The following is a 55441-nucleotide window of genomic DNA, read 5'->3' as shown; positions in this document are numbered from 1 at the left end:
ACGACTGTTGGGTAGGGCGGAGTCCGGAAAAAGGCACGGCCGTCCGTCGATCGGTGAGGGGCTCGCATGAGCGATGAATTCCGCGGTGAATTCCGTGTACGGGAACTGGTGCTGGGGATAGAGGGGCTCGCGCTGCTGCGCCATGCCGTGGACGGTGACGAGGCGTTCCTCCGGGAGCGGGTGGCCGAGATGCGCCGCTTCGTCCTCGACGAGGAGAAGCTTCCGGACGGCGGGGCCGTGGTCAGCGAGCTCGACCCGGCGGCGGGTTACGCGTCCTGGTCGGCGGTGTACGACTCGCTGCCCAGTTCGTACATCGAGGTGGAGGAGCCGGTCGTCCACGCGATCCTCGACGGCCTCGAACCGGGGGTGGCGCTCGACGCCGCCTGCGGCACGGGCCGACAGACCCGGGCGCTGGCCGCTCGCGGGCACCGGGTCATCGGCGTCGACCAGTCGCCGCAGATGATGGCGAAGGCCCGCGAGCACACCCCGGAGGCCGAGTTCCGCACGGGACACCTGGACCGGCTGCCGCTCGACGACGACTCCGTCGACCTCGCCGTCTGTTCGCTGGCCATGACGCACCTTCCGGATCTCGTCCCCGGCGTGGCGGAGCTGGCCCGGGTGGTGCGGCCGGGCGGGCGGATCGTCGTCACGGACCTGCACCCGTTCGTGATCGCGCTCCAGGGCCAGTGTCTCTTCGTGCACGGTGCCGAGGAACTCGCCTTCGTCCGCAACCACGTCCATCTGCCGGGCCGTTATCTGGAGGCGTTCGGCCGGGCGGGGCTGCGGGTGCGCGGCTGCCACGAGCCGTTGTTCAACGGGCGTCTGGCGCCCGGTGGTTACGAGGAGTTCATCGCGGACGCAGCCCGCGCCGCCTGGGACGGCCTCCCGATCGTCATCGTCTGGGACATCGAGGTCCCGTCCCGCGGGGAGGCGCCGTGAGCCTGGTCCTGGTACGTCACTCGGAGCGGCCCGAGCTGTGGGACCGCATCCCCGAGCGGTTCGCCGGTGTGGTGCCCGAGTACAACCTGCACGGGGACATCAACGGGGACTACTGGAACCGGCTGTTCGAGGACTTCCCGGAGTTCCAGTTCCTCCTGTACGACGACGAGCACGACGTGATCGCCGGTGCGGGCCGTTCGCTGCCCCGTACCTGGGACGGCACCGCGGCGGACCTCGGCCCGGGGCTGGACGACTCGATCGCGCGGGCCTTCGCGGACCGCGACGCCGGGCGCGCCCCGGACACGCTGTGCGCGCTGGGCATCGAGGTGGCCGAGGACCATCGGGGCCGGGGGCTGTCCAAGGTGCTGCTCGACGCGATGGCGGACACGGCGCGGCGCGCCGGGCTCGCGACGGTCCTGGTGCCGGTGCGTCCCACCTGGAAGGAGCGGTATCCGCTGGTGCCGATCGAGCGGTACGCGGCGTGGACCCGGGACGACGGGTCCCCGTTCGATCCGTGGATCCGGACCCAGGTGGGCGCGGGCGGCACCCTGGCGGCGGCGTCCGCGCGTTCCTCGCGGATCACGGGGACGGTCGCCGAGTGGGAGAGCTGGACCGGGCTCGCCTTCCCGGAGGACGGGGAGTACGTCTTCCCCGGCGGTCTCGCGACGCTCCGGGTCGACCGGGCGCGGGACCTGGCCGCGTACTGGGAGCCGGGGGTGTGGATCACGCACCGGGCCGGGGACGGCCGGGCCCGTTAGACCGGGCCCGGCACCGCGCCCCCGGACCACCGGGGGCGTCCCTCAGGCGAGCCCCTCCCCCGCGTGGACGGCGGTCCACGCGAACGCGGTCATCGCACGGACCTCGTCCGCACCCGCCTCGGGGCGGCGTTCGGGCGGGAGTCCGGCGGGGCCCGCGGTGGCGACGGCGGAGTTCCGCAGCCGGTCGAGCGCGTCCGCGGGCACGCCGTCCGGCAGCGGTCCCAGCCCGCGGGCCGCCCGGGCCGCCTGCCGGCCGAGCAGCAGGCAGTGGGTCCACAGCTCCTGCGCGAACTCGTCGCCGAAGGTGCGGGCCACCTCCGCCGCGAGGTCCTTCGGCAGGTGCGCGGCCCGCGCGGCGGCGATCGCGTCCTCCGTGAGGCCGGTCGCGGGCAGGGCGTCGCGCCAGCGGTGGTGCCCGCGACCGCCGTCGGCGCCGTGCTCCTGTCCGACGAGCCGGATGTAGCCCTCGCCGTACCGCATGTACGGGATCCAGCCCGGCTCCTCCAGGACGCGGCCCCGGGCCAGCAGGGGGGCGGCGTCCGTGGCGGAGGTGGGGCAGGCGGCGAGGCGGATGCCCTGGGCCGCGTGGCCGTTGATGCTGCTCGTGCCGATGTGCTCGACGATGTTCGGCACGGCGAGCAGGCTCATCCGGCCGCGGCCGCGGAAGAAGACGGAGAGCAGTTCGTCGTCGTGGCGTTCGGCGCTGTCGCGGGCGTACGCGCGGAAGGCGGCGGCGGTGTCGACCGGCAGGCAGACGCCCAGGGACGGCGTGAACTCGTCGGGCACGGCCCGTACCCAGCCGGCGCCGGCGAGGGCGGCGAGCCGGGCGGCGGCGCCGTTGCGGGCGTGCCAGTTGGTGTAGAAGACCAGTGCCTCGTCGGGGAACCGGGTGGCGGCGCGGGCGACGATCTCCAGGAGTTCGGCGGGGGCGTCGACGTCGTCCTGGACGACGAGGTGGTGGCTGGCCCCGGGTGCCGCGGCCGACCAGGCGACCAGGGCGGTGCGCAGCGCGGAGGGCGGCCCCTGCGGGTCGGGGTCGAGTGCGAGGCCGTCGAGCCGTAACCGGGCGGCGAGGTCCTGGGCCTGGGCGAGGCGCACGGGATGCGTCATGACGGCCGAACTGATGTGAAACGTGGTCACCTTGGTCACACGGAGCTCCTCGGCAGGGGTCGTCGCCGGTCATGGTCGCAGAGCGCCGGAGGCCGGGGCCGGGTGTGCCGGGAGTTTGGCCGGATCAGTGGCGGTGCCGGGTGCCCCGGTGGGAGCGGGCGAGGGGTTCGCCGTCGGTGGAGCAGCGCACGGCCCGGTGGTGGCGGGGCCCGGAGGCGTCGCCACCGGGCACGTCCGTGGTGTCGCGGCGGCGCAGGAGCAGGACCGCGAGGACCAGCCAGCCCAGGCCGACGACGACATCGGCGTACACGACGGCGGCGAACGGCAGGGCGGCGCCGTGCACGACCGCCATGCCGAGGACCGCCAGTCCGGCCCCCGCCACGAGCAGCAGGTATCGCAGGAGTCGCCGCACTGTGGGCACCTCTCGTCCGTCGCACCGCTTCCGAGCAGTGAACGACAGTGCGTCGCACCTTGTGACGACCCATTCCGGTCACGCTGTTTCCGCCACACGGACCACCGGCCGCGTGCCGGGGGTGCCGTCCCGCTGTCGCGTCCGGTTCCGGGGTGCGCAGCCCGCCGACCTCCGCCCCGCCGAGGGGGCGGGGTCAGCGCGTTCTGCCCCGGGCCTTCAGGTGGGTCGCCGGCACCTCGGGGGCGGGCAGGCGGTCGCCGTCGTAGCCCTTCACCTCGCCGAAGCGGTCGGACGTCATCCAGTCGTCCCTCGCCCTGCGGATCTCCTCGTCCGTGCGGCCCACGAAGTTCCACCACATGACGATCTCCTCCTCGAAGGGCTCGCCGCCCAGGAGCATGAGCCCCGCCTCGGTGTCCGCGCGCAGGGGGAGTCCGGTGCGGCCGCAGCCGAGGTAGAGCATGGAGCCGGGCAGTACCGGCACGCCGTCGACCTCCGCCCGGCCGGACATCGAGAGCACCGCGTACTCGAAGTCCGGGTCGACCGGCAGCCGCGCCTCGGCGCCGGCGGTCAGGGCCAGGTCGGCGCCGACGATCGGGGTGTAGACGGTGCCGGGCGAGGCAGCCCCGTCGAGTTCGCCCAGGATCAGGGTGGCGGTGAGGCCGGGGGCGGTGACGGTCGGCAGGTCGGTGTGGTGCTGGAAGTGGGGTTCGACGTGGCGGTGGGCCTCGGGGAGCGCCACCCAGAGCTGGGCGCCGTGCAGAAACCTGGCGTGCGGCCTCGGGCTCTCCTCGGAGTGGCTGATGGCCCGGCCCGAGGTCATCAGACCGAGTTCGCGCGGGCGGATCGTCCGGAGGCTGCCGAGGCTGTCCCGGTGCAGGACCTCGCCGTTGTGCAGCCAGCTGACCGTCTGCAGGCCCATGTGGGGGTGGGGCGGCACCTGCATCCCGGGTTCGTCGGCGATGTCGTCGGGGCCGTAGTGGTCGACGAAGGCCCAGGCCCCGACCATCCGGCGGCCCAGGTTGGGGAGCAGCCTGCGGACCTCGGTGGACTCCCCCAGCCGGACGTGGCGGGGGCTGAGGAGTTCACGTACGGGCTCGGCGACGACGAAGCCCCGTCCTCCGCAGACGGAGAGGGTGGCCTGGCGATCGAGATTGCTCATGGCGCTCAACCTATTCCCGTGCGGGCCCGGGGCCCCGGCTCCCCACGCCGACCACTTAGTGGAATATTCAACGACTAGGGGGTGTTCCGACGACTGCGGGATGGCCGAGCGGGCATCCGGACCGGGAACCGGGCAGTCCGGGGCGGGGTACGGAGCGTCCCGGGCGATCCGGCGACCGTGCGCGAGCACGGGCACCAGGGCTGCGGACGGGCCGTCGAGCCCCTGAGGGAGGAGATCCGATGAGCGACACCTACTACGAGTTCGGTACGGCCGCCGAGCGCTGGGACCGCGCCCAGATGTTCTTCGGGGCGAAGGAGTACATGACCGCCGCCCGGATCCTGGAGGGGCTCGTCGCGGAGGTGCCGGAGCAGGTCGCGCCGCGGCTGCTGCTGGCCCGGACGTACTACCACTCGGCGCGGCTCGGCAAGGCCGAGACGGAGCTGCGGGAGGTCCTGGAGCGGGACCCGGTGGAGCCCTACGCGCGGCTGATGCTCGGCCGCACGCTCGAACGCCAGGGCCGGAGCGCCGAGGCGACCGGCCACCTGCGGATGGCCGCCGCGTTCACCGGGGACTTCGACTTCGACGCGGGGAACTGACCCCGGTCGGGAGACGGTCACGGGGGGGACGGCTCGGGAAGGGCGCCCCGACAGGCATCCTGTCGGGGCGCCTTCGGGTGCATGCCGGGGCCGCCGCCTTGGCCACCGGCCGGAGCGGCGGCGACGTTCGCCTACGGCTTCCCCGCCTTCACGCCTTCGCGGTGGACCGGGCGCCGGGTCCGGTGGCCTGGTCGGCGCCGGAGTGCTCCCCGGTCCCGATCCGTCCACCCCTGTGCGTCCTGCCGGTGAGTCCTGGTCACAGCATCCGCAACGACTGGTTGCGCTCACCCCCGTCCGCCGAGGATGGCGGACGACTCGGGAGGTGGCGGGAATTGTCGGCGAAACGTGTCGTGGCCGGGGACGATCCCGTACTGCGCTTTCGCGGTGCGGTGTCGTTGCAGCACGGACCGGGCTGGGTCGCGCCCTGGCGGGTGCCGTACGAGGAGGCGCGGCTCCACCTGCCGGAGGGCGGGATCGGGCGGGCCGCCATGCCCGCCGGGGTGCGCGTCACCCTGCGCACCGACAGCCGGGAGATCGGCTGCCGCTATCCGGCCGACCCCGCGCCCCGGCTCAACGGCCCCGCGGAACTGCCCCGGCTGGACGTGGTGCGGGACGGCCGGATCGTCACCACCGTCGAGCTCCGGTGCGACGGCGAGGACGCCGCGTTCCTGGTGTCCGGGCTGCCGGAACGGATGGGCACCGTCGAGCTCTGGCTCCCCCCGTACCACCAGTTCCGGTTGCGCGCCCTGGTCGTCGACCGGACGGCGGCCGTCGAGCGCGACGAGCGCGGGGCCCTCGCTGGGTGCACTACGGCAGCTCCATATCGCAGGGCAGGGGCGCCCGTTCGCCCGCCAGGGCCTGGGCCGGGTGCTGGTGACCGCGGTGACGTCGAAGGACGTGCCCGTGGTGACCGCGCCGGTGTCGCTGGATCCGTTGCGCCGGATCGGGGCCGAGGTGGCGGAGCCGATGCGGCTGCACCGCACGGTGGACCGGTCGCAAATCGGCGCGCGCGTCGTCGAGTTGCTGCGCCGGGTGGGTGTCCCCGACCCTCAGGCGCGGGCGGCGCAGTATCCGCACGAGCTCTCCGGCGGTCTGCGCCAGCGGGCGCTGATCGCCTCGGCGCTGGCCACCGGTCCGGGGCTGCTGATCGCGGACGAGCCGACCACCGCCCTGGACGTGACCGTGCAGGCGCAGATCCTCGATCTGCTGGCCGGGGCGAAGGAGGAGGGGACGGGGCTGCTGCTGATCAGTCACGACCTCGGGGTGGTGGCCCGGATCGCGGACCGCACGGCGGTGCTGCGGGAGGGTTCGGTCGTGGAGACGGGGCCGACGCCCGAACTGCTCGCCGCGCCCCGGCACCCGTACACCCGGGCCCTGCTGGAGGCGTCGGTGCTGCGTGCCCCGGTGCGGGCGCCGCTGCGGACCGGGACCGTGCTGGAGGTGGACTCGGTGTCGCTGGCGTCCGGGGCCCGTACGGCGGTCCGCGACGTGTCCTTCGTGCTGCGCGCGGGCGAGACGGTGGGGCTGGTCGGCGAGTCGGGCTCCGGCAAGAGCACCGTGGCCCGGCTGGCGACCGGTCTGCTGCGGCCCCGCTCCGGCCGGGTGCGGCTGGACGGGGAGCCCTGGTCGGAGCCGCCCGAACGGCTCCGCCGGCCGCGCCGCAGCCGTATCCAGCTGGTCCAGCAGGACCCGTACAGCGCGTTCGACCCGCGGTTCACGGTGTCCCGGATCATCGCGGAGGGCATCCCCCGGCACGAGGACCGGGCCACCCGCACGCTCGAACTCCTGGGCCTGGTGGGGCTCGGCCCCGAGCTTCTGCGCCGCCGCCCCGACCAGCTCTCCGGCGGCCGGCGCCAGCGGGTCGCCATCGCCCGCGCCCTCGCCCCGTCCCCCGCCGTCCTGGTGTGCGACGAACCGGTCTCGGCGCTCGACGCGTCGGTGCAGGCGCAGATCCTCGATCTGCTGGACGATCTCCGGCAACGCCTGGGGACGGCCCTGCTGTTCGTCTCGCACGATCTGGCGGTGGTCCGGCGGATGAGTCACCGGGTGCTGGTGATGAAGGACGCGGAGGTGGTGGAGGAGGGCACGGCGGAGGAGGTGTTCGACGCGCCGCGGCATCCGTACACGAAGTCGCTGCTCGCGGCCGTCCTCGCGCCCGGCCCGGATGCCGCGCCGTCCGCCCGGTGACTCAGTCGTGCGCCGCCGGGCGGACGGTGAGGATCTGTTCGGCGTGGCCGACGGGCCCGTCGACGTCGTGGAGGACGCTGCTGGTGCGTCCCTGGCCCGTCGGGCCGAAGGTGACGGTGGTGTCCAGTCCGGTCCAGGGGCCCCGCGGCCTGCGGTGCAGATGGATCGTCAGGTCGAGGTTCGGGAACATCCACTTCTCGGGGTCCTGCTGCACGGCGATGCCGTTCGCGGTGTCCACGAGCGCGACGTACGAGGCCAGGGCGCTGCTCGGTTCGCCCGCGACCAGGGCGAGCGGCGAGGAGATCCAGGCCGCCGTGCGGCCCCGGCGGGACGGGGGCAGCCGGCGGACGTCGATGGAGGAGACGTAGCCGCCGTTCCACTCCTCGCCCATCGCCCAGGGGGTGAGCTCCTCCGGCGCGGGGAGCCGCTCGTGGGGGCTGTCGGCCACGGACGAGGTGTCCTGGGAGGCCAGCAGCCAGGCGCGGGCGCGGACGACCGGGCGGTCGCCGATGACCACGGTGGCCTCGAGGAGTTCGATGGTCCGGCCGGGGCGGACGGTCTCCACGGTGATCTCGCACTCGTCGAGGGCGATGCGGCCGAGGATGTCGTAACTGATCCTCGAGAGCGCCAGGTTCCCGGGGCGCTCGGCGAGGTGCTGCTCGATCTCGTGCGCGACGAGCCCCGCGAGCGGGCTGAAGTGCTGTTCGTCGGTGTTCCACGCGCCGCCCGCGTGGGCCGTGGGCCGGTAGCGGCCCGGGCCCGTCCGCTCGTAGTAGCTCTCGGGTCCGGCGTCACGGGGGCTCACGGAATCCGTCTCCTCGGGCAGGGCGGGGGTTCGCGGGGATAGGTGCATCAGTCACGCATCGTAGGAAGCGACGCAGCCATCAGTCATCGTGATCTGCCGCACACCAGGTCGGACGGGGTGCCGCCCGGCCCGGTGCGCGACCCCGGTGACCGGCCCGCACCGGACGGCACCGCTGCCGTCCCGTCCCGCCCCGTCCCGCCGTTTCGCGCTCAGCCCCGGTACGCCTCCAGCAGGCGCAGCCACACCTCGCTGATCGTCGGGTAGGCCGGGACCGCGTGCCACAGCCGGGCGACGGGGACCTCGCCCGCGACCGCGACCGTCGCCGAGTGCAGCAGTTCGCCGATGCCCGGCCCGACGAAGGTGACGCCGAGCAGGATCTCCCGGTCGAGGTCCACCACCATGCGGGCGCGGCCCCGGTAGCCCTCCGCGTACAGGCCCGCCCCCGCCACCGCGGCGAGGTCCTGGTCGACGGCGCGGACCCGGTGGCCGGCCCGTTCGGCCTCGGCGAGGGTGAGGCCGACCGAGGCGGCCTCCGGGTCGGTGAAGACGACCTGGGGGACGGCCGCGTGGTCGGCGGTGGCGGCGTGGGCGCCCCAGGGGCCGGTCTCCGGGGGTGGGGCTCCGGTGGCGCGGGCGGCGATCGCGGCGCCCGCGACGCGTGCCTGGTACTTGCCCTGGTGGGTGAGGAGCGCCCGGTGGTTGACGTCGCCGACGGCGTAGAGCCAGGTGGTGCCGTCGACGCGGCAGCTGTCGTCGACGGTGAGCCAGGAGCCGGGCTCCAGGCCCACCGTCTCCAGGCCGAGGTCGTCGGTGCGCGGGGCGCGGCCGGTGGCGAAGAGGATCTCGTCGGCCTCGACGCTCGTGCCGTCGTCGAGTTCCACGAGGACCGGGCCGTCCGGCACCGGACGCCGCACGGAGGTCGCCGAGACCCCGGTGCGGATGTCGGCGCCCGCCTCCGTCAGGGCTCGGGCGACCAGTTCGCCCGCGAAGGGCTCCATCCTCGGCAGGATTCCGGAGCCGCGGACCAGCATCGTCACCCGGGCGCCGAGGGCCTGCCAGACGGTGGCCATCTCCACCCCGACCACGCCGCCGCCGACGATCACGAGGCGGCCGGGCACCTTCTTGGCGCTCGTGGCCTCCCGGCTGGTCCAGGGGCGGGCACCGTCGAGGCCGGGCAGGTCGGGGACGACGGCCCGGCTGCCGGTGCAGACGGCGACGGCGTGCCGGGCGGTGAGCCGGTGCTCCGTGCCGTCGGGGGCGGTGACGGAGACCGTTCGCTCGCCGGTGAGCCGGCCCCGTCCCCGGTGGAGGTCCGCGCCGATGCCGTCCAGCCAGGCGACCTGTCCGTCGTCCTTCCAGTGCGAGGCGTACGCGTCGCGGTGGGCGAGCACCGCCGCCGTGCCGAGCGGCCCGCGCACGGAGTCGGCGAGGCCCGGGACGCGGCGGGCGTCGGCGCGGGCGACGACCGGGCGCAGCAGGGCCTTGCTGGGCATGCAGGCCCAGTAGGAGCATTCGCCGCCGACGAGTTCCGACTCGACGACCGCCGTGCTCAGTCCGGCGGCACGGGTCCGATCGGCGACGTTCTCGCCGACCGGACCGGCTCCGATCACCACGACGTCGTACGCGGCGTTCAGTGAGGGATCAGTCATGGGGCCAGTCTGCTGGTGGGTGTGGGAGGGGGCCACACGGGCAGGTGGAATAGCACACGCCCGGGCACCGTTGTGCCGGGCAGGTCCGAACGGGCACAGGAAGAGGTAGCGGAGTATGAGCACCATCGAGCTCACCAAGGAAAACTTCGACCAGGTCGTCAGTGGGAACGACTTCGTCCTGATCGATTTCTGGGCTTCCTGGTGCGGCCCGTGCCGGCAGTTCGCGCCGGTCTACGACGCGGCCTCGGAGCGCCATGACGACCTGGTCTTCGCCAAGGTCGACACGGAGGCGCAGCAGGAGCTGGCGGCGGCCTTCGAGATCACGTCCATTCCCACGCTGATGATCGTCCGGGAGAACGTGGCGGTGTTCGCCCAGCCCGGGGCGCTGCCCCCGGCGACGCTGGAGGACGTGATCGGGCAGGCCCGGAAGCTGGACATGGACGAGGTCCGCAAGTCCATCGAGGAGCAGCAGAAGGGGAAGTAGCGGGTTCCGCGCACCCCTGGCGGGGTCCGGCCGGTCGGCGGTTCGCGACGGGCCGGGCCCCGGCGTGTCCGCGGCCGGGCTCGTTGCCGCCTCCGGGCGCCCGGCCCGTCGGCTCCGGGCACGGGACGCGTCGGGCCGACGGGCCGGGCACCGGTCTCGGGAGCCGGAGTCCGGGCACCGGCCGGTTCAGGCGTCGGCGCCCGTCTCGGCGTTCTTCTCCCCGACCCGCGCCGAGAGCCCGTAGGCCAGTTCGGCGCCGTCGACGAGCAGAGCCTCGACCGCGTGGGTGGCGGGGTCGATGTCCGCCACGATGCCTTCGCCCGCGTACCGCGGGTAGCCCGAGGCTCCCGTCTCGCCGGTGGCCGAGACGGTCGCCGAGCGGACCGGACCGCCCGGCTCGGCGTCGTCGTCGCTCTGCCCGGCGACTGCGGGGACGAGCAAGATCTCGTAGCTCTGCGGATGACTCATGGTCATGACGCTAGGCACAGGGTGCGCGGCCCGCATGTCGCGGCGGTGCCGCGGGCCGCGGACCGGCCGTCGCGGGGGTTCAGCTGGACTCGCGGTGGACCGCCCCGGCGCGCAGCAGGTCGTGGTGTTCGGGGGGTCCGCCGGGCTGTCGCACCAGCCGGTCGACGAGGTCCGCCAGCGGCTGGGCGGTGGCCAGTTCCAGGCGTACGGTGCTGAGGCGGGGCCGCAGCAGTCTGCCCAGCATCAGGTCGTCGGCGCCGACCACGGCGACCTCGCCCGGCACGTCGATGCCCGTGTCCTGCAGGGCACGCATCAGGAGCATCGCGTACTCGTCGTTGTAGGCGAACACGGCGTCCAGGCCCAGGGGGCGGCAGCGGGCCGCGAGCCGGGCGGCCGATTCCTCGTCGTACCGCAGCGGCAGCGGTTCGATCCGGGCGTCGCCGCCCCGTGCGGCCTGCCGGGCCCCGGCCAGCCGGGGTTCGGAGAACGGGGCGAGGCCCGCTTCCTCCGGCATGACCACGCCGATGTGCCGCCGGCCGCGCTCCAGCAGGTGTCCGGCCGCGCAGTTGCCGACCTTTCGCTGGTCCATGACCAGCGCGTGGGCGCCCGGTACCGGCTGCGGGCCGAGGGTGATCACGGCTCGGGCCCCGGAGCGGCCGAGCACGGATATGCCCTGCGGGGTGAGGGCGATGGTGCTGGGGGCGATGACGGCGACGGGGCGGAGTTCGGCCCAGGCGCGGGGCACGTCCTCGGGGGCGAGGCCGGTGCTGCCGTACTGGACCACGGTGTAGTCGAGGCGGCGCAGGCCGGATTCCAGTTCGTGGAAGAACCGGTGCTGGAGTCGGCCGGCCGGGAAGTTCGTGGTGGGCAGCAGCACCATGCGGGTGTGTCCGGCGCGCAGGCTGCGGGCGGCGGCGTGCGGCACGTAGCCCAGATCGGTGGCCGCTTCCCTGACCCGGCGGCGGGTGGATTCGCTGATCCGTACGGTCGCGTTGTTGTTCAGCACGTACGAGACGGTGGCCCGGGAGACACCGGCGAGCCGTGCGACGTCGGCGCTGGTGGGAACGGGGCGTGGGGCGGGTTGGTTCGATAACTGGCTCATGGCGTCGGGCAGTCTTCCAGACCCGCGCGGCGGGCGTACGGTCGGCCCGTCGGCACCGGGCGGGGGCACCGTGGCGCCGGGTGGCCGCCGTCCGGCGCGCGACCCGGCCCACCGGCCCCTTTCCCCGTGAGGGACCGCCCAGGTCCTACGGTGTGGGGATGGCCATCCAGCACCGTGACGACCGCGTCACCCACCCGGACGACTTCCCCGGCCGCACCGGCCCGGCCGCCACCCGTGAGGCGGAACCGCGCGAGGTGGGCCCGGTCCGCACCTCGTACGCCCCCGACCGGGACGGCGACCCCGACCCCGGCGAGATCGTCTGGACCTGGGTTCCGTTCGAGGAGGGCGACGGGCGCGGCAAGGACCGTCCGGTCCTGGTGGTGGCCCGTGAGGAGGCGGGCACCCTGCTCGCCGTGCAGCTGTCCAGCAAGCAGCACGACCGGGACCACGAGTGGGTGGCGCTGGGGGCCGGGCCGTGGGACGGCTCGGGCCGCCCGTCGTGGGTCGATCTGGACCGGGTCCTGCGGGTGCACGAGGACGGGATGCGGCGGGAGGCGTGCGCGCTGGACCGGAACAGGTTCGATCTGGTCGCCGGGCGGCTGCGGGAGCGCTACGGCTGGAGCTGATCCGCCGGGGCCGGGCTGCCCTCGGGGCCGGTTCCACCGCCGGGGCCGATCCGCCGCCGCACTGGTCTGCCACCGGACCGGCTCTGCCGCCGGACCGAATCTACCGCCGGGGCCGGTCGCCGAACGTCCGGTCGAAGGCGGCCCGGGTGGCGGATTCGGGGTTCCGGTCGAGGATGCCGAAGACGATCTGCTCGAAGTGCCCGGCGAACCTGCCGCCGTCCAGGAGCAGTGCCCGGAACGCACCGGCCACCTCCGCCGGGTCGTTGCGGAACACACCGCAGCCCCAGGCGCCCAGCACCAGCCTGCGGTACCCCCGCACCGCCGCCACCTCCAGCACCCGCTCGGCCCGGGAGGCGAGCGCGGCGGGGATGCGGTGGGCCTCCTCGGGGGTGCTTTTGCGGATGACTCCGGCGTTGGGCGCCGGTGAGGTGAGGAAACCGACGGTGTACGGGGTGTCGAGCAGTGCGCCCCGGTCGTCGCGGAGCACCGGCACGCCGGGTGAGTGGATCACCCGGTCGGTGTAGAAGGCGCTGCGTTCGGCGCGGTGGTGGGCGTAGTAGTCGGGGGCGCGCAGCAGGGTGGCGTACAGGGCGGAGCCGCGGCACAGGGCCTCCTCCTGGGCCTGTGCGCCGTTGAGGTAGCCGCCGCCGGGGTTGCGGGCGGAGGCGTAGTTCAGGACGGCGACCTTGCCGGGGCCCTCGGTGGTCATCCGGTGGGCCGCCCGCAGGCTGCTCTCGTCGGTGACCTCGACGACGGGTGTGCGGTCGGAGTCGAGTGCCGCGACCGGCACCGGCTCCGGTCCGTACAGCTTCGTGCCCGAGAGTGCGGCGGTCAGGGCGCGTTCGATGCTCACCTCCCGCCCGTCCCCGGTGCGGTAGCGGCCGGCCCGGACGATGGCCTCGGTCTCACGCGCGATGCCGCGCAGGCGGGCGCTCACAGGTACTCCCCCATGTGGTGCATACGGTGCATGCTCATCGCCTCGGCCGCACGGACGCAACCGGTTTTCCGCTGCGCGGGGGTGCCCTTGTGCGATCCATCCGCAGGGGTTTGGGTGGTACGGAGGCACTCGGAAAGGAGGCCCCGGCATGTCGTCCGACACGCCCGGAGAGCACAGTCCGCCCGGCCAGTCCCCGCCCCTCGGCGAGGGCGAGGCGGAGGATTTACTGCGTGGCATCTGCTTCAAGACGGGACCGCCCCGCAGGGTCGGCGTCGAACTCGAATGGCTCATCCACGACCGTGATCGACCCCGCGTCCCCGTCTCCCCCGACCGTCTCGACGCGGCGGCCGCCGCACTGCGGGCCCTGCCCCTGAACGCGGCGCTCACCTTCGAACCCGGCGGCCAGCTGGAACTCAGTTCGCTCCCCGCCGATTCCCTGATGGCGTGCATCGACGCCACCACCGCCGATCTCACCGCCGTGCGTGACGCCCTGGACCGGGCGGGTCTCGCCCCGGTGGGTCTGGGCGTCGACCCGTGGCACTCCCCGCGCCGGCTGCTGCACGAGCCCCGTTACGACGCCATGGAGACCGCTTTCGACCGGTCGGGGCCGGCCGGCCGCGCCATGATGTGCACCAGCGCGTCCGTCCAGATCTGCCTGGACGCCGGGACGGAGGAGCCGGGGCCGCTGGGTCACGAACGGCGCTGGCTCCTCTCCCACCTGCTGGGCGCGGTCCTGGTGGCGGTGTTCGCGAACTCGCCCTACCGGCTCGGCCGCCCGACGCCGTGGCGGTCCGCCCGGCAGTCGCTCTGGGCGGCTCTCGATCCCTGGCGCCCCCTGGCTCCGCCCGGCCTGCTGCCGCCGCGCGACGCCTGGGCCGCGCACGTCCTGGACACGCCGGTGATGTGCATCCGGGACGACACCGGCCCCTGGGCGGTGCCGGACGGGCTGACGTTCCGCGACTGGATCCGCACCGGCGCGCCGAGACCACCGGTGCGCGCCGATCTCGACTACCACATCAGCACGCTCTTCCCTCCGGTGCGCCCGCGCGGGCACCTGGAGCTCCGCATGATCGACGCGCAGCACGGTGCGGACGGGTGGCTGGTGCCGCTCGCCGTCACCACCGCCCTGTTCGACGATCCGGAGGCCGCCGAGGCGGTGTACCGCGTCGTGGAGCCGCTGACCGGGGCGGCCGGTGCGCGGCCCGCGCCGTGCAATCCGCTCTGGACGGCCGCCGCCCGCAGCGGTCTGGCCGATCCCGCGCTGCGGGCGGCGGCCACCGCCTGCTTCGGGATCGCGCTGGAGGCGCTGCCCCGGCTGGGGGTCACGAAGGGCGTGCTGAAGACGGTGACCGGGTTCCACGACCGGTTCACCGCACGGGGCCGATGTCCGGCCGACGATCTTCCCGAACTGCTCGCGCCGGGCTCGCCCGACCGGCCGGGCCACCGTTCCGAGGGACTGCGCTCATGACCGATTCCACCGCACCCACCGGGTCCGCACCTCACGGGACGGACCCCGAACCGCTCCGGGAACGCGCTCTCGCCGCGCTGCTCACCGCGCGCAAACGCACCGCACTGCTCACCGACAGCGTGGACGACCGCGAACTGACCGCCCAGCACTCGCCGTTGATGTCCCCGTTGGTCTGGGACCTCGCGCACATCGGCAACCAGGAGGAGTTGTGGCTGCTGCGCGAGGTGGCCGGGCGGAGCGCGATGCGCCCGGAGATCGACGGGCTGTACGACGCCTTCGAGCATCCCCGGGCGACGCGTCCGTCGCTGCCGTTGCTGGCGCCCGCCGAGGCCCGTTCGTACGCCGCCGAGGTGCGCGGCCGGGCGCTGGACGTGCTCGACGGGGCCGAGCTGGACGGCGCCCGTCCGCTGCTGCGGTCCGGCTTCGCCTTCGGCATGATCGCCCAGCACGAACAGCAGCACGACGAAACGATGCTGATCACCCATCAGCTGCGATCCGGGCCCGCGGTGCTGACCGCTCCGGTCCCGCCCGCGCCCACCGACGCCGCGGGTCTCGCGGCGGAGGTCCTGGTCCCGGGCGGTCCGTTCACCATGGGCACGTCCACCGAGCCGTGGGCGCTGGACAACGAACGGCCGGCGCACGTGCGGGAGGTGCCGGACTTCTTCATCGACACGGCGCCGGTCACCTGCGGTGCGTACCAGGAGTTCATCGAGGACGGCGGCTACACCGAGCGGCGCTGGTGGGCGCCGGAGGGGTGGGCGATGGTCCGTGAGCACGAACTGGCGGCCCCGCTGTTCTGGCACCGGGACGCCGGGCAGTGGCTGCGCCGCCGTTTCGGCGTCACCGAGGTGGTGCCCGAGGACGAGCCGGTGCTCCATGTCAGCTGGTACGAGGCGGACGCGTTCGCCCGCTGGGCGGGACGCCGGCTGCCCGCGGAGGCGGAGTGGGAGAAGGCGGCGCGCCACGACCCGGTGTCGGGGCGTTCGCGGCGCTATCCCTGGGGGGACGAGGACCCGACCCCCGAGCGGGCGAACCTGGGGCAGCGCCATCTGCGACCCGCTCCCGCGGGTGCGTACGCGGCGGGCCGGTCGCCGCTCGGCGTGGGGCAGTTGATCGGTGACGTGTGGGAGTGGACGTCGAGCGACTTCCTGCCCCACCCCGGTTTCGTGGCGTTCCCGTACCGCGAGTACTCCGAGGTGTTCTTCGGCCCGGCCCACAAGGTGCTGCGCGGCGGTTCGTTCGCCGTGGACCCGGTGGCGTGCCGGGGGACGTTCCGCAACTGGGACCTGCCGGTGCGGCGCCAGATCTTCTCCGGTTTCCGTACCGCCAGGGATGTCTGATGTGCCGTCATATTGCTTACCTGGGGCCGTCGGTGGCTCTGGGGGAACTGCTGACCGAGCCGCCCCACTCGCTCGTACGCCAGTCCTGGGCGCCGCGCCGGCAGCGGTACGGGACCGTCAACGCGGACGGTTTCGGTGTCGGCTGGTACGCGGAGGGCGATCCGGTGCCGGGCCGTTACCGGCGGCCGGGTCCGGTCTGGGGCGACCGCACGTTCGCCGACCTGGCCAGGGTGGTGCGCAGCACGGCGCTGCTCGCCGCCGTCCGGGACGCCACCGAGGCGGGTGAGGACGGCGAGGCCGCGGCCGCGCCGTTCGCCGCCGGGCGGCTGTTGTTCAGTCACAACGGCGCGGTGGAGGGCTGGCCCCTCTCGATGGCCCCGCTCGCCGCCGCGCTGCCGCCGGCCGAACTGCTCGGCCTCGCCGCCCGTTGCGACTCGGCCCTGATCTGGGCCCTGGTGCGGCACCGCCTGGCCGACGGCGACGCCCTGCCGCAGGCCGTCGCCGACACGGTGCTCGACGTGGCCGCCGCGGCACCGGAGTCCCGGCTGAACCTGCTGGTCACCGACGGCACCACGATCGTGGCCACGGCCTGGGGCGACACCCTCTCGTACCTCTCCGGGCCCGGTCCGCGCACGGTCGTGGCCTCGGAGCCGTACGACGACGACCCGCGCTGGCGCACCGTGGCCGACCGCACGCTGCTGACGGCGACCCGTACCGACGTCCTGCTGACCCCGCTCAAGGAGCCCCTTGCGTGAGTCCCTTCCTGCTGACCCGTACCCTGCCGGTGGACGCGACGGACGCGGCGCTGCGCGCCGACGTCCTGCACGGTCTGACCCGGTGTCCGAAGACCCTGCCGCCCAAGTGGTTCTACGACGCGCGCGGCAGTGAACTGTTCGAGGAGATCACCCGGCTCCCGGAGTACTACCCGACCCGTGCCGAGCGCGAGATCCTGGTCGACCGCTCCGGGGAGATCGCCGGGGCGTCCGGGGCGCGGACCCTGATCGAGTTGGGGTCGGGGTCCTCGGAGAAGACCCGGCACCTGCTGGACGCGCTGCCCGCCCTGCACAGTTACGTACCGGTCGACGTGAGCGAGAGCGCGCTGCGCGGCGCCGCCGGGGCGCTGCTCACGGAGCGGCCCGAGCTGTCCGTGCACGCCCTGGTCGCCGATTTCACGGGAGGTCTCGCGCTGCCGGGCACTCCGGGGCCGCGGCTGGTCGCGTTCCTGGGCGGCACGATCGGCAATCTGCTTCCCGCGGAGCGCGCGGTGTTCCTGCGGTCGGTGCGGTCGCTGCTCTCCCCCGGTGACGCGCTGCTGCTCGGCACGGACCTGGTGAAGGACGAGGAGGTGCTGGTCGCCGCGTACGACGACGCGGCGGGGGTGACCGCGGAGTTCAACCGGAACGTGCTGCGGGTCCTGAACCGCGAGCTGGGCGCGGACTTCGATCCGGCCGCTTTCGACCACGTGGCGCGCTGGGATCCGGAGCGGGAGTGGATCGAGATGCGGCTGCGGGCCCGGAGGGCGCACAGCGTGAAGATCCCGGAGCTGGACCTGGTGGTGTCCTTCGAGGCGGGTGAGGAGTTGCGCACGGAGGTGTCGGCCAAGTTCCGCCGGGAGGGCGTCCGGGCGGAACTCGCCGCGGCCGGTCTGCGCCTGGACCGGTGGTGGACGGATGCGGGGGGCCGGTTCGCGCTCTCGTCGTCGACGGTGGTCGGGGAGCCGGCCGGGTGACCTCGCCCCCGCCCGGTCAGTGACCGCCCGACAGGCTTTGGGCGAGTCGGGCCAGGGCTCGACGGTCGGCCGGGCCGTCCGCCGGGATCGGCGGCAGGACGCCGATCTCGGCGGTCAGGCCGGCCGCCGTCACCACCCGCCACAGCGAGGCGACGAGCGGATCGTCGCCGACGAACGCGGCTGCGCCGGTGTGGTCCGGCGGGGCCGCGCCCCGGTGGCCGGCCGGGTGGCCGCCCGCCGGGGCCGGCCGGCGCTCCCGGCCGGTGCGGCGCGGTAGGCGATACGGACCGGGCGGACGGTGGCCCCGGCGTCGATCGCCGCCTGGAAGGCGGCGGGCGAGAACCGGCCGCCCGGTCCGTGCCCGCACCATGTGGTGCCCTCCGGGAAGACGACCACGCACGACCCGCCGCGCAGGGCCGCCGCGATGTCGCGCACGGTCGTGGGCAGGGCGCGCAGCCGGTCGCGTTCCACGAAGAGCGTGCCGCCGAGGGCGGCGAGCGGGCCGAGCAGCGGCCAGTCGCGTATCTCGCGCTTGGCCAGCATCCGCCCGGGGAACACCGCCGCGACGAGCGGGACGTCCAGCCAGGAGATGTGGTTGGCGACGACGAGCGTGCCCGGTGGGTCGGGGGCAGTGCCGGGCGGCCCCGGTGAGTCGGGGGCAGTGCTGAGTGGCCCCGGTGGGTCGGGTCGCCCGGCTGCCGGTCGTGGCGGGTCCGGGGCCGCGCCGGTGGGGTGTCCGGTGGGGTGGGTCGGGGCGTCGGTGGGTGCCGGCGGGCCGGTGACCCGTACGCGTACCCCGAAGGCGCGCACGACGCCGTACGCCCAGTGCCGGATCAGCCACTGCCGCCGGGCCGGGCCGAGCATCAGCACGAAGGGGGCGGCGAGTGCCCCGGCCAGGATGACGGCGGCCCCGGCGAGCAGCAGGCCCGCGGCGGCCGGGCGGCCGCGGCTGCGGCCGTGGTGGGTGGCGCAGTCGCCCGGGGTGCAGGGCGCGGCGGGCAGCCAGGGGTTCATCGCAGCGGGGCGAGGGCGAGGAAGTGGCGCAGGTAGCGCGGGTCGGTGCGGCGCAGCGACAGCAGCACGTACAGGTCGGCGACGCCGAAGTCGGGGTCGTAGGCGGGTGCCCCGCATACCTGGGCGCCCAGGCGCAGGTAGCCGCGGAGCAGCGGGGGGAGCGTGGCGAGCCCGGTGCGCACGGGTCCCTCCGTCCCGGTGGGCCGCCAGAGGCGGTGGGGGGTGACCCAGTGGTCCTCGGGGGCCAGGTACCTGGTCCGTACGGTCTCCCAGGCCCCGGCCGCCGTCGCGCCCCCGTCGGAGAGGGGTATGGAGCAGCAGCCCGCAAGCCAGTTGTGGCCGGTGCGTTCCATGTAGCGGGCGAGTCCGGCCCAGACCAGCGCGATGACGGCGCCGTCGCGGTGGGCGGGGTGGACGCAGGAGCGGCCGACCTCGACCAGGTCGTCGCGGATCGGGGCGAGCCGGCCGAGGTCGAACTCGCCCTCCGCGTAGAGGCGTCCGGCGGCCCGGGCCCGGTCGGGCGGCAGCAGGCGGTAGGTGGCGACGACTTCGCCGGTGGCTTCCTCCCGTACCAGCAGGTGGTCGCAGTGGGCGTCGAACTCGTCGCTGTCCAGGCCGGGTTCGGGCCCTTCCAGCCTGGCGCCGAGCTCACCGGCGAAGACCAGGTGGCGCAGCCGTTGGGCGGCCCGGACCTCCTCCTGGCCGGTCGCGAGGGACACCCGGTAACGGGGCGGAGCGGGGGCGGTGGTGGGGGCGACGGGCTGCGCGGGAACGGTGGGGGCGGTGGGGAGCGGGGTGACGGGCAGCGCGTTCATGACGGTCTCCGGGGACGGATCGGCAAGGGCGGCCACCGGCCCCGCGCACTGCGGCGAGGGCCCGGCACCCCTTACTTCTTCCGTGGCCGGCTGGATTCGACATGACCGCCATGGAGCGCCGGGATGTGCGAAGTCTGAATCCCGGGGGTCTCCGGCAGCGGTCCGGGCCGCCCTGCGGCCGGCTGCCGCGAGGCGGCCCGTGCGGTCAGCTGCCCGCGAGCCTGGAGGTGATCTTCTCCGAGGCGCGCCTGGCCTCCTGCTCCGGGTCGCGGCCCTCCAGCACGGCCGTCATGTACGGCTTGATCGGGTTGTCGGCCTCGACGTCCGCCCACTGCGGGGAGTTGGGGGTGGCGCGTCCCCGCCTGGCGCCCTTGGCCATGGCCGCGGTGCCCTCCTGGCCCTCGATGACACTGGCGAGGTCGGGCTTGTTGGGGACGTAGCTCATGGTTTTGGCGAGCTCTTCCTGCCACTTGCGGCCCGCCAGCGTCTTGACCACCTCGATGCCCGCGGAGCGCTGGTCGGCGTTCTCCGGCACGATCAGGTCGGACCCGCCGATGAAGACGGAACCGGGCTCCTTCGCGGTCTTGCCCGGGATCGGGAAGTAGCCCAGTTTTCCCTTGAGTTCGGGGTTCTTCTTCTCGATCTGGGCGACGGTCCCGGGCACCGAAATGATCTGTGCGACATTGCCCTTGGCGAACACGTCGGCCTGCGGGGGCTTTTCCTCGTCCGCGTTCTTGGGTCCGTCGCCGAGCGTCTGGAGTTCCTTGTAGAAGTCCATCCCTCGCAGCGCCTCCGGGCTGTCCAGGGCACCGGCCCAGTTCCCGCCCCGTTCTTCGGCGAGTTCGCCTCCCTCGTCCCAGATGAACCCGGCGAGAACGTACCAGTTCTGGCCCGCGAGGTAGATTCCCTGGTTTCCGCCGCGGTTGAGCCGTTCGCTGTCCTCGATCCACTCGTCCCGGGTCTTCGGCGGGTTCTTTATTCCGGCCTGCTCGAAGAGTTCCTTGTTGTAGATGACCACTCGATTGGCCGCGTACCAGGGGATTCCGTACTGGATTCCGTCGATGCTGCCCGGCTCGGCGAGGCCGGGGAGCCAGTCCTCGCTGCCGAGGTCCCGTACGGACTCCAGGGTGAGGTCGCGCAGCCCGCCGCTCTTCGCGTACTGGGCGACCTGGGTGTTTCCGACCTCGATGACGTCCGGGGCGTCCTTGCTCCTGAGGGCCTCGGTGACCTTCGGCCCGATTCCGCTCCAGCTCTGGAACTTGAACTCCAGTTCCACGGAGGGATGTTCCTTCCGGTACTCCTCCGTGAAGCGCTTCAGGAAATCACCGGAAACGCTGTCCTTCATCAGCCAGATCGTGACCTTCTTGCTGCCGGATGCCTCTGCCCCCGAGAGGATTCCGCATCCGCCCAGCGCAAAGGTGGAAACGAGCGCGACGGCTCCGACGAGTATGCGGTTCTTCACCAGGTTCACCTTCTGCGAAACGGCGCGACAAAATTCAGTACCCGGTGTGGGGGATTGCGGGCTGCGCTCGCACGGGTTTGGCTGGATTTTGGTATGTACCAATACTTTGGTCAAGCTCCGTTCACGGAACATTACGCCCCCCGACCCCTCGCGCCCCCGGCCCGGGTGGGGCACCGTAGTAGGAACGAAAGGGGACATAAGGTGTCTAACAATGTCTATCGGGTCACCGAAATCGTGGGAACCTCACATGAGGGCGTCGACGACGCCATCCGCAGGGGCGTCGCAAGAGCCTCTGAAACGTTGCACAATCTCGATTGGTTCGAGATCACCCAGGTACGCGGCGAGATCAAGGACGGTCGGGTCGAGCACTACCAGGTGGGGCTGAAGGTCGGTTTCCGGCTCGACGAGACGGGCTGACCGCGCCCGCACCGCCCCGCCGTCCACCGCCGTCCACCGCCGTCCACCGCCGCCCGCCCGCCGGTGGCGCCGGTCCGGCCGACGCGTCGTCACGCCGCCCCGCGCCCGCCCGGGCAACGGGGCCGGCCGGTTCCGCCGCCGGGCTCAGGTGCGGCCCTCGCGCTCCTGCGCGTCCTGCATCGCGGACGAAACCGTCGCCCAGCGGGCCCGCACCACGGTGAAACCGGCCCGCTCCGCCGCGTCGCAGACCAGCTCGTCGTCGTCGACCAGCATCCGCACCTCACGCTCCCGGCCCAGTCGCCGGAGCGTTTCCAGTTTGGTGCGCCGGGCCGGCCTGCGGTCGCCGTCGCGGCGCATGTACAGCCGCCCCTGGGGCAGACCGTGCTCGGCCAGCCACGCCACCGTGTCCCGGCGGCACCGCTCGGGCCTGCCGGTGAGGTACCTGATCTCGCACTCCTCGGCACTGCTCAGGACCAGCCGTAAGCCCTCGGCCAGCGGCGGGTCGTCGACGGCCGCGGCGAAGAAGCGGCCCCAGTCGCACCGGCGGCCCTCCAGATGGTGCTGCCGGTGAGCGCTGTCCGCGAGCGTGCCGTCCAAGTCGAATACGGCCAGGGGCCGGTGGTCGTTTCTCACGTCCCCAGCACATCAGACGAGCGCGACCACCAGGAGCACCAGGACGACCACTCCGGCCACCACCGCGGCGACCCGCAGCGACCGGCGCCGGGACCAGACCGGGAGCACCTGCGGACCGTCGTGGCCGGGGAAGACGTAGAAGACGTGGTCCGGGTCGTCCGGGAGCTCGACGGCCGCCAGCGACAGCCGGCCGATGTCGACGCGCCGGGCGACCTCCCGCCGCGCGGGGGCGAGGACCTCTTCGACGGCCCGGCGGTGGGCGGGGTCCAGTCCGTCGGGGAGCGGGACGTCGACCGAGGTCAGGGTGGCCTTCTCCCACGCGCCGGTACGTCCGGCCTGCTGCCGCACACGCAGCGGCGGCGCCGGGTCCGGGAGCTTCAGCGAGCTCCACTCGGGGGCCTGCCGGACCGATCCCGCCGTCCACAGCGTGACCAGGCCCGTTCCCTCGCACGGGGTGTGCTCCGTGGACCGCTCGCCCTCGCAGACCGGGCAGTCCCTGAAACCGGTGTCGTCGCACCGCGGGCAGACGCGGGTGCCCCGGCCCCGGCATTCCGGACAGGCGGTGCGCGGCTTGCCGCACTTCAGGCAGGTGGTGCGCCCCCGGGAGTTCCGCTCCTGTGCCGGGCCGGACCTCGCGCGGTCCTCGCGGCGCTCCCCCGTCCCGTCGCACCAGGTGCAGGGCTCCACTCCCCCGCAGGCCGGGCACATCGGGCCGGTGTCGCAGGGCAGTTTCCCCTTGGCCCGGCAGCGCGCGCACGGCTTGCGTCCCCCGTCGCAGCCGCAGTCCACCGTTTTCACCGAGCCGCGGAGCACGAGCTCCACCGTCCGCGTCCGGGCAGGGTCCTTCGGCGGCTCGACCGGATGGTCGTGCAGATCGCCCTCGTACGTGGGCAGCTCCGACAGGTCGTATCTGCCGGGCCTGCTCTCCGACCGGGTGGTGCGGCTCTCCAGGGAGCGGACGATGCGCAGGTCGAGCATGGGGAGCCGGGCGATGTCGGCACCGCTCCGGCGCAGTTGCGGCCCCCGGCCGGGTCCGCCCAGGTGCCGGGCGACCGCTTCGAGGACCTCGTCCTCGGACAGTGAGTCGGCCATGACGGCGCTTCCACCTCCCCGGTAGGCGCGCCCGTACGCAGAACGCAGCGTAGGGGCGGTGTCGCCGGGGGCTCAAGAGGGCCGTACGGTGGGGCCCGCACCGCTCCGGGAGTCCGTACACATCGCGTGCGCGCCCGCGGAGGGGTGATCCCGCCCCCGCGTTCCGTCCAGGTGGTAAAAAGTTGCACAGGATGCGCGTGGAACGAGAAGCGTTTGTAAAGCTATATTCAGGTTTGTGGCATCCAACGTTAACGGTGTGAAGCGAATACTCCTGCGCTCGGGGAAGAGTCCCTACGACGTCGTCCCTGTCGAGCGCGCCCTCCATGAGGACGTTTTCGCCACCAACTCGGGCAACCTGATCTTCAGCGACGCCGCTCACAAGATCCTTCGGACGCCACGGTCGGAGGTGGTGTCGAACGGCATCGCCACCAGGGTCGCCGACGCCGGCCGGATCAACGAGGAGTACGACGTCTTCGTCGTCCCGCTCGCCAACGCCTTCCGGCCCTCCTTCGAGCGCCAGCTGGAGCGGCTGACCCAGCTCATATCGAAGCTGAAGATACCCGTCGTGGTCCCCGGGGTCGGCGCCCAGACCGGCGTCAACTACTCCGCGGACCGGCTGAAGCCCATGCAGCCCACGGTCTACGCGTTCGTCTCCGCCGTGCTGGACCACAGCGCCTCCATCGGGGTGCGCGGAGAGTTCACCGAGCGGTACCTGCGGGACATGGGCTTCCGGGACGTGGACGTCATCGGCTGCCCCTCGATGTTCCTGCACGGCGACCGCCTCACCGTCCGGGAGGGCGGCGGACCGCTCGGGCCCGGGTCGCGCATAGCCGTCAACGGATCGCACGACGCGGTGCGCAAGCACAAGCTCGGGCAGATCATCGACCGCACCCACGCGTACTACCCCCACCTCCGGTTCATCGGCCAGAACATCTCCGAGGCGCGGCAGCTGCACTGGCGCGACATGTCCCACCCGAACGCCTCGCTCACCACCATCCCCACCCACCCCGACCACCCGATGTACGGGGAGGACAAGGTCCGGGTCTACATCGACCCGGCCACCTGGATGGAGGATCTGCGGGGCTTCGACTTCTCCTTCGGCTCCCGGATCCACGGCAACATCGCGGCGCTGCTGGCCGGCACGCCGGCCACCGTGCTCTGCGGCGACTCCCGGACGCTGGAGCTGTGCCGCTACTTCGAGATCCCGCACCGGATGCTCTCCAAGGTCCCGGCCGACCTCGACCCCGCCGACCTGTACGCCGAGGCGGACTTCGGACCGCTGACGCGCGGTCACCGGGAGCGGTTCGACCGGTTCATGAACTTCCTCGACAAGAACGGCCTGGAGAACACCTTCACCCACGGCGACGGCGGCGCCGCCTTCGAGGCGGAGATGAGCAAGCTGGCCTTCCCGCCGGGCGTCCGGCCCTGGACCGGTACGGACGTCGCCGCGACGGCGACACGGATGAACTGGCTCCAGTCCCAGCTGACCGAGCTCGCCACCGAGAACGCCCAGCTCCAGCGGAAGCTCTCGAAGACCTCCCTGCTGCCCTCCCAGCGCTCCACGTACCAGCGCGCCCGCAGCGCCGTGGGACGGCCCCTCAAGCGCGCGCTGCGCCCCTCCCGCTGAGCACCGGATGAGACGGGGGCCGGTCCGGACGGGACCGGCCCGTGACGAGGGTTTTCCCTGCCGAGGGGGCCCGGCGCACGAGGCCCCGCGAACACCCGGCGCACGACGCCCCGCGGACGGACGGCGACCGGCACCCCTGTCGGCTGCGCCCTAGAATCGGAGTGTTTGCCCCGGGCCGCCGGGCCCGCACCCGATCCCCACGGAAAGCCGCGCGCATGTCCACTCCCCACGATCCGTACGTCCGGGTGCGCGGCGCCCGCGAGCACAACCTCCAGGACGTCTCGGTCGACATCCCGCGCGACACCCTGACCGTGTTCACCGGAGTCTCGGGGTCCGGGAAGTCCTCCCTCGCCTTCGGCACGATCTACGCCGAGGCCCAGCGCCGCTACTTCGAGTCCGTCGCCCCGTACGCCCGCCGGCTGATCCACCAGGTCGGCGCGCCCGCCGTCGGGGAGGTCACCGGGCTGCCGCCCGCCGTCTCGCTGGAGCAGCGGCGTTCGGCACCCGGCGCCCGTTCGTCCGTGGGGACGGTCACGACGCTCTCCAACTCCCTGCGCATGCTGTTCTCCCGGGCCGGGGACTACCCGGCCGGCGCCGAACGGCTCGACTCCGACGCCTTCTCGCCGAACACGGCGGCCGGGGCGTGCCCGGCGTGCCACGGCCTCGGCCGGGTCCACCGCACCACCGAGGAACTGCTCGTCCCCGATCCCTCGCTGTCGATCCGGGAGGGGGCGATCGCCGCCTGGCCCGGGGCGTGGCAGGGCAAGAACCTGCGCGACGTGCTGGACGCGCTGGGCCACGACATCGACCGTCCGTGGCGCGAGCTCGACGCCGGGGACCGGGAGTGGATCCTGTTCACCGACGAGCAGCCGGTGGTGACGGTGCATCCGGTACGGGAGGCCGGGCGCATCCAACGCCCTTACCAGGGCACGTACATGAGCGCCCGTCGCTATGTGATGCACACATTCGCGGACTCCCGGAGCCGCACCCTGCGGGCCAGGGCCGAGCGCTTCCTGACCAGTGCCCGCTGCCCGGTGTGCGAGGGGGGCCGGCTGCGTCCGGAGGCGCTGGCCGTCACCTTCGCCGGCCGTTCGATCGCGGAACTGGCCGGGCTGCCGCTCACCTCGCTGGCCGAACTGCTGCGCACGGCGGGCGGCGACGACGCGGCGCGGGTGCTGACGGCGGATCTGCTGGCCCGGATCGAGACGGTCACCGAACTCGGCCTCGGCTATCTCAGCCTCGACCGCACGGCCCCGACCCTGTCGTCCGGCGAGCTGCAACGGCTGCGTCTCGCCACGCAGTTGCGTTCCGGGCTGTTCGGCGTCGTCTACGTGCTGGACGAGCCCTCGGCCGGTCTGCACCCGGCGGACACCCGGTCGCTGCTCGGGGTGCTCGGCCGGCTGAAGGAGGCCGGGAACTCGGTCTTCGTGGTGGAGCACCAGATGGACGTGGTGCGCCGGGCGGACTGGCTGGTCGACGTGGGGCCGCTGGCCGGTGAGCACGGGGGCCGGGTGCTGCACAGCGGTCCCCCGGCCGGGCTGGCGAACGTGCCCGAGTCGGCCACCCGGCGCTTCCTGTTCGGCGAAGGGCCCGCCCCGGCGCGGGAGGTGCGCGAACCCATGGGCTGGCTGCGGCTGAACGGGGTCGAGCGGCACAACGTGCGGGGCGTGGACGCCGCGTTCCCGCTGGGGGTGTTCACCGCCGTCACGGGCATCTCGGGGTCGGGGAAGTCGACCCTGGTCGGTCAGGTCCTGGCCGGGGCCCTCGCCGACCGGCAGGCCGCCGGGGCCGCGGACGCGCCCGTGGCGGGCCCCGTACCCGGGTGCGCGTCGGCACTGGGACTGGAGGCGGTGGACCGCCTCGTCCAGGTCGACCAGAAGCCGATCGGCCGCACGCCCCGGTCCAACCTGGCCACGTACACCGGGCTCTTCGACGTCGTGCGGAAACTGTTCGCCGGGACGGACACGGCCCGCGAGCGCGGGTACCGGGCCGGGCGGTTCTCCTTCAACGTGGCGGGCGGCCGGTGCGAGACCTGTCAGGGCGAGGGCTTCGTCTCCGTGGAGCTGCTCTTCCTGCCCAGCACGTACGCGCCGTGCCCGGACTGCCGCGGCGCGCGGTACAACCCGCAGACCCTGGAGGTCACCCTGCGCGGCCTCGACATCGCGCAGGTGCTGGACCTGACGGTGGAGTCCGCGGCCGACTTCTTCGCGGACACGCCCGCCGCCGGGCGCAGCCTGCGGACGCTGCTCGACGTCGGGCTCGGTTATCTGCGGCTCGGCCAGCCCGCGACGGAGCTGTCCGGCGGCGAGGCCCAGCGGATCAAGCTCGCCACCGAGCTCCAGCGCACCCGTCGGGGCCACACCCTGTATCTGCTGGACGAGCCGACGACCGGGCTGCACCCCGCCGATGTCGAGGTGCTGACACGGCAGTTGCACGGTCTCGTCGACGCGGGCGACACGGTCGTGGTCGTGGAGCACGACATGGCGGTGGTGGCGGGCGCCGACTGGGTGATCGACCTCGGCCCCGGCGGCGGCGACCGGGGCGGCCGGATCGTGGCCGCGGGAACGCCCGCCGAGGTGGCGCGGGCGGTGGACAGCCGTACGGCCCCGTACCTCGGCGCCCACCTCGGCCCGGCCTGACGGCCCGCACCGCACTCAACTCGCTTTCCCGCGCGCCGAGTTGCCGCATCGGGCAAGCAATGGGGAATGAAACGGCAAAGAACATTGACCACGAGCTGGTCCAGACCAATCATGGGCATGCCTCACGGCCGTTGCTCGCCGTGCGGCATGTGACCCCGGCCGGGATTCACAGGAACGGGCCGCGCCCCCGCACCGGGCGCGGCAGAGCCGTGCGATCCGCCCGTTGCCTCACCCCGCTGGGAGCACCCCATGAGACGTCCAAGAGCACTCGGCGCAGTCCTGAGTGTTTTGGCGACGACCGTCGCGTCCGCCGGCCTGGTCCTCGGATCGGGAACCGGCGCGCAGGCCGCCGCGACCGCCGCCACTCCCCTGCCGGCCCATGTCTTCGCCCCGTACTTCGAGTCGTGGAACGGCGACAGCCCGGCCGCGCTCTCGCAGGCGTCCGGTGCCAAGTACCTGACCATGGCCTTCATCCAGACGGAGGCCCGTGGTTCCTGCACCCCCTACTGGAACGGCGATGCGAGCACCCCCATCGCCCAGTCCGTCTTCGGCGCCGACTTCACCACCATGCGGTCGCGCGGCGGTGATGTGATCCCGTCGTTCGGCGGCTACACCGCCGACAACGGCGGCACCGAGATCGCCGACAGCTGTACGAGCGTCGACTCGATCGCCGCGGCGTACCAGAAGGTCATCACGACCTACGACGTGTCCCGTCTCGACATGGACATCGAGGACAACTCGCTGGAGAACAGCGCCGGGATCGACCGCCGCAACAAGGCGATCAAGAAGGTGCAGGACTGGGCCGCGGCCAACGGCCGCCCGTTGCAGATCTCCTACACCCTGCCCACCACCACGAGCGGCCTCGCCGACAGCGGTCTGGCGGTGCTGGAGAACGCCGTGGCCAACGGCACGAAGGTCGACGTCGTGAACCTGATGACGTTCGACTACTACGACGGCGCCCCGCACAACATGGCGCAGGACACCAAGACGGCGATCAGCGGTCTCAAGGACCAGCTCGCCGATCTGTACCCGTCGAGGACCGACGCGCAGCTGTGGGGCATGACCGGGATCATCGAGATGCCGGGGATCGACGACTACGGCCCCGCCGAGACGTTCACCACGGCCGACGCCCCGGTGGTCTACGACTGGGCCGTCGCCAAGGGCGTCAGCACCCTGTCGTTCTGGGCGCTCCAGCGCGACAACGGGGGCTGCCCCGGCACCGGCGGCAACGACACCTGTTCCGGCATCCCCCAGGACACCTGGTACTTCAGCCACACCTTCGCGCCCTTCACCAGAGGCTCCGGTCCGGTGACGGACGACTACTCGGTGGCCGTCGCGCCCGCCTCGGCCTCGGTCGCGCCGGGCGGCTCCACCACGGCGGAGGTGAGAACCGCGGTGACCTCCGGCAGTGCCAGGACCGTGGAGCTGACGGTGGACGGGGCGCCCGCCGGTGTGACGGCGACGCTCGCCCCGGCCTCGGTCACGGCCGGGGGCACGTCGGAACTGACGGTGTCCGCCGCGGAGTCGGCCGCGCCGGGAACGTACCGGCTCACGGTGACGGGCGCCTCGGGGACGCTCAGCCACTCGGCGGTGCTCACCCTGACGGTGTCGGGGCCGGGCGGCGGCACCGGTTCCCTGGTGAACGGGGACTTCGAGTCGGGTGCGCCGGGCCCCTGGAACTGCCAGCCGGGCGGCGCGGTCGTCTCCACGCCGGTGCACGGCGGTGCGCACGCGCTGGCCGTCGCGGCCACCGCCACGCAGACGGGCGAGTGCACGCAGGAGCTGTCCCTGGCCCCGAACACCGCGTACACGCTGAGCGGTTGGATGCAGGGCGGCTACGGCTACCTCGGGGTGCGGGGCGATGCCTCGGCCGACGTCTGGGGTTCGTCGAGCGGTTACGCGAAGCAGTCGGTGACCTTCACCACCGGTTCGACCGGGGCGGTGACCGTCTATCTGCACGGCTGGTACGGGCAGGGAACGGTATACGCGGACGACCTCTCCGTGACCTCCTGATCCGATCAGTGACGTCCTGATGCGCTCCGAGACGCCCTGATCCGATCAGTGAGGTCCTGATCATCCGTTCCCGGGCGTCCTGGTCCGTTCCGGACGCGACGTCCCGGTCCCGGGGGCGGGCGGCCCCCGGGACCGGGAATCCGTGGTCCGCGCCGGTCAGCGGCGCACCTTGCGGGTCGCCCGCAGCCACTCCTTGTTCATGGCCGAGATCGAGGGCAGCGGGATGCCCTTCGGGCAGGCCGTGGCGCACTCCCCGGTGAGGGTGCAGCCGCCGAAGCCCTCGCTGTCCATCTGGCCGACCATGTCGAGGACCCGGGTCTCACGCTCCGGCGCGCCCTGCGGCAGCACGTTGAGGTGGTTGATCTTCGCCGAGGTGAAGAGCATCGCCGAGCCGTTGGGGCAGGCGGCGACGCAGGCTCCGCAGCCGATGCACTCGGCGTGCTCGAAGGCGAAGTCGGCGTCCGGCTTGGGCACCGGTGTGGCGTGGGCCTCGGGGGCGGTGCCGGTCGGGGCGGAGATGTAGCCGCCCGCCTGGATGATCCGGTCGAAGGCCGAGCGGTCCACGACCAGGTCCTTGACGACCGGGAAGGCGGAGGCGCGCCACGGTTCGATGTCGATCGTGTCGCCGTCCTCGAAGGAACGCATGTGGAGCTGGCAGGTGGTGGTGCGCTCGGGTCCGTGGGCGTCGCCGTTGATGACGAGGCTGCAGGCTCCGCAGATGCCCTCGCGGCAGTCGTGGTCGAAGGCGACCGGGTCGTCGCCGGCGAGGATGAGTTCCTCGTTGAGGGTGTCGAGCATTTCCAGGAACGACATGTCCTGCGAGATGCCGTCCACCTCGTAAGTGGACATGGCGCCGGGGGCGTCGGCGTTCTTCTGGCGCCAGACGCGCAGGGTGAGCTTCATGCGTAGCTCCGCTGGGTGGGGTGGACGTACTCGAAGACGAGGTCTTCCTTGTGCAGGACGGGGGCCTCGCCGGTGCCGGAGAACTCCCAGGCGGCGGCGTAGGAGAACTCCTCGTCCCGGCGGGCGGCCTCGCCGTCCGGGGTCTGCGACTCCTCGCGGAAGTGGCCGCCGCAGGACTCGGCGCGGTGCAGTGCGTCGAGGCACATGAGCTCGGCCAGTTCCAGGTAGTCGACGATGCGGTTGGCCTTCTCCAGGGACTGGTTGAACTCCTCGCCGGTGCCGGGGACCTTGATGCGGCGCCAGAACTCCTCGCGGATCTTCGGGATGCGCTCCAGCGCGGTGCGCAGTCCCTCCTCGGTGCGGGCCATTCCGCAGTACTCCCACATGAGTTCGCCGATCTCGCGGTGAAAGGAGTCGGGGGTGCGGTCGCCGTCGATGGAGAGCAGCAGGTTGAGCCGGTCCTCGGTGTCGGCTACGGCCTCCTGCACGGCCGGGTGGGAGGCGTCGACCTCGTCGCGGTGCGGATTGCGGGCCAGGTAGTCGTTGATGGTCGACGGCAGGACGAAGTAGCCGTCGGCGAGGCCCTGCATCAGCGCGGAGGCGCCGAGGCGGTTGGCGCCGTGGTCGGAGAAGTTGGCCTCGCCGATCGCGAAGAGGCCGGGGATGGTGGTCTGGAGGTCGTAGTCGACCCAGAGCCCGCCCATCGTGTAGTGCACGGCGGGGTAGATCCGCATCGGGGTCTCGTACGGGTTCTCCGCGGTGATCCGCTCGTACATGTCGAAGAGGTTGCCGTACTTCTCCTCGACCTTGTCCCGGCCCATGCGTGCGATGGCCTCGGCGAAGTCCAGGTAGACGCCCTGGCCGCCGGGGCCGACGCCGCGGCCCTCGTCGCAGACGTTCTTCGCGGCGCGGGAAGCGATGTCCCGGGGCACGAGGTTGCCGAAGGAGGGGTAGATGCGCTCCAGGTAGTAGTCGCGCTCGTCCTCGGGGATCTCGTTGGCGGGGCGGGTGTCGCCCTTGGCCTTGGGAACCCAGATCCGGCCGTCGTTGCGCAGCGACTCGCTCATCAGCGTCAGCTTGGACTGGTGGTCGCCGGTGCGCGGGATGCAGGTGGGGTGGATCTGGGTGAAACAGGGGTTGGCGAACCAGGCGCCCCTGCGGTGGGCCCGCCAGACGGCGGTGGCGTTGGAGTTCATGGCGTTCGTCGACAGGTAGAAGACGTTGCCGTAGCCGCCGCTGGCCAGGACGACCGCGTCGGCGAAGTAGGTGTCGATCTTCCCGGTGACCAGGTCGCGGGCGACGATGCCGCGGGCCTTTCCGTCGACGACGACCAGGTCGAGCATCTCGGTGCGGGCGTGCAGTTCGACGTTGCCGGCGGCGATCTGCCTCGACAGCGCCTGGTAGGCGCCGAGGAGCAGCTGCTGTCCGGTCTGGCCGCGGGCGTAGAAGGTGCGGGAGACCTGGACGCCGCCGAAGGACCGGTTGTCGAGGAGGCCGCCGTACTCACGGGCGAAGGGGACGCCCTGGGCGACGCACTGGTCGATGATCTCGACGGAGATCTGGGCGAGCCGGTGGACGTTGGACTCGCGGGCGCGGAAGTCGCCGCCCTTGACCGTGTCGTAGAAGAGGCGGTGGATGGAGTCGCCGTCGTTGCGGTAGTTCTTCGCGGCGTTGATGCCGCCCTGGGCGGCGACGGAGTGGGCGCGTCGGGGCGAGTCCTGGAAGCAGAACTGGACGACGTGGTAGCCCTGTTCGGCCAGGGTCGCGCCGGCCGATCCACCGGCCAGGCCGGTGCCGACGACGATGACGGTGTGCTTGCGGCGGTTGGCCGGGTTGACCAGCTTGGCCTGGAAGCGGCGGGTGTCCCAGCGTTCGGCGACGGGGCCGGCGGGGGCCTTGGTGTCGACGAGGGGCGCGCCCGTCTCGTAGTGCGTGTAGTCGGTCATGTCAGCTCACGACTCCGGTCATGACGGCGACGGGTACGGAGATGAAGCCCAGCGTGAGTACCAGCGCGAGGGCGTCGGCCAGGGCCTTGAGGGCCCGGTCCCGGGTCGCGTTGCCCGCGCCGAGGGTCTGGGCGGCGCTCCAGAAGCCGTGCCGGACGTGGAACCCGAGGGCGAGGACGGCGGCGATGTAGACCACGTTGCCGTACCAGGTGGAGAAGGTGTCGACGACGTTCTGGTAGGGGTGTCCGGGCTGGAAGCCGCCGGGGTGCACGGTGCCCGTCGTCAGGTCGAGGATGTGCCAGACGATGAACAGGCCGAGGATGATCCCGCCCCAGCGCATGGTGCGGGTGGCATAGCCTGCGCGCGGCCTGCGGTGCACGTACTTGGCGGGGCGCGCCCGGATGTCGCGGCGGCTCAGCTGGTACGCGGAGACGGCGTGCAGCACCACGGCGGCGACCAGCACGACGCGGAGGAGCCACAGGGCCCACTCGTAGTGCAGGAAGGGCTCGCCCAGGGTCCGCAGCCAGTGCGCGTAGTGGTTGAACTCGCCGGCCCCGAAGAAGATCTTCAGGTTGCCGAGCATGTGGGCGACCAGGTAGAGGAGCATGACCAGGCCGCTCACGGCCATGACCGTCTTCTTGCCGACGGACGAGTCCCAGATCGTGCGCGTCATGGACGGCCGTCGGTCCGTCCGCGTTGCCAATGCCATGAACACGACGCTAGGGCCGAACGACCCCATCAGTCCAAGACATGGAATAGCTCATCTTCATAGACTAGGGCTATCGTGGGTGACGGAGGTGAGCGCATGCAGTTCCAGCAGCTGACGTACTTCGTCGCCGTGGCCGAGACCCGGCACTTCACCCGTGCCGCCGAGGCGGTGCACGTCTCGCAGCCCTCGCTCTCCCAGCAGATCAGGGCGTTGGAGAACGAGCTGGGGGCGGAGCTGTTCAGCCGGGCCCGGGGCAACATCACGCTCACCGACGCGGGCGAGGCGCTGCTGCCGCTGGCCCGCCGGATCCTCGCGGACGCCGACACCGCCCGCCACGAGGTGCAGGAGCTGGCGCAGCTGCGCCGGGGCCGGGTGCGGCTGGGGGCCACGCCCAGCCTCTGCACGGGCCTGCTCCCCGACGTGCTGCGCGCCTTCCACGACCGCCATCCGGGGATCCGGTTGCTGCTGGAGGAGGGCGGTTCGCTCGACCTCGTGCGGGGGCTGGCGCGCGGCGCGCTGGATCTCGCCCTGGTGGTCCTGCCGCTGCCCGCGGCCTCCCCCGTGCTCACCACGGTCGAGCTGCTACAGGAGGACCTGGTCGTGGTGTCGTCGGCCCGGGGGCCGCGGCCCGGCCGGGGCGGGAGCGTGCGGATCGCCGACCTCCAGGGGGAGCCCCTGGTGATGTTCCGGCACGGCTACGACCTGCGGGAGCTGACGGTCGCCGCCTGCCGGGCGGAGGGTTTCGAGCCGTCGTTCACGGTGGAGGGCGGCGAGATGGACGCGGTGCTCGGTTTCGTCCGGGCCGGGCTCGGCATCGCGGTGGTGCCCAGCATGGTCGCCGGGCGGTTCGGGCACGAGCTGCGGACCACCCCGCTGGCCCGCCCCGGCCTGCGGCGCACCATCGCGCTCGCGCACCGCAGCGACGTGGCCCCGCCGCGTGCGGCGCGCGAACTCCAGCGGGTGCTGCTCGCCACCCGGAAGGACTGACCCGGACCCGCCGCGGCCGACGGGCTCCCCGCGGCCGGGGCGGCCGGCCGCGGAGAGCCCCCGGGTCTCACACCGCGTCGGCCAGCAGCAGGGAGTGGATCCGGTCGGGGGCGCCCGGCCGGGCGTAGTACCAGCCCTGGGCCGTGTCGCATCCCAGCTTGCGCAGCTGTTCGGCCTGGGCCCCGGTCTCCACCCCCTCCACCGTGACGGCGAGGTCCAGGCTGTGCGCCAGCGAGACGATCCCCTCGACGATCTTCAGGTCGACCGGGTCCGCCGGGTGCTGCTGCATGCCCATCGTGAAGGAACGGTCCAGCTTGAGCACGCTCACCGGGAGCCGGCGCAGGTTCGCCAGGTTCGAGTAGCCGGTGCCGAAGTCGTCGAGCGCTATGTCGACGCCCATCTCGGCCAGTTGCCGCAGTGGCTTGAGCAGGTCGTCGTCCGCGCCGATGAGCGCGGACTCGGTGACCTCCAGGCACAGCGCGCCGGGTTCGAGCCCCGACCGCTCCAGCACGTCGACGGTCTCGGCGACCAGTCGCGGGTGGTGCAGCTGGGTCGGTGAGAGGTTGACGTTGATGCGCAGCGGTCCGCCGTCGGTGTGCCGCTCCTGCCAGAAGTTGGCCTGCCGGACGGACTCCTCCAGCACCCAGCGGCCCAGCGGCACGATCAGGCCGGTGTGCTCGGCGAGCGGGATGAACCGGTCCGGGCCGAGCACCCCGTGCTGCGGATGGCACCAGCGCACCAGTGCTTCCGCGCCGTGCACCGTGCCGTCGCCGAGGTGCACGAGCGGCTGGTACTCGATGAAGAACTCGCCGCGCTCCAGTGCGGCGGGCAGCGCGGTGGTCAGCCCGTGCCGCGTGATGGCGCGGGCGTCCGCCTCCGCGTCGGCGAACTCGAACCGGTTGCCGCCCGCCCCCTTGGCCCGGTACATCGTGATGTCGGCGCTGCGCAGCACCTCGGCGGCGCCGCGTTCGCCCGCCGGGCCCTCGACGACGCCGATGGAGCCGCGCACGGTCAGCTCGCGGCCTTCGAGCCGGATGGGGGCGCCGAGCGCGTTGAGGATGCGGCAGGCCAGTTCGGTGACCTCCTTCTCGGTGTCGGGGCCGGTGGTCAGGGCCACGAACTCGTCGCCGCCGAGCCGGGCGACCATCTCGCCGGGCGCGGTCGCGCAGCTCTGCAGCCGGTCGGCCACCTCGACCAGCAGCCGGTCGCCGGACGCGTGCCCGAGGCTGTCGTTGATCGCCTTGAAGCCGTCCAGGTCGAGGTAGCACAGACCGAAACGGCTGCCGTCGTCGGCACAGAGAGCCTTCTCCAGCCGTTCGAAGAACAGCGTCCGGTTGGGCAGTCCGGTGAGCGCGTCATGGGTGGCCTCGTACCGCAGCCGCAGGTTCAGCAGCCTGCGTTCCGTGGTGTCCTCCATCAGCGCCAGCTGGTACTGCGGCTTCCCCTCGGCGTCGCGCAGCAGCGAGACCGTCAGGTTGGTCCACAGCACCGTGCCGTCGTTGCGGTAGTACGGCTTCTCGACCCGGTAGTGCTCGCGTTCGCCGCGCACCAGCTCGTCGTAGTACTTCCAGACGTGCGGCGAGTCCTCTGGGTGGACCCACTCGTTGAGCTTGTGGCTGCGCACGTGGTGGTCGAGGCCGCCGAACATCCGGGTGAGGGTGTCGTTGATCTCCAGCACGTTGCCGTCCAGGTCGGCGATGCCGATGCCGACGGCCGCGTCCTTGAAGACGGCCCGGAACCGCGCCTCCGTGGCGTGCAGCGCCTGTTCGGCGTCGGAGCGGGCGGCGAGCGCCGAGCGCGCGATGGCCTCCTGTTCGGCGAGGGTGCGCTGGCGCAGCGCCTCGGTGAAGCCGCCGGCCAGGATGTGCTGCATCCGCGCGCAGCGGGCCCTGGCGTCCTCGGTGGACAGCGCCGTGGGGCCGTTGCCGCCGCAGTACAGCACCAGGTACGAGTCGATGACGCCGAGCGTGCTGCTGAGCGCGTCGGGGTCCGTGCAGTGCACGGCGACGAGGGCGGCGCCCACCTCGCCCGCGGGGGCCGCGTCGAAGGGCCGCTCGTGCAGGATGTCGCTGAGCCTGCGGGCCAGCGGCAGCAGATGCTGCTCGAACTCCGTGCGCGTCAGGGAGGTGGCCGTCGAGGGGAAGATGGCCCGGCTCCAGATGGTGGCGAATCTTCGGAGCCGGCTCTCGGGCCCGTCGGGCTCCGCGTCCGGCACTCCGGACGACTGGGCGGGAATGCTCACGCCTTGCGTCCCACGCCGGCGAAGCCCGAGAAGGCATACGGATCCTCTTGCTCCGCCACCACCGGGGTCTCCGGCCGCCAGTGCGGCATCGACACGAGTCCGGGCTCCACCATCTCGTACCCCTCGAAGAAGCGCATGACCTCGTCGCGGGACCGCATGACGAGGGGGTTGCGAATGTTCTCGTAGACCCCGACCATGCCGCCCGCTTCCTCCCGGGTGAGCGGGATGCCCTCGTACGAGGCGTGGGTGATGACGACGAGGCTGCCGGGGGCGAGTGCCTCGCGCAGCTCGGCGACCGCGGCCTGCGGTTCGTCGGCGTCCTCGAGGAAGTGGAGCACGGCGACGAGCAGCAGGGCCACCGGGCGGTCCAGGTCGAGCAGTCCGGAGATCTCCGGGTTCTTCACGATCTCCTGGGGGCGGCGCAGGTCCGCGGCGGCGATCACCGCCCGGTCGTTCCCCTCCAGCACGGCCTTGCTGTGTGCGACCGCGACCGGGTCGTGGTCGACGTACGCCACCCGGGCCGCGGGGTCGGCGGCCTGGGCGATTTCGTGGACATTGCCGAAGGTCGGTATTCCGGAACCGATGTCCAGAAACTGACTGATGCCCTCGCCGACCGCGTAATGCACTGCTCTGCGCATGAAGGCGCGATTCGCCTGCATGATCTTGGGGAGTCCCGGCATGAACTCCATGGCCTTGCGCGCCGCTTCCCGGTCCACCTCGAAATTGTGCGATCCGCCCAGATAGAAGTCGTACATGCGGGACACGCTCGGCACCGTGATGTCTATGCCTCGCGGTGCCCAGGCGGGACGCTCCATCGATGTCTCCAACAAGTCGCTACGGCGATCCGGCCATGTTCATGGTCAGTGTTGACCAGAGGCTACTGATCGTCCGCCAAGAGAGCGAGTGAAAACGGAAATTAGCCGTCCGTTATTGGTCACACACCAGTGGCATGTGCAACCGATCAGTCGCTACGTGTGACATTCGGCGACGAACGGCCCTTCCGGGAAGGCTTTGCCCCTCACGGGAGGAACCCGCCGCGCCGGCACCGGGGAGCACCCCGTAACATGTACCCGCGGAACCAACGCCATTGCCGTCCCGGTTTCCCGTCACCGCCCTCCGGTTTCGCCCCGCCGGAAAAGGTACGGACCACTTGGCGGGCATCGGTCCGCACCGTGGTTCACCGGACCCGTCACGGGTGACGAATCCTTTGTCGGTGGTGATGTGACGGCTATTCCTCGCCGTGGGGGCAACATCCTTTCCGCGAGCGCGATTTGACCGGTGGGCCGGGAGCCTGCGCGAAATCGTCGATCATCCGGCGCCTGGCACCAAAACGGATCCGCACGCGGGAGCCGTCCCCCGGGGCCTCGTATCCGCCCCTCTCCGGCCGGACGGCCCGGCCAGGCGCCTTCGCTCGATCGCCTTAGCAATCCACCCGGTCCGGGCCCGGCCTTCCACACCACCGGAAGGCCCGCTTCCACCTCCCGCCCCGCCGCCGGAAGACCTGGTTCCGCAGCCTGTCCGCAGCGCCGCGAGGCCGGTTCCACCGCCCGTCCTCACACCGACCGCAGGGTGGGCGGGGGCGGCGTGAACGGAACGCTCCTCGGCTGTTCACGTCAACTTCCGTACGTGTGAGCCCAGTTGTCCCGCGCGTCTCCGCCGGTCCGGCACGGCACCCGGACACCGCCTCTCACGTCGTACGACGCGCCCAAAAGGCTTCTCCCGGGCTCGAACACGGGCCGTCCGATGTCCCACCATCAGGCGAACCCGATGCTTTCCCCGCGTGTCCCGCGATCGGCCGGATCATGCTCGCCGTCGTGTACGGATCACTCATAGGACGGCTCGCCGCGGCCGTCGCACTGCTGTGGCTGCTGAGCACCCCGTTACCGGCCGCGGCGGACAGCTGCGCGTACGCCTACATCGGTGAGAACGACGGGAGTTCACCGGTTGTCGTGTCGGGTACCGGCCCCTGCCGGCCGGGTCCGGCGACCGAGCCGCCCCCACCACCGACACCGCGCCCCCCACCGCCCTCTCCCGAGCCCCCGCCCCCACCTTCTCCCCCACCCACTCCGCGGCCCGCCCCACCCGCGCCGTCCGCATCACCACGACCGGAACCGGAGCCAGTGACACCGTCCCCCGTCCTCCCGCCCGCCCCCTCCTCCCCCGCGGCCTCGCCCTCCGCACGTCCCGCACCCCTCTCGTCCCGTCCCGTGGCGCTCCCCACCTACCGCAAGCCACCGCGCAAGGTCCCCCGGCGCGGCGCCTCCCTGGTCACCCTCACCCTGCTGATCACGGCGCCCGCGGTGTTCGCCGTCGCCGTCCTGCGTCCCCGCTCCCGCTGACCTCCGGAGAAGTCTCATGTCGGAATGGCTTGTTCTCACCCTCGCCATGGTCGCGGCGAGTGCCGTCGTCCTGACCATCGCCGTGCTCAACAACCGCCGGGTCGGGGAGGACGACGACCCGTCCGAGACCCCCGACGTCATCGAGTACATGACGATGATGATCGGCGTGGTCTACGCGATCGTGCTGGGCCTCGCCATCGCGGGCGTCTGGGAGGGCCGCGGCGCCGCCCAGGAGTACGTGCGCCAGGAGGCCCAGGCGCTGCACGAGGTGAAGGCCCGCTCCGCCGTCTACCCGGCCGAGGTGCGCGCCCGCATCCGCGCCGATGTCGACGCCTACGTACGCCATGTCGTGCACGACGAGTGGCAGTCGATGAGCGAGCACGGCACGCTCACCACCGAAGGCACCCGGCTCCTCGACCGGGTGCGCACCGATGTCACCCAGTACCGGCCGGCGAACGACCACGAGGGGCAGGCGTACCAGCCGCTGGTCGACGAGGTCGCCGCGGCCGACGACGCGCGCAGCGCACGCGGGCAGAGCGCGGGGGCGACCATGCCGGGCGTGGTCTGGTTCGGCCTGGTCATCGGGGCTTTGGTGACGGTTGGAATGATCTTCACGTTGCAGATCCGCAGAAGTTTCCGTGAACTTCTTCTGGCCGGTTTCTTCAGTGTTCTGATCGCCTTTCTGCTCTTCCTGATCTGGGATTTCGACACCCCCTTCGGGCGGGGTCTCTCGGCCACCACCGCGCCGTTCCTCGATCTGTTCCCGGAAGCCGCGGGCGGGCGGTGACACGGGGGTGCGCCGCTCGGGCGAAACCGGTGCCCCGGGCGGCGTACCCCGATCGCGAGCGGAATGCACGACTCCTAGCGTTTGGCGGGTCGAGGCGCATTTCTGACGCTTTGTGGAAATCCGTTCCGCACGTGCTCCTCGGGGATCCGGAGGATTCATCCATGCGTTCCATACGTGTCGCACCCGTCGCACTGTTCGGCGCCGCCGCCCTCGCCCTGACCGCTCCGGCCGCGTTCGCGTCCGTGGCGTCGTCGGGAGGCGCGTCCTCCGCGACCGGATACACCGTCACCCCGTCGGTGATCGCGCCGGGAGGCCAGGTCACCCTGGCGGCCCGGGGGTGCTCTGCAACCGCAACGGCCGGATCGGGTGTTTTCGACACCGTCACCATTCCCGCAGGTGGTTCCGCGGCGGCCACGGTCGACCGGGACGCGGAGCCCGGCGCCTCCCACGAGGTGACGTTCGTCTGCGGCGCGCCGCCCGGCACCACGGCGAAGGTCCGTCTCACGGTCGCCGCGGCCTCCCGCGCGCCGACGACCGGATCCGCGGTCGCCCCGGCCGGTGTCCGGGGCGGCCTCGGCGGCGGCGGTCCGAGCACCGCGGAGCTCGTCGCCGGAACGGTGCTGGCGGTGGCCGCGACCACCGGCGCCGTCCACATGGCGCGCCGGCGCGGGGAAGGCCGCCCGCGCTGACGGCAGGGGAGGTACGCCCGTCGCCCCGGATCCCGTGCACCGGGAGCCGGGGCGACGGGCGTACCCGGGCCAGGACCGGAACCCGGGACCGGAACGTGTTCAGCGACGCTGCGGCACCGTGATCCGATAGCCGGCGTCGAGCAGTTCGGGGAGGTACCGGCGCAGCGCCGCCACGCTCTGCGAACGATCGCCTCCCGCGTCGTGGGAGAGCACGACGACGCCGGGCGCCGCCCCCTCCCGGACCCGGCGGACGATGGTGCCGGTGCCGGGTTCGGTCCAGTCCAGGGTGTCCACGGTCCACGCCAGGGGCTCCATTCCCAGGGCGGCGCCGATCTCGAAGGAGTTGCGGTTCCACGCCCCGTACGGCGCCCGGTACCAGAGCGGCGCGGTGCCGGTGAGCCGCTCGATCACCTCGCTGGTGGGGCCGAGTTCGTCGAGGACGCCCGCCCGGGAGAGTCCGGTGACCAGGGGGTGGGTCCAGGAGTGGTTGCCGATGGTGTGGCCGTCCTCGGCGATGGCCCGCACCAGGTCCTGGTTGTCATGGGCCATCTCGCCGCAGACGAAGAACATCGCGCGGACGTCGTACTCGCGCAGGGTGGAGAGGATGGGCGGGGTGTATTGCGGGTCCGGGCCGTCGTCGAAGCTGAGGACCATGGCGTGCCCGATCCCGGGCAGTTCCTCGAAGGGCCGGGTGCGGACCGGGGGCGCCGCGGGCCGGAAGCGGGGCGGAGCACCCGCGGTCATGGGCCGGAGCCGGTACGAGGCGGGCCGGGTCCGGACGGCCGACGGGGGTCCGGCCGCTCCGGCCCGGGCCGGTGCGGGGTCCCGGAGCGGCGCCCCGGCCGGGTCCGCGGCGATCATGCGCACGGCGGCGGCCGTGCCGAGTCCGGCGGCCAGGCGCAGCAACGCCCTGCGTCCCGGAAAGCTCTGATCATTCTTCATGACCAACTGCTCGCACGGCGGGCGGGCGTGTCCCGGTCGGCGTCTCCGGTGGTGGAGGTTTTTGCACCCGATGGAGGGATCGGCGGTGGGGCAGGCGGCAGCTTCGGACCGGGCCGGTCCGGAGGACGGTCCACGGCAGCGGATAACCTCACTGCCGTGACAGAACCGCAGCCTCATGAGTTCGAACGTGGCACGGACGGCCCGAAAGTGATCGTCGCCGGCATCGACGGGTCCGATTCCTCCATGCGTGCCGCGGCCTACGCGGCAGGTCTGGCCCGCCGCCAGGGAGCCATGCTCGTCCTGGTCCACGTACAGCCCGTGCTGCCCGCCGGGGCGGCACTCGGGGCGCCGATCGCCGACACGACCGGCGAGGTCGCGGAGGAGCTGGTGAACGAGATCCGGGAGGCGGCCCGGCGGCTGAAGGACGTGTGGAACGTGCGCTGGGAGTTCCACACCTTCCGCGGCGACCCCTACAACGGACTCGTGACCGCGGCGGACGAGTTGAAGGCGGACGCCGTCGTGGTGGGCGCGTCGGAATCGGCCGGGCACCGGTTCGTCGGATCGGTGGCGATCCGGCTGGTGAAAGCGGGTCGTTGGCCCGTCACGGTGGTCCCCTGACCTCTGCGGAATCCTTCCTTCCGCCAAACGGCACGCCTTCTTCCGCAGCGGCTCCGGCTGAGTCATCATGAGCGCCCGTCAGCGACGGCCGTCAGCGAAGAGGTGACTCATGGCAAGGCTCCGGGTGGGCGAGGGCGTACTGCGTCGCAAGCCGATCGAGCAGATCGACGAACGGAGCCCCGCAGGGGAGGCCACCGCTCAGCTCACCAGAACGCTCGGGCTGTGGCAGCTCACCGCGATCGGTGTGGGCGGCATCATCGGGGCGGGCATCTTCACCCTCGCCGGCACCGTGGCCAACGGCACCGCCGGTCCCGCCGTCCTGATCTCGTTCCTCATCGCGGGCGTGGCGAGCGCGGCCGCCGCGTTCAGCTACGCGGAGTTCGCGGGGCTGATCCCGAAGGCCGGGTCCGCGTACACCTACGGGTACGCGGTGCTCGGCGAGCTGGTGGGCTGGTTCATCGGCTGGGACCTGCTGCTGGAGTACACCGCGATCGTGGCGGTGGTCGCGATCGGCATCTCCGGCTACTTCAGCTTCCTGCTCGGGGAGCTGGGGCTGGACGTGCCGAAGTGGATGCTGGGCGCGCCCGGCACCGGCGACGGCCACAAGGTGGACCTGTTCGCCGCGCTGCTCTGTCTGCTGGTCGCGTACCTGCTGACCCTCGGCATCAGGAACGCGGCCCGCTTCGAGACGGTCGTGGTGGTCCTGAAGGTCCTGGTGGTCCTGCTGGTCATCGGCGTGGGCGTCTTCCACATCAACACCGCCAACTACCACCCCTTCTTCCCGTTCGGGGTGAGCGGTGCCTTCACGGGCGCGGCCACGGTGTTCTTCGCGGTCTTCGGCTACGACGCCATGTCGACGGCCGCCGAGGAGTCCAAGGACGCCCAGCGCCACATGCCGAAGGCGATCCTGTACTCCCTGGCCATCTCCATGGCCCTCTACGTGGCGGCGTGCCTGGTGCTGACGGGGATGCAGAGCTACGAGGACATCGACCCGGAGTCCGGTTTCTCCACGGCCTTCAAGGCGGTGGGCCTCAGCGGGCTCGCCGACGTGATCGCGGTGGGCGCCATCATCGGGATCCTGACCGTCATGTTCACCTTCATGCTCGGGGTGACCCGGGTCTGGTTCTCGATGAGCCGGGACGGGCTGCTGCCGAAGTGGTTCGCCAAGACCCACCCCACCCGGCACGTCCCGACCCGGGTGACCTGGATCGTCGGGGTGGCCTCGGCGGCGATCGCCGGGTTCCTGCCGATCGGCGAGGCCGCCGAGCTGACCAACATCGGCATCCTGCTGGCGTTCGTGGTGGTGTGCATCGCCGTGATCGTGCTGCGTTACAAGCAGCCCGACCTGCCGCGTACGTTCCGCACCCCCGGGATGCCGTTCGTCCCGGCCCTCGGTGTGGTGTTCTCGATCTGGCTGATCACCTTCCTCCAGTGGCAGACCTGGGCGCGGTTCGCGGTGTGGTTCCTGGTCGGGCTGGTCATCTACTTCGGCTACTCCTACCGGAAGTCGGAGATGGCGAGGACGACCGGGACGGGCCCGGGGACGAAGAAGTCCTGAGCGCGGCCCCGGCTCCCCGTGGCGGCGTCCGCCGACGGGCCCGGGCCACGGGCGGCCGGGGCGCGCCGCCGGTGCTCCGGGCCCGTCGCCCGTACACACATCGCACCGCCCGACCGTTCACCGCACCATTCGCCGCACTGTGCGACCGCTCGTCGCACGGCGGGGCCCACCGCCTGTTCCTCGGCGCCCCGATGCGTTCGTATACGCCCGTCGGCAGCGAAGCGGCAGTGCCTCGGCGGGAAGGGCGTTCACGATGACCACCACGACGGACGAGCGGACCCTCGCGGACCTCCAGCGGGAGCACGGTGCCGCGCTCTTCCGCTTCCTGCTGGGGCTGACCTTCGGCGACCGGCAGCGGGCCGAGGACCTGCTCCAGGAGACGCTGGTGCGCGCCTGGCAGCATCCGGAGGCGTTCGACGCCCCGTACGCGTCGATGCGGCCCTGGCTCTTCACCGTGGCGCGGCGGCTCGCGATCGACGCGCGCCGGTCCCGGCAGGCCCGCCCGGCCGAGGTCGGCGACGTGGTGCTGGAGACGGCCGCGGACGGGGAGGACACCGCCGAGGCCACGGTCTCGGCCCTCGACGTGCGCGAGGCGGTGCGCGCCCTGAGCCCGGACCACCGCGAGGTCCTCGTCCAGATGTACTTCCGCGGGCTCACCGTGAACGAGACGGCCCAGGCGCTCGGCATTCCGCCGGGCACGGTCAAGTCCCGGTCCTACTACGCGCTGCGCCGGCTCGCCCGCAGTCTTCCGGGCTACTCCAGCAGCTCCTCCTCGGCGAGCAGGGCGAGCAGCGGGACGGCCTCCGCGACCTGCACGTAGTCGGCGGCGCAGCCGTCGCAGGTCTGCAGGTGGCGGCAGACCTCACGGGCCTCGCCGGCCGTGAGCGCGTCGAGAACATAGGCACCGAGCAACTGCCGCACGTGCGGGTCCTTCCCGGGATCGGCGCTCATCGCATCCTCGTGTCGTGTGCGGACCCGGTCGGGACGGATCCTGCCCTTCTGGCCACGCGGGGCGCGCTCCCCCGGTTCAATGCTGCGTGGAGCCCGGTGGCGAGAACGGAAAGAGGCGAGACGGGATGTGCCCGGAACGTCAGGACGGAACCCAGGGGGGCGGGCTGCTGATCCCGATGGCCTGGATGTACGCCGAGTACCTCGCCGACGGGATACTGCGGACCGGTGATCTGATGGAGCCGTCCACACTGGAGTACCGCGCGGGGCGGGACGCGCTCGCGCTCACCGTCTTCCTCCGCGACGACATGGTGGTGGCCGGTGAACTGCCCGCGGCCCGGCTGGACGAGCTGCGGCTGCTGACGGCGTACGGGGTCGCCTGGCGCGGCTGGGTCCGCGAACGGCTCGACGCGCTCGGCGGGGACCCCGGTCCCGGGGCGGAGGGCGGAAGCCCCGATCTGGCACTGGCCCGTGCGGCCTGGCGGTGGCTGGAGGAGACCGAGCTGCTGGCGGCCGATCTGGACGCGATCGGTCCGCGGGCCCGGGGGCCGCTGGGCGACGGGGCGGACGCGGAGGAGGCCGTCCAGGTGTGGACACCGGCCTGGCAGTTGGGTCTGCCGCTGGGACATCTGGCGATCCAGTTGCACTGAGCGCTCCGTCCGCCGGTCAGGAACCGTGCACGCCGGCACGGTACTTCGGCAGCCGCACCGTGATCTTCATCCCGGCGCCGACGCCCGTCTCGATGACGAGCCCGTAGTCGTCCCCGTAGACCTGGCGCAGCCGCTCGTCGACGTTGAGCAGTCCGATGCCGGTGGAGGGGCCGCCCTCGCCGCGCAGGATCTGGCGCAGCCGCCGCGGGTCCATGCCGGCGCCGTCGTCCTCGATGACGACCTCGGCCTCGGAACCGGCGTCGAAGGCGCTGATGGTGATGTGGGTCGGGGTCTCCTCCGTGCGGCCGGTGCCGAGCGGGCGGGGCGGGGCGGCCGATCCTTCGAGGCCGTGCTTGACGGCGTTCTCGACCAGCGGCTGGAGGCAGAGGAAGGGCAGGGCGACGGGCAGCACTTCGGGGGCGATCTGGAGGGTGACCGCGAGCCGTTCGCCGAAGCGGGCCCGTACCAGCGCCAGGTACTGGTCGATGGAGTGGAGCTCGTCGGCGAGGGTGGTGAAGTCGCCGTGGCTGCGGAACGAGTAACGGGTGAAGTCGGCGAATTCCAGCAGGAGTTCGCGGGCCCGTTCCGGGTCGGTGCGGACGAACGAGGCGATGGCGGCCAGTGAGTTGAAGATGAAGTGCGGGGAGATCTGGGCCCGCAGCGCCCTGATCTCGGCCTCGATGAGCTGGGTGCGGGAGCGGTCCAGTTCGGCGAGTTCCAGCTGTACGCAGACCCAGCGGGCCACCTCCCCGGCGGCCCTGGCCAGTACCGCGGACTCGCGCGGGGCGTAGGCGACGAGGGTGCCGAGCACCCGGTGGTCGACGGTGAGCGGTACGGCCACGGCCCAGCGCAGCGGGCAGTCCAGGTCGTCGCAGTCGCTGGCGAAGGCGGTGTCCCGGCCGCTGTCGAGGAGGTCGCGCACCTGGTCCATGACGTGCCGGCCGTGGTGCTCGCCCGCGCCGTCCCAGACCAGCACCCGGTCGCGGTCGGTGAGGCAGAGCGCGTCGGTGCCCAGCAGCGAGCGCAGCCCGCGGGCGGCCTTGCGGGCGCTCTCCCCGGTGAGTCCGGCGCGCAGCGGCGGCGCGGCGAGCGAGGCGGTGTGCAGGGTCTCGAAGGTGGCGTGCTCGACGGGGGTGCCGACGTCGCTGGTGCGGACGGGCCGGGCGGTGCGGCGGCCGAGCAGGAAGGCCGCTGTGAGCAGCAGGAGCACGAGCAGGACGAGTACCGCGTGGGCGGCGCCGGTCATCGGGGTCCCCCGGGGGTCATCGGTGCCTGCCGGAGGCCAGTGTCTCCGGGAGGTGGAAGCGGGTCATGGCGGCGTTGGTGCCGGGAGGGATGCGGCCGGGCGTGGCCAGGGAGACCAGGACCATCGCGAGGAAGCCGACCGGCACCGACCAGACGGCGGGCCAGGCGAGCAGGGCGTGGGCCCAGCCCGGCGGGCGCACCGCGCCGCTGACGGTGATGGTGACGGCCAGGAACGCGGAGCCGCCGCCGAGCAGCAGTCCGGCGATCGCGCCGGGCGGGGTGAGCCGCCGCCACCAGATGCCGAGGATCAGCAGCGGGCAGAAGGAGGACGCCGAGACGGCGAACGCCATCGCCACCGAGTCGGCCACCGGCACCCGGCTGACCAGCAGCGAACCGGCCAGCGGAACGCACATGGCGAGCACGGTGGCGAGCCGGAAGTGCCGGACCCCGCGCGAGGGGAGCACGTCCTGCGTGATGACCCCGGCGACGGCCATCGTGAGGCCGGACGCGGTCGACAGGAACGCGGCGAAGGCGCCGCCCGCGACCAGTGCGCCGAGCAGGTCCCCGCCGAGGCCGCCGATGACCCGGCCGGGCAGCAGCAGCACGGCCGCGTCCGCGTCCCCGCCCCGGATCAGCTCGGGGGCGTACAGCCTGCCCAGGGCGCCGTAGACCGGGGGCAGCAGGTAGAACACGCCGATGAGGGCGAGGACGACAACCGTCGTGCGGCGGGCGTCGCGGCCGTTGGGGCTGGTGTAGAAGCGGACGACGACGTGCGGCAGGCCCATGGTGCCCAGGAACGTCGCGATGATCAGCCCGTACGTGGCGTACATCGGGTGTTCGGCGCGGAAGACGGAGAGCTGTTCGTCGAAGGCGGCGCGGGGCCGCCCGTCGCCCTGCCAGGCGAGGACCAGGAAGATCGCGGGGACGAGGAGGGCGGTCAGTTTCAGCCAGTACTGGAAGACCTGTACGAAGGTGATGGACCGCATGCCGCCCGCGGCGACGGCGAGGACGACGACCGCCGCCACGAGCACGTCGCCGAGCCAGCCGGGCGCCCCGGTGAGGATCTTCAGCGTCAGCCCGGCGCCCTGGAGCTGCGGTACGAGGTAGAGCCAGCCCGCCGCGACCACGAAGACGCTCACCAGTCTGCGCACCTGGCGCGATTCCAGTCTCCCCTCGGCGAAGTCGGGCAGGGTGTACGCCCCCGAGCGGCGCAGCGGCGCGGCGACGAAGACCAGCAGCACCAGGTAGCCGGCGGTGTAGCCGACCGGGTACCAGAGCATGTCCGGGCCGTGCACGAGGACCAGTCCCGCGATGCCGAGGAAGGAGGCGGCGGAGAGGTACTCGCCGCTGATGGCGGCGGCGTTGAGGCGGGGCCGTACGGTGCGTGAGGCGACGTAGAAGTCGGAGGTGGTCCGGGAGATCCGGAGTCCGAAGCCGCCGACGAGGACGGTGGCGAGGACGACGACGGCGACGGCCGCCACCGCGTACGTACGGCTCACTGCGCGGAGCGGCCTTCCACGAGCCGGGCGAAGTCGTGTTCGTTGCGCTCGGCCCGGCGCACGTACCACCGGGCGATCAGGACGAGCGGCGGATAGGCGGCGAATCCGAGGACGGCCCAGACGAGTGCGGAACTGTGCAGGGCCTCGAAGACCAGCGGCAGCGTCCCGACGACCACGGCGAGGACGCCGAACGCGGTGAGTCCGGCGCGCAGTTGGCTGCGCACCAGGGAACGGACGTACGCGCCGCCGAGCGCGGTCTGCTCGTCGATCTCCGACTGGGTGCGGTAGCGCGGCAGCGGGCGCACCCGTCGGGGCTCCCCCGTCACCACTTCGCGCCGGGGTGTGGGCTCTGCGGACATGGGCCCGGAGTGTACGCAGCCCCGGTCCTTCGTGGGAAGGGGAACGATTCCCGGTAGGGCCTGGTCAGCGGCCGGTGCGGCGCATCAGCAGATCGCGCAGCGCGCGGGTGTGGCGGCGGCTGACGGCGAGCTCCGCGGCGCCGATGCGCACGCTCATGCTGCCCGCGTCCAGCCGGAGCTCGTCGATCCGGCTCAGCGCGACGAGGTGGCGGCGGTGGATGCGGACGAAGCCGCGCGAGCGCCAGCGCTCCTCCAGGGTGGTGAGGGGGACGCGGACCAGGTGGCTGCCGGTCGCGGTGTGCAGCCGGGCGTAGTCGCCCTGGGCCTCGGCGTAGGCGATGTCGTCGATCGGGACGAACCGGATCACTCCCCCGAGTTCCACCGGTATCTGGTCGCCCGCGGTGTCGAGGACGGGCGCGGAACGGTCGCCGACCTGTTCGGCCACCCGGCGCACCGCCTCGGCCAGGCGTTCGCGGCGCACGGGCTTGAGGACGTAGTCGACGGCCTTCAGGTCGAACGCCTGGACGGCGAATCCCTCGTGCGCGGTGACGAAGACGATGAGGGGCGGTGCCGCGAAGCCGGCCAGCAGCTGGGCGACGTCGAGGCCGGTGAGGCCCGCCATGTGGATGTCCAGGAACACCACGTCGATGGCCGCCGGGTGGTCCGGGCCCGCCTCGACGGCGCTGCCGATGCGGCGCAGCGCCTCGGTGGCCCCGGTGGCCCCCTCCGCGCTGCGGACGCGGGGATCGGCGCGCAGCAGGTAAAGGAGTTCTTCCAGGGCTGGTTCTTCGTCGTCGACGGCCAGTACGCGCAGCATGGGCCGGAGTGTAGACCGACCACCGGAGGAGCCGTTGAACACTCGTTCAGAGGCCGTAGACGCGTTCGGCCGTGGTGGCGAGGACGCGGACGCGTTCGTCCTCGCCGAGGTCGCCGATCAGGGTGCGGGCCGTGTCGACGACCTCCTGGTACGTCGCCGCGAGCCGGCACACGGGCCAGTCCGAGCCGAACATCAGCCGGTCGGGGCCGAAGGCGTCGAGGACGGTGTCTGTGTAGGGGCGCAGGTCGCTCACGGTCCAGGAGCGCACGTCGGCCTCGGTGACCAGGCCGGAGAGTTTGCACACGGTGTTGGGACGGGCGGCGAGGGCCCGCAGGTCGTCGGCCCAGGGGCGCAGCGCACCGGTGGCGACGGGCGGTTTGCCCGCGTGGTCGAGCACGAAGGTCAGCTCGGGCAGCAGGGTCGCGGCCCGGACGGTCGCGGGCAACTGGGGGGCCCGGACGACGAGGTCGTAGACGAGTCCGGCGTCGGCGACGGCGCGCAGTCCGCGCCGTACGTCGGGGCGCAGCAGCCAGTCGGGGTCGGGTTCGCCCTGGACCTGGTGGCGGATGCCGACGAGCCGGTCGCCGCCGGGCAGTTCGCGCAGCGCGGCCAGGGTGTCGGCGACGTCCGGGGCCGTGAGGTCGCACCAGCCGACGACGCCCGCGACGAGGTCGCTGCCGTGGGCGAGGGCCAGGAACTCGGGCGTCTCCTCGGGGACGGTGACGGTCTGGACGAGGACGGTGGCCCGCACCCCGGCGGCGCGCGCCTCGGGCTCCAGGTCGGCGAGGGTGAAGTTACGCCGGAGCGGGGCGAGTTCGTCGCCGGTGATCCAGTCCTGGTCGCGCACCGACAGGTCCCACACGTGGTGGTGGGCGTCGACGATCCCTTCCCGGCCGGTCATGGTCAGAGCTCCCAGGCCACGGGGAGGCCGGCCTGCGCGCCGTCCGAGGAGTAGTTGTGCGCGACGTCGAGGAGCTGGTCCATCCGGGCCTGCCAGGCGACGTTGACGGGGAGCTTCTCCAGCCGGGCGAGGAGGGCGGCGTAGTCCTCGCAGTCGATGACGTGGAAGAGGTCGGTGCCGCTGCGCCAGATCGTCCAGGAGGTGGCACCCGCCGCGCGGATCGCGTCGGTCAGCTCCGCGGGGACCTCGCGGTGCGCGGCCTCGTACTCCTCGATGCGGTCGGCGCGGACCTTGGTGTGCAGGGCGATTCTCATGTCAGTGTCCGTTCTCGGTCAGCAGGCCCTCGGCGCGCAGTTCGTCCCAGAGTCCGTCCGGGACCTCGCGCCGGAGCAGGGCGGCGGCGTCGCGCACCTCGTCCGGGGAGCGGGTGCCGACGAGCACTCCGGCGACGGCCGGGTGGGCGAGCGGGTAGTGGAGGGCGGCGGCCCGCAGCGGGACGCCGTGGTTCTCGGTGACGGCCCTGAGGCGCAGCGCCCGGTCCAGGAGGGCCTGGGGCGCGGCCGTGTAGTCGTACGTGGCGCCGGGGCGCGGGTCGGCGAGCAGCCCGGAGTTGAAGACCCCGCCGACGACCACGCCTCGGCCCCGGGCGGCCGCCTCGGGCAGCAGTTCGGTCAGGGCGGACTGGTCGAGGAGGGTGTGGCGCCCGGCGCAGAGCACCACGTCGACGTCGGTGTCGCGCAGGAACCGGGTCAGCATCTCCGTCTGGTTCATCCCGGCACCGATGGCGCCGACGAGCCCCTGCGCGCGCAGCCTCTCCAGCTCCGGGTACGCCTCGCGGAAGGCGGGCCCGGCGTGGTCGTCGGGGTCGTGCAGGTACACGATGTCGATGCGGTCGAGGCCGAGCCGTTCCAGGCTGTCCTCGATGCTGCGGCGTACGCCGCCGGCGCTGAAGTCCCAGCGGCGGCGGTGGGTGGCGGGGACGGCGAAGCCCTCGGAGAGGCCGTCGCCCGCGGCCTTCGCGACGGCGTCCGGGGGCAGCGGGTCGAGCACCCGTCCCACCTTCGTGGACAGCACGAACGCGTCGCGGGGCCGGTCGCGCAGGGCCTCGCCCAGCCGCCGTTCGGAGAGGCCGAGTCCGTAGTGCGGGGCGGTGTCGAAGTAGCGGACGCCCTCGTCCCAGGCGGCGTCGACGGCGGCGGCGGCCCGTTCGGGGTCGACCGCGGTGAAGAGATTGCCGATGGCGGCCGCCCCGAAGGACAGTTCGGTGATCTCGACCGCGCTGTTGCCCAGCCTGTTGCGCCGCATGCCTCCGCCGCCCTCCCCGATGATCGCTTCGTGCACACAGCGAATATTCATCGGATCACTTGGCCGCGTCAACACCTCCGATGTCATGAACTACGGCTCTTTCGCGGAAATCTGTCCGATCTCTAACCGCCGGAATACGGAGGCCCGGTCCGCGCGGGCCCCGTGGTCCTTGCAGGTCCGGTGCCCCACCCGGGCCCCGGACCACGCGGGCCCCGGGAAGGCGGGCCTTTGGGAGGGCAGCGCCGTTCACCCCCGCGGCAGCAGCGCGAGCAGTTCGGCCACTTCCTCGTCGGCGCAGTGCGCCAGCCGCTCCAGGTCGGGCAGCGCCTTGCCGTCCGCCACCAGCCCGACCCGCACCCGGCCGCCGTAGGTGGACAGCGCGACGGCGAGGGACTGGCCGCGGGCCAGCGGCGCCATCGGGTAGACGGCGCGCAGCGGGCAGCCGCCGAGCGAGAGCTCCGAGCGCGGCAGGGGCACGCTGGTGACCAGGACGTCGAAGAGCATCCTGGCCGCGTTCCCGGCGAGGGGGGCCCCGAAGCGGTGGGCCAGCAGGGGCAGTTGGTCGGCGAGCACGGCGACCGCGCCGGCGCCCTTGAGGGGGCCCGCGGCCTTGTTGCGGTCCATGGCCGCGCGGACGTCGTGGAGCCGTCTCCACGGGTCGGGCTCGCGGACCGGGAGTTCCAGCAGATAGCCGGAGAGCCTGTTCCCGGTCGCGGCGGCCTGTCCCGGCCGGCGGCGGGAGACCGGCACCAGGGCGCGCGGGTCCTCCTCGGGCAGCGACTCGCCGCGTTCGTGCATCCAGCGGCGCAGCGCGCCGGCGACGACCGCGAGCAGGACGTCGTTGGTCGTGCCGCCGGCCACGCGGCGGACCCGCCGGACGGCGTCGAGGTCCAGGTCCGCGGTGGCCAGCCGTCGGGTGCCGCTGGAGCTCGCGGTGAGGGCGGGCGCGCCGCGCGGGTCGAGGCGGCTGGCCCGCACCATGGAGGCACCCACCCCGAACGCCCGTCCGAGGTCCTCGATCCGGCCCAGCGCGAGCCCGGCCACCTGGCGCGGGCCCGGCATCCAGGAGCGGGGCGGGACGGTGCGCGCCCGCCGGGTGACCGCACCACCGTGCGGGCGGCCCGTCACGGAGGCGATCTCGTCGAAGATCCCGGCACCGATGGCGACCGCGCGCATCCCGTCGGCCAGCGCGTGATGGAGCTTGACCAGCACCGCGAAGGGGCCGTCGCCGGAGCCGCCGATCACGTACATCTGCCAGGGCGGCAGGCCCCGTTCGAGCGGGCGCTCCATCAGCTCGCCGGCGAGCCGGGTGGCGGCCGCCATGAAGGCGCCGCCCTCGTCGCCGGACTCCGCCCCGGTCAGCCGTACCCGTTCGACGTGCCGGCGCACGTCGAAGTCCTTGTCCACGAACCAGGCGGCGCCGCCGACCGGCAGCAGCACGTCCCGCACCCGCATCCGCAGCCGGGGGATGGCGGCGGCGCGGGCGCCCAGCAGTTCCAGCACACCGTCCGCACCGGTGCCGTGCGCCGGGCCGGGCGCCGGGGAGAAGACGGCGAGCGCGCCGAGGTGCATCGGGTGGGCATCGGTCTCGAGGTGCCAGAAGGCCAGATCGAGGGGTGCCAGCAGCTCAGTTCCCACGGGTCCTCATGTCATCGAAGACAAATACTGACAAAGCCGCAGTCAATCGCTCGCACATGGTCACGGTCAAGCACAAACATGTCACTTTCCGTTACCGTCGAGTAGGGGTCGATCATCCGTCGACCACAGTCGGCGACATCCGGGCCGGACGGCCCGGCACCGCCCCCTCCGTCACTCCTGCGCCGGCATGACGAATTCGCACCAGACGCACTTGCCGCTCCCCCGCGACTCCACGCCCCACAGGTCCACCAGCCGGTCCACCAGCATCAGCCCCCGTCCGGACACCCCGGCCTCCCCCGCGTCCCGGCGCCTGGGCAGCGCGCTGGACCGGTCCTCGACATCGACCCGCAGGCGCCGTTCGGGCCCGGTGAGCACCCGGATCGTGACGATCGCCCCGCCGTCGGTGTGCATCAGCGCGTTGGTGATCAGCTCGTCGGCGGCCAGTTCGACCTCGTCGGCCCGCGCCTTGGCGCCCCAGGCCCGTACCGCGGCCCGGATCATGTGCCGTGCCGAGCTCAGCGCCTCCGGATCGCTCTGCGCGACGTGCTGCTGGAGCCGGCCGCCCGGCTGGGGCGCGTGGGCGGCCTTGCGGCGCAGCAGCAGCACCGCCACGTCGTCCTCGCCCCGGCGCTCGTCGACCTCCTCGCAGAGCCGGTCGGCCAGCTTCTGGAGATCCTGCGGGCCGTTGCGCACCAGGGCGGTCAGCAGCTGCATGCCCTCGTCGAGGTCCGCGCCGGGCAGTTCCACCAGACCGTCGGTGAACATCACCAGGGTCTGCCCGGGGTCCAGCTCCACCGTGCTCACCGGGTACTCCAGCCGCCCGAACTCGGCGGAGAGCCCCAGCGGCAGCCCGCCCTCCACGGGCAGCCGGCGGCAGGAGCCGTCACCCTCGCGCACCAGCGGGTCGACGTGGCCGGCCCGGACCAGCTGGACCACCCCGGTCGTCAGGTCGGCCTCGGCGTAGGTGCAGGTCGCGAAGCGGTCCGTGTCCAGCTCGTGGAGGAAGACGGAGGCGCGGGCCATCACCGTGGCGGGGCTGTGGCCCTCGGCCGCGTAGGCGCGCAGCACGATGCGCAGCTGCCCCATGACGGCCGCGGCGTGGGTGTCGTGGCCCTGCACGTCCCCGATGACGGCCCCGACCCGGCCGCCGGGCAGCGGGATGACGTCGTACCAGTCGCCCCCGATGTCCCGGCCCAGCCGGGCCGAGCGGTACCGGACGGCGACCTGCGCGCCCGGCACGTCCGGGATGCGGCGCGGCAGCATGGCCTGCTGGAGGCCCTCGGCGAGATCGTGCTCCTGCTCGTAGAGCATGGCCCGCTGCAGGCTCTGCGCGATGGAGCTGCCGAGCGCGACCAGCAGGTTGCGCTCGTCGCCGGTGAAGCCGTCCTTGTCGCTGTAGAGCAGGCCGAGCGCGCCGATGGGCCGGGCCTGGGCGATCAGCGGCAGATAGGCGGCGGAGGTGATGCCGAGGTGGCTGATGTGGGGCCACAGGATCGGGTACGAGGTGGCGAAGTCGGTGGCGGACTCGATGAAGCGCGGCGAGAGCGTGCGCACGACCTCGCTCATCGGGTACTGCTCGTCCGTGCGGGTGTATCGGGTGCCGGGCACGAACGAGTCCTCCGGCCCGTCGGCCACCAGATGGATGCGCCCGGCCTCGATCAGTCCCATGACCAGGCTGGTCGCCCCGAGGTGCGCCAGGCCCTGGGAGTTCTTCAGCACGTCGATGACGTCCCGGACGGTGCGGGCGTGGGCCAGCGCGGCCGTGGTGCCGTCCACCAGGCTGGTGCGGCGCCGGCGCTCCAGGTCCAGTTCGCGGCGGGCCGTGGAGTCGGACAGTTCCTGCGTCGCGTCGCGGACGATGCCGATGATGCGCCGGGGGCGGCCGGTCCCGTCGCGCCGGATGAAGCCCTGGGTGTGGGTCCAGCGCAGGCTGCCGTCGCGCCTGCGGAGCCTGAAGTACGCGCCGTAGTTGGCCTGCCCGCTCTTGAGGGCCTGCGAGACCATGGCGTCGAGCCGGACGCCCTCGTCCGTCGGCACCCGGAGCTTGAGGGTCTCCGGCCGGTCGTCGTATTCCTCGGCCCGCAGGTCGAACACGGCGAGGGCGGGCCGGTCCATGTGCATCAGGCCACTGTCGAGGTCCCAGTCGAAGCTGCCCATACGGTTCAGGGCGAGGCTGAGATCCGGGTGGGCGGGCCAGTCGTCCGGGAGTGACAGGGCACCCGCTACCCGATCATCCATGTGGGTCACTCTGCCATCATTTGTCCGATTCTTCGAGCGAACTGCACGGCAGGAGGCGGAATCCGACGGCTCCGGAACCGCTTCGCTCCGCACCCGGGTGATCGACGTCACGAGACCGAATGTCTCGCAGAACGAACCATCCCGGGATGACGGACGGGTAACGGATACGGTGTGCGTGAAGCGCAGTAAGCCCAGCCTTACCTTTACCCCGCGCATCACCGTCCGCATCCGCTCGTTCTAAGGACCAGCACCTCCATGACCCGCCCCGTCCGCGTCGCCATAGTCGGAGCCGGCCCCGCCGGCATCTACGCAGCGGACGCGCTGCTGAAATCCGAGGCCGCCCAGGACCCGGGTGTTTCGATCGACCTGTTCGAGCGGATGCCCGCCCCCTTCGGCCTGATCCGCTACGGAGTGGCCCCGGACCACCCCCGGATCAAGGGCATCGTCCAGGCACTCCACCAGGTCCTCGACAAGCCGCAGCTGCGGCTCTTCGGCAATGTCGACTACCCCAACGACATCGGCCTGGACGACCTGCGTTCGTTCTACGACGCGGTGATCTTCTCCACCGGCGCCGACGCGGACCGCGCGCTCGACATCCCGGGCCACGACCTGGAGGGCTCCCACGGCGCCGCCGACTTCG

Annotated in this window: 52 protein-coding genes and 1 pseudogene (1 of these 53 cut by a window edge); 24 read left to right on the top strand and 29 right to left on the bottom strand. The window is 72.6% G+C overall.

Annotated elements, in window-relative coordinates:
- Positions 1-66: 66 nt before the first annotated feature.
- Together OCT49_RS32130 and OCT49_RS32125 are read left to right on the top strand one after the other, a co-directional pair.
- Positions 67-939, top strand: a complete 873-nt coding sequence (locus OCT49_RS32130) for a class I SAM-dependent methyltransferase (protein ID WP_283855304.1) — start codon at positions 67-69, stop codon at positions 937-939.
- The gene (locus OCT49_RS32125; RefSeq protein WP_283855303.1) at positions 936-1697 is read left to right on the top strand and encodes a GNAT family N-acetyltransferase; all 762 of its coding nucleotides are present in this window, start codon (positions 936-938) and stop codon (positions 1695-1697) included. The genes OCT49_RS32130 and OCT49_RS32125 overlap by 4 nt, the downstream gene beginning before the upstream one ends.
- 42 nt (positions 1698-1739) lie before the next feature.
- On the opposite strand, the gene OCT49_RS32120 is transcribed toward OCT49_RS32125, so the two are convergent.
- From OCT49_RS32120 to OCT49_RS32110, 3 genes are all read right to left on the bottom strand, one after another.
- Positions 1740-2846, bottom strand: coding sequence for a hypothetical protein (locus tag OCT49_RS32120; protein WP_283855302.1), 1107 nt, complete (start codon positions 2844-2846; stop codon positions 1740-1742).
- Between the two features lie 85 nt (positions 2847-2931).
- On the bottom strand, positions 2932-3219 hold the full coding sequence (locus OCT49_RS32115; RefSeq protein WP_283855301.1) for a hypothetical protein: 288 nt from the start codon (positions 3217-3219) through the stop codon (positions 2932-2934).
- A 193-nt stretch (positions 3220-3412) separates the two neighbouring features.
- The gene (locus tag OCT49_RS32110; RefSeq protein WP_283855300.1) at positions 3413-4378 is read right to left on the bottom strand and encodes a pirin family protein; all 966 of its coding nucleotides are present in this window, start codon (positions 4376-4378) and stop codon (positions 3413-3415) included.
- 239 nt (positions 4379-4617) lie between these two features.
- On the opposite strand from OCT49_RS32110, the gene OCT49_RS32105 reads away from it, so the two are divergent.
- The 3 genes and pseudogenes from OCT49_RS32105 to OCT49_RS32100 all read left to right on the top strand — a co-directional run bounded on the left by OCT49_RS32105 (position 4618) and on the right by OCT49_RS32100 (position 7161).
- Positions 4618-4974 (top strand): tetratricopeptide repeat protein, encoded by a 357-nt coding sequence (locus OCT49_RS32105; protein WP_283855299.1) that lies wholly within the window; start codon positions 4618-4620, stop codon positions 4972-4974.
- A gap of 77 nt (positions 4975-5051) precedes the next feature.
- A pseudogene (locus OCT49_RS39905) lies at positions 5052-5657 on the top strand (hypothetical protein); the annotation flags it as partial.
- 199 nt (positions 5658-5856) lie between these two features.
- Entirely contained in the window at positions 5857-7161 is a 1305-nt protein-coding gene (locus OCT49_RS32100) for an ATP-binding cassette domain-containing protein (protein WP_283855298.1), read from the top strand.
- Position 7162: 1 nt separating this feature from the next.
- Here the strand turns inward: OCT49_RS32100 and OCT49_RS32095 are convergent, their stop codons facing one another.
- Positions 7163-7966: a thioesterase family protein gene (locus tag OCT49_RS32095; RefSeq protein ID WP_283855297.1), complete on the bottom strand. Its 804-nt coding sequence runs from the start codon at positions 7964-7966 to the stop codon at positions 7163-7165.
- A gap of 209 nt (positions 7967-8175) precedes the next feature.
- Positions 8176-9615, bottom strand: a complete 1440-nt coding sequence (locus OCT49_RS32090) for a dihydrolipoyl dehydrogenase family protein (protein WP_283855296.1) — start codon at positions 9613-9615, stop codon at positions 8176-8178.
- A 115-nt stretch (positions 9616-9730) separates the two neighbouring features.
- On the opposite strand from OCT49_RS32090, the gene trxA reads away from it, so the two are divergent.
- Entirely contained in the window at positions 9731-10099 is a 369-nt protein-coding gene (gene trxA, locus OCT49_RS32085; RefSeq protein ID WP_283855295.1) for a thioredoxin, read from the top strand.
- A 186-nt stretch (positions 10100-10285) separates the two neighbouring features.
- Here trxA and OCT49_RS32080 read toward each other — a convergent pair whose 3' ends face one another.
- Positions 10286-10567 carry a hypothetical protein gene (locus OCT49_RS32080; protein ID WP_349632813.1) on the bottom strand — a complete coding sequence of 94 codons (282 nt, stop codon included), beginning with the start codon at positions 10565-10567 and terminating at the stop codon, positions 10286-10288.
- Positions 10568-10646: 79 nt separating this feature from the next.
- Positions 10647-11669, bottom strand: a complete 1023-nt coding sequence (locus tag OCT49_RS32075) for a LacI family DNA-binding transcriptional regulator (protein ID WP_283855293.1) — start codon at positions 11667-11669, stop codon at positions 10647-10649.
- Positions 11670-11827: 158 nt separating this feature from the next.
- Here OCT49_RS32075 and OCT49_RS32070 point away from each other — a divergent pair, with 158 nt between their 5' ends.
- On the top strand, positions 11828-12295 hold the full coding sequence (locus OCT49_RS32070) for a type II toxin-antitoxin system PemK/MazF family toxin (protein ID WP_283855292.1): 468 nt from the start codon (positions 11828-11830) through the stop codon (positions 12293-12295).
- A gap of 100 nt (positions 12296-12395) precedes the next feature.
- Here the strand turns inward: OCT49_RS32070 and OCT49_RS32065 are convergent, their stop codons facing one another.
- A complete protein-coding gene (locus OCT49_RS32065; protein ID WP_283855291.1) occupies positions 12396-13232 on the bottom strand; it encodes a TIGR02452 family protein in 837 nt (278 codons plus the stop codon).
- Positions 13233-13380: 148 nt separating this feature from the next.
- On the opposite strand from OCT49_RS32065, the gene egtA reads away from it, so the two are divergent.
- Genes egtA through egtD form a run of 4 tightly spaced genes read left to right on the top strand, consistent with a single transcriptional unit; the run spans position 13381 to position 17769 of the window.
- Positions 13381-14700 carry an ergothioneine biosynthesis glutamate--cysteine ligase EgtA gene (gene egtA, locus OCT49_RS32060; RefSeq protein WP_283855290.1) on the top strand — a complete coding sequence of 440 codons (1320 nt, stop codon included), beginning with the start codon at positions 13381-13383 and terminating at the stop codon, positions 14698-14700.
- The gene (gene egtB / locus OCT49_RS32055) at positions 14697-16040 is read left to right on the top strand and encodes an ergothioneine biosynthesis protein EgtB (RefSeq protein WP_283855289.1); all 1344 of its coding nucleotides are present in this window, start codon (positions 14697-14699) and stop codon (positions 16038-16040) included. Before egtA ends, egtB begins: the two co-directional genes overlap by 4 nt.
- Positions 16040-16795, top strand: a complete 756-nt coding sequence (gene egtC, locus OCT49_RS32050; protein WP_283855288.1) for an ergothioneine biosynthesis protein EgtC — start codon at positions 16040-16042, stop codon at positions 16793-16795. The genes egtB and egtC overlap by 1 nt, the downstream gene beginning before the upstream one ends.
- Positions 16792-17769, top strand: coding sequence for an L-histidine N(alpha)-methyltransferase (gene egtD / locus OCT49_RS32045; protein WP_283855287.1), 978 nt, complete (start codon positions 16792-16794; stop codon positions 17767-17769). The genes egtC and egtD overlap by 4 nt, the downstream gene beginning before the upstream one ends.
- Positions 17770-17898: 129 nt before the next feature.
- Here egtD and OCT49_RS32040 read toward each other — a convergent pair whose 3' ends face one another.
- The 3 genes from OCT49_RS32040 to OCT49_RS32030 all read right to left on the bottom strand — a co-directional run bounded on the left by OCT49_RS32040 (position 17899) and on the right by OCT49_RS32030 (position 21060).
- On the bottom strand, positions 17899-18783 hold the full coding sequence (locus tag OCT49_RS32040) for a lysophospholipid acyltransferase family protein (protein WP_283855286.1): 885 nt from the start codon (positions 18781-18783) through the stop codon (positions 17899-17901).
- Positions 18780-19598 carry a GNAT family N-acetyltransferase gene (locus tag OCT49_RS32035; protein ID WP_283855285.1) on the bottom strand — a complete coding sequence of 273 codons (819 nt, stop codon included), beginning with the start codon at positions 19596-19598 and terminating at the stop codon, positions 18780-18782. The genes OCT49_RS32040 and OCT49_RS32035 overlap by 4 nt, the downstream gene beginning before the upstream one ends.
- A 205-nt stretch (positions 19599-19803) precedes the next feature.
- Positions 19804-21060: an extracellular solute-binding protein gene (locus tag OCT49_RS32030; RefSeq protein ID WP_283855284.1), complete on the bottom strand. Its 1257-nt coding sequence runs from the start codon at positions 21058-21060 to the stop codon at positions 19804-19806.
- Positions 21061-21261: 201 nt separating this feature from the next.
- On the opposite strand from OCT49_RS32030, the gene OCT49_RS32025 reads away from it, so the two are divergent.
- Positions 21262-21477, top strand: a complete 216-nt coding sequence (locus tag OCT49_RS32025; protein WP_148837488.1) for a dodecin — start codon at positions 21262-21264, stop codon at positions 21475-21477.
- A gap of 144 nt (positions 21478-21621) precedes the next feature.
- On the opposite strand, the gene OCT49_RS32020 is transcribed toward OCT49_RS32025, so the two are convergent.
- Together OCT49_RS32020 and OCT49_RS32015 are read right to left on the bottom strand one after the other, a co-directional pair.
- Positions 21622-22110: a phosphatase domain-containing protein gene (locus OCT49_RS32020; protein WP_283855283.1), complete on the bottom strand. Its 489-nt coding sequence runs from the start codon at positions 22108-22110 to the stop codon at positions 21622-21624.
- A 12-nt stretch (positions 22111-22122) separates the two neighbouring features.
- Entirely contained in the window at positions 22123-23202 is a 1080-nt protein-coding gene (locus tag OCT49_RS32015; protein WP_283855282.1) for a hypothetical protein, read from the bottom strand.
- 235 nt (positions 23203-23437) lie between these two features.
- Between OCT49_RS32015 and OCT49_RS32010 the strand changes: the two genes are divergently transcribed.
- From OCT49_RS32010 to OCT49_RS32000, 3 genes are all read left to right on the top strand, one after another.
- The gene (locus OCT49_RS32010) at positions 23438-24829 is read left to right on the top strand and encodes a polysaccharide pyruvyl transferase family protein (protein ID WP_283855281.1); all 1392 of its coding nucleotides are present in this window, start codon (positions 23438-23440) and stop codon (positions 24827-24829) included.
- A gap of 215 nt (positions 24830-25044) precedes the next feature.
- A complete protein-coding gene (locus tag OCT49_RS32005) occupies positions 25045-27468 on the top strand; it encodes an excinuclease ABC subunit UvrA (protein ID WP_283855280.1) in 2424 nt (807 codons plus the stop codon).
- Positions 27469-27717: 249 nt separating this feature from the next.
- Positions 27718-29481, top strand: coding sequence for a glycosyl hydrolase family 18 protein (locus OCT49_RS32000; RefSeq protein WP_283855279.1), 1764 nt, complete (start codon positions 27718-27720; stop codon positions 29479-29481).
- Between the two features lie 156 nt (positions 29482-29637).
- Here OCT49_RS32000 and OCT49_RS31995 read toward each other — a convergent pair whose 3' ends face one another.
- From OCT49_RS31995 to OCT49_RS31985, 3 genes are read right to left on the bottom strand one after another with little or no spacing between them, the layout of a single operon-like run.
- Positions 29638-30384: a succinate dehydrogenase/fumarate reductase iron-sulfur subunit gene (locus tag OCT49_RS31995; protein ID WP_072488934.1), complete on the bottom strand. Its 747-nt coding sequence runs from the start codon at positions 30382-30384 to the stop codon at positions 29638-29640.
- Complete coding sequence (locus tag OCT49_RS31990; protein ID WP_283855278.1) at positions 30381-32330, bottom strand: fumarate reductase/succinate dehydrogenase flavoprotein subunit; 1950 nt, start codon at positions 32328-32330, stop codon at positions 30381-30383. Before OCT49_RS31990 ends, OCT49_RS31995 begins: the two co-directional genes overlap by 4 nt.
- Before the next feature lies 1 nt (position 32331).
- A complete protein-coding gene (locus tag OCT49_RS31985; protein WP_283855277.1) occupies positions 32332-33039 on the bottom strand; it encodes a succinate dehydrogenase in 708 nt (235 codons plus the stop codon).
- 96 nt (positions 33040-33135) lie between these two features.
- Here OCT49_RS31985 and OCT49_RS31980 point away from each other — a divergent pair, with 96 nt between their 5' ends.
- Complete coding sequence (locus OCT49_RS31980; protein WP_283855276.1) at positions 33136-34026, top strand: LysR family transcriptional regulator; 891 nt, start codon at positions 33136-33138, stop codon at positions 34024-34026.
- A 67-nt stretch (positions 34027-34093) separates the two neighbouring features.
- Here OCT49_RS31980 and OCT49_RS31975 read toward each other — a convergent pair whose 3' ends face one another.
- Positions 34094-36268: a putative bifunctional diguanylate cyclase/phosphodiesterase gene (locus OCT49_RS31975; protein ID WP_283855275.1), complete on the bottom strand. Its 2175-nt coding sequence runs from the start codon at positions 36266-36268 to the stop codon at positions 34094-34096.
- Positions 36265-37083, bottom strand: coding sequence for an SAM-dependent methyltransferase (locus OCT49_RS31970; RefSeq protein WP_283855274.1), 819 nt, complete (start codon positions 37081-37083; stop codon positions 36265-36267). Before OCT49_RS31970 ends, OCT49_RS31975 begins: the two co-directional genes overlap by 4 nt.
- A 1392-nt stretch (positions 37084-38475) precedes the next feature.
- Between OCT49_RS31970 and OCT49_RS31965 the strand changes: the two genes are divergently transcribed.
- The 3 genes from OCT49_RS31965 (at position 38476) to OCT49_RS31955 (ending at position 40083) form a co-directional block, all read left to right on the top strand.
- Positions 38476-38607, top strand: a complete 132-nt coding sequence (locus tag OCT49_RS31965; protein ID WP_283855273.1) for a hypothetical protein — start codon at positions 38476-38478, stop codon at positions 38605-38607.
- Positions 38608-38623: 16 nt separating this feature from the next.
- The gene (locus OCT49_RS31960) at positions 38624-39394 is read left to right on the top strand and encodes a bestrophin-like domain (RefSeq protein WP_283855272.1); all 771 of its coding nucleotides are present in this window, start codon (positions 38624-38626) and stop codon (positions 39392-39394) included.
- 161 nt (positions 39395-39555) lie between these two features.
- Entirely contained in the window at positions 39556-40083 is a 528-nt protein-coding gene (locus tag OCT49_RS31955) for a hypothetical protein (RefSeq protein WP_283855271.1), read from the top strand.
- A gap of 99 nt (positions 40084-40182) precedes the next feature.
- Here the strand turns inward: OCT49_RS31955 and OCT49_RS31950 are convergent, their stop codons facing one another.
- On the bottom strand, positions 40183-41025 hold the full coding sequence (locus tag OCT49_RS31950) for a polysaccharide deacetylase family protein (RefSeq protein ID WP_283855270.1): 843 nt from the start codon (positions 41023-41025) through the stop codon (positions 40183-40185).
- 156 nt (positions 41026-41181) lie between these two features.
- Here OCT49_RS31950 and OCT49_RS31945 point away from each other — a divergent pair, with 156 nt between their 5' ends.
- The 3 genes from OCT49_RS31945 to OCT49_RS31935 all read left to right on the top strand — a co-directional run bounded on the left by OCT49_RS31945 (position 41182) and on the right by OCT49_RS31935 (position 44021).
- Positions 41182-41643, top strand: a complete 462-nt coding sequence (locus tag OCT49_RS31945; RefSeq protein WP_283855269.1) for a universal stress protein — start codon at positions 41182-41184, stop codon at positions 41641-41643.
- A 109-nt stretch (positions 41644-41752) separates the two neighbouring features.
- Positions 41753-43201 carry an amino acid permease gene (locus OCT49_RS31940; RefSeq protein ID WP_283855268.1) on the top strand — a complete coding sequence of 483 codons (1449 nt, stop codon included), beginning with the start codon at positions 41753-41755 and terminating at the stop codon, positions 43199-43201.
- Between the two features lie 253 nt (positions 43202-43454).
- The gene (locus OCT49_RS31935) at positions 43455-44021 is read left to right on the top strand and encodes a sigma-70 family RNA polymerase sigma factor (RefSeq protein WP_283855267.1); all 567 of its coding nucleotides are present in this window, start codon (positions 43455-43457) and stop codon (positions 44019-44021) included.
- On the opposite strand, the gene OCT49_RS31930 is transcribed toward OCT49_RS31935, so the two are convergent.
- Positions 43955-44152: a zf-HC2 domain-containing protein gene (locus OCT49_RS31930; RefSeq protein ID WP_283855266.1), complete on the bottom strand. Its 198-nt coding sequence runs from the start codon at positions 44150-44152 to the stop codon at positions 43955-43957. The two genes, OCT49_RS31935 and OCT49_RS31930, sit on opposite strands and share 67 nt — an antisense overlap.
- A 125-nt stretch (positions 44153-44277) precedes the next feature.
- On the opposite strand from OCT49_RS31930, the gene OCT49_RS31925 reads away from it, so the two are divergent.
- Positions 44278-44799 carry a hypothetical protein gene (locus OCT49_RS31925; RefSeq protein ID WP_283855265.1) on the top strand — a complete coding sequence of 174 codons (522 nt, stop codon included), beginning with the start codon at positions 44278-44280 and terminating at the stop codon, positions 44797-44799.
- A 16-nt stretch (positions 44800-44815) separates the two neighbouring features.
- Here OCT49_RS31925 and OCT49_RS31920 read toward each other — a convergent pair whose 3' ends face one another.
- From OCT49_RS31920 to OCT49_RS31880, 9 genes are all read right to left on the bottom strand, one after another.
- Positions 44816-46045: a sensor histidine kinase gene (locus OCT49_RS31920; RefSeq protein WP_283855264.1), complete on the bottom strand. Its 1230-nt coding sequence runs from the start codon at positions 46043-46045 to the stop codon at positions 44816-44818.
- A 16-nt stretch (positions 46046-46061) separates the two neighbouring features.
- A complete protein-coding gene (locus OCT49_RS31915; protein ID WP_283855263.1) occupies positions 46062-47543 on the bottom strand; it encodes a sodium/solute symporter in 1482 nt (493 codons plus the stop codon).
- A complete protein-coding gene (locus tag OCT49_RS31910; protein ID WP_283855262.1) occupies positions 47540-47902 on the bottom strand; it encodes a hypothetical protein in 363 nt (120 codons plus the stop codon). The genes OCT49_RS31915 and OCT49_RS31910 overlap by 4 nt, the downstream gene beginning before the upstream one ends.
- A gap of 64 nt (positions 47903-47966) precedes the next feature.
- The gene (locus tag OCT49_RS31905) at positions 47967-48719 is read right to left on the bottom strand and encodes a LytR/AlgR family response regulator transcription factor (RefSeq protein ID WP_283855261.1); all 753 of its coding nucleotides are present in this window, start codon (positions 48717-48719) and stop codon (positions 47967-47969) included.
- A 46-nt stretch (positions 48720-48765) separates the two neighbouring features.
- The gene (locus OCT49_RS31900) at positions 48766-49620 is read right to left on the bottom strand and encodes an amidohydrolase family protein (RefSeq protein ID WP_283855260.1); all 855 of its coding nucleotides are present in this window, start codon (positions 49618-49620) and stop codon (positions 48766-48768) included.
- 2 nt (positions 49621-49622) lie between these two features.
- Positions 49623-49934, bottom strand: a complete 312-nt coding sequence (locus OCT49_RS31895) for an L-rhamnose mutarotase (RefSeq protein WP_283855259.1) — start codon at positions 49932-49934, stop codon at positions 49623-49625.
- A gap of 1 nt (position 49935) precedes the next feature.
- On the bottom strand, positions 49936-50925 hold the full coding sequence (locus tag OCT49_RS31890; protein WP_283856007.1) for an aldo/keto reductase: 990 nt from the start codon (positions 50923-50925) through the stop codon (positions 49936-49938).
- A gap of 246 nt (positions 50926-51171) precedes the next feature.
- Complete coding sequence (locus OCT49_RS31885; RefSeq protein ID WP_283855258.1) at positions 51172-52563, bottom strand: wax ester/triacylglycerol synthase family O-acyltransferase; 1392 nt, start codon at positions 52561-52563, stop codon at positions 51172-51174.
- Between the two features lie 171 nt (positions 52564-52734).
- Entirely contained in the window at positions 52735-54801 is a 2067-nt protein-coding gene (locus OCT49_RS31880; RefSeq protein WP_283855257.1) for a SpoIIE family protein phosphatase, read from the bottom strand.
- A 255-nt stretch (positions 54802-55056) separates the two neighbouring features.
- Between OCT49_RS31880 and OCT49_RS31875 the strand changes: the two genes are divergently transcribed.
- A protein-coding gene (locus OCT49_RS31875; RefSeq protein ID WP_283855256.1) for an FAD-dependent oxidoreductase crosses the window boundary here: on the top strand, positions 55057-55441 show its start. Its footprint extends 983 nt past the window's final position; 385 of the gene's 1368 nt are visible here — the first part of the coding sequence; its start codon is at positions 55057-55059; the stop codon falls past the right edge of the window.

This window comes from Streptomyces sp. ML-6, assembly GCF_030116705.1.
Taxonomy (GTDB): Bacteria; Actinomycetota; Actinomycetes; order Streptomycetales; family Streptomycetaceae; genus Streptomyces.
Note: the sequence above shows the minus strand (reverse complement) of the source record. Positions and strands in the feature narration are given on the sequence as shown.

What these genes read in the sequence shown, in the direction of transcription:
- egtA (WP_283855290.1), top strand. Translation starts at nt 13,381, where the DNA reads ATGTCGTCCGACACGCCCGGAGAGCACAGTCCGCCCGGCCAGTCCCCG.
- OCT49_RS32000 (WP_283855279.1), top strand. Translation starts at nt 27,718, where the DNA reads ATGAGACGTCCAAGAGCACTCGGCGCAGTCCTGAGTGTTTTGGCGACG.
- OCT49_RS32035 (WP_283855285.1), bottom strand. Translation starts at nt 19,598, where the DNA reads ATGAACGCGCTGCCCGTCACCCCGCTCCCCACCGCCCCCACCGTTCCC.
- trxA (WP_283855295.1), top strand. Translation starts at nt 9,731, where the DNA reads ATGAGCACCATCGAGCTCACCAAGGAAAACTTCGACCAGGTCGTCAGT.
- OCT49_RS31950 (WP_283855270.1), bottom strand. Translation starts at nt 41,025, where the DNA reads ATGAAGAATGATCAGAGCTTTCCGGGACGCAGGGCGTTGCTGCGCCTG.
- OCT49_RS32015 (WP_283855282.1), bottom strand. Translation starts at nt 23,202, where the DNA reads ATGGCCGACTCACTGTCCGAGGACGAGGTCCTCGAAGCGGTCGCCCGG.
- OCT49_RS31900 (WP_283855260.1), bottom strand. Translation starts at nt 49,620, where the DNA reads ATGACCGGCCGGGAAGGGATCGTCGACGCCCACCACCACGTGTGGGAC.
- OCT49_RS31940 (WP_283855268.1), top strand. Translation starts at nt 41,753, where the DNA reads ATGGCAAGGCTCCGGGTGGGCGAGGGCGTACTGCGTCGCAAGCCGATC.
- OCT49_RS32105 (WP_283855299.1), top strand. Translation starts at nt 4,618, where the DNA reads ATGAGCGACACCTACTACGAGTTCGGTACGGCCGCCGAGCGCTGGGAC.
- OCT49_RS32075 (WP_283855293.1), bottom strand. Translation starts at nt 11,669, where the DNA reads ATGAGCCAGTTATCGAACCAACCCGCCCCACGCCCCGTTCCCACCAGC.
- OCT49_RS31935 (WP_283855267.1), top strand. Translation starts at nt 43,455, where the DNA reads ATGACCACCACGACGGACGAGCGGACCCTCGCGGACCTCCAGCGGGAG.
- OCT49_RS32070 (WP_283855292.1), top strand. Translation starts at nt 11,828, where the DNA reads ATGGCCATCCAGCACCGTGACGACCGCGTCACCCACCCGGACGACTTC.
- OCT49_RS31985 (WP_283855277.1), bottom strand. Translation starts at nt 33,039, where the DNA reads ATGGCATTGGCAACGCGGACGGACCGACGGCCGTCCATGACGCGCACG.
- OCT49_RS31970 (WP_283855274.1), bottom strand. Translation starts at nt 37,083, where the DNA reads ATGGAGCGTCCCGCCTGGGCACCGCGAGGCATAGACATCACGGTGCCG.
- OCT49_RS31880 (WP_283855257.1), bottom strand. Translation starts at nt 54,801, where the DNA reads ATGGATGATCGGGTAGCGGGTGCCCTGTCACTCCCGGACGACTGGCCC.
- OCT49_RS32040 (WP_283855286.1), bottom strand. Translation starts at nt 18,783, where the DNA reads ATGAACCCCTGGCTGCCCGCCGCGCCCTGCACCCCGGGCGACTGCGCC.
- OCT49_RS31895 (WP_283855259.1), bottom strand. Translation starts at nt 49,934, where the DNA reads ATGAGAATCGCCCTGCACACCAAGGTCCGCGCCGACCGCATCGAGGAG.
- OCT49_RS31890 (WP_283856007.1), bottom strand. Translation starts at nt 50,925, where the DNA reads ATGCGGCGCAACAGGCTGGGCAACAGCGCGGTCGAGATCACCGAACTG.
- OCT49_RS31995 (WP_072488934.1), bottom strand. Translation starts at nt 30,384, where the DNA reads ATGAAGCTCACCCTGCGCGTCTGGCGCCAGAAGAACGCCGACGCCCCC.
- OCT49_RS32090 (WP_283855296.1), bottom strand. Translation starts at nt 9,615, where the DNA reads ATGACTGATCCCTCACTGAACGCCGCGTACGACGTCGTGGTGATCGGA.
- OCT49_RS32005 (WP_283855280.1), top strand. Translation starts at nt 25,045, where the DNA reads ATGTCCACTCCCCACGATCCGTACGTCCGGGTGCGCGGCGCCCGCGAG.
- OCT49_RS31960 (WP_283855272.1), top strand. Translation starts at nt 38,624, where the DNA reads ATGTCGGAATGGCTTGTTCTCACCCTCGCCATGGTCGCGGCGAGTGCC.
- OCT49_RS31980 (WP_283855276.1), top strand. Translation starts at nt 33,136, where the DNA reads ATGCAGTTCCAGCAGCTGACGTACTTCGTCGCCGTGGCCGAGACCCGG.
- OCT49_RS31920 (WP_283855264.1), bottom strand. Translation starts at nt 46,045, where the DNA reads ATGACCGGCGCCGCCCACGCGGTACTCGTCCTGCTCGTGCTCCTGCTG.
- OCT49_RS32110 (WP_283855300.1), bottom strand. Translation starts at nt 4,378, where the DNA reads ATGAGCAATCTCGATCGCCAGGCCACCCTCTCCGTCTGCGGAGGACGG.
- OCT49_RS31990 (WP_283855278.1), bottom strand. Translation starts at nt 32,330, where the DNA reads ATGACCGACTACACGCACTACGAGACGGGCGCGCCCCTCGTCGACACC.
- egtB (WP_283855289.1), top strand. Translation starts at nt 14,697, where the DNA reads ATGACCGATTCCACCGCACCCACCGGGTCCGCACCTCACGGGACGGAC.
- OCT49_RS31925 (WP_283855265.1), top strand. Translation starts at nt 44,278, where the DNA reads ATGTGCCCGGAACGTCAGGACGGAACCCAGGGGGGCGGGCTGCTGATC.
- OCT49_RS32080 (WP_349632813.1), bottom strand. Translation starts at nt 10,567, where the DNA reads ATGAGTCATCCGCAGAGCTACGAGATCTTGCTCGTCCCCGCAGTCGCC.
- OCT49_RS31910 (WP_283855262.1), bottom strand. Translation starts at nt 47,902, where the DNA reads ATGTCCGCAGAGCCCACACCCCGGCGCGAAGTGGTGACGGGGGAGCCC.
- OCT49_RS32130 (WP_283855304.1), top strand. Translation starts at nt 67, where the DNA reads ATGAGCGATGAATTCCGCGGTGAATTCCGTGTACGGGAACTGGTGCTG.
- OCT49_RS31955 (WP_283855271.1), top strand. Translation starts at nt 39,556, where the DNA reads ATGCGTTCCATACGTGTCGCACCCGTCGCACTGTTCGGCGCCGCCGCC.
- OCT49_RS31905 (WP_283855261.1), bottom strand. Translation starts at nt 48,719, where the DNA reads ATGCTGCGCGTACTGGCCGTCGACGACGAAGAACCAGCCCTGGAAGAA.
- OCT49_RS31930 (WP_283855266.1), bottom strand. Translation starts at nt 44,152, where the DNA reads ATGAGCGCCGATCCCGGGAAGGACCCGCACGTGCGGCAGTTGCTCGGT.
- egtC (WP_283855288.1), top strand. Translation starts at nt 16,040, where the DNA reads ATGTGCCGTCATATTGCTTACCTGGGGCCGTCGGTGGCTCTGGGGGAA.